This window comes from Sphingomonas sp. GC_Shp_5 (genome assembly GCF_026540855.1).
GTDB lineage: Bacteria > Pseudomonadota > Alphaproteobacteria > Sphingomonadales > Sphingomonadaceae > Sphingomonas.
On sequence record NZ_JALNUP010000003.1, the window covers coordinates 1 to 57,671 of the forward strand.

General features: G+C 66.3%; 37 protein-coding genes. 10 read left to right on the forward strand and 27 right to left on the reverse strand.

Annotated features, from left to right (window positions below; translation table 11 throughout):
* The 3 genes from OXR60_RS03475 to OXR60_RS03485 all read right to left on the reverse strand — a co-directional run.
* Nucleotides 1-857, reverse strand: an 857-nt coding sequence (locus tag OXR60_RS03475) for a LysR family transcriptional regulator (protein ID WP_267394378.1), incomplete at its 3' end; no start/stop codon positions are given.
* A 113-nt stretch (nucleotides 858-970) separates the two neighbouring features.
* The gene (locus tag OXR60_RS03480; RefSeq protein ID WP_346732022.1) at nucleotides 971-1,561 is read right to left on the reverse strand and encodes a hypothetical protein; all 591 of its coding nucleotides are present in this window, start codon (nucleotides 1,559-1,561) and stop codon (nucleotides 971-973) included.
* A 71-nt stretch (nucleotides 1,562-1,632) separates the two neighbouring features.
* A complete protein-coding gene (locus tag OXR60_RS03485) occupies nucleotides 1,633-2,622 on the reverse strand; it encodes a sterol desaturase family protein (protein ID WP_267394095.1) in 990 nt (329 codons plus the stop codon).
* Nucleotides 2,623-3,017: 395 nt separating this feature from the next.
* Between OXR60_RS03485 and OXR60_RS03490 the strand changes: the two genes are divergently transcribed.
* From OXR60_RS03490 to OXR60_RS03505, 4 genes are read left to right on the forward strand one after another with little or no spacing between them, the layout of a single operon-like run.
* On the forward strand, nucleotides 3,018-4,340 hold the full coding sequence (locus OXR60_RS03490; RefSeq protein WP_267394097.1) for an efflux RND transporter periplasmic adaptor subunit: 1,323 nt from the start codon (nucleotides 3,018-3,020) through the stop codon (nucleotides 4,338-4,340).
* 13 nt (nucleotides 4,341-4,353) lie between these two features.
* Entirely contained in the window at nucleotides 4,354-7,470 is a 3,117-nt protein-coding gene (locus OXR60_RS03495) for an efflux RND transporter permease subunit (protein ID WP_267394100.1), read from the forward strand.
* Nucleotides 7,467-10,802: an efflux RND transporter permease subunit gene (locus tag OXR60_RS03500; RefSeq protein WP_267394103.1), complete on the forward strand. Its 3,336-nt coding sequence runs from the start codon at nucleotides 7,467-7,469 to the stop codon at nucleotides 10,800-10,802. The genes OXR60_RS03495 and OXR60_RS03500 overlap by 4 nt, the downstream gene beginning before the upstream one ends.
* Nucleotides 10,799-12,340, forward strand: a complete 1,542-nt coding sequence (locus OXR60_RS03505) for an efflux transporter outer membrane subunit (RefSeq protein WP_267394105.1) — start codon at nucleotides 10,799-10,801, stop codon at nucleotides 12,338-12,340. Before OXR60_RS03500 ends, OXR60_RS03505 begins: the two co-directional genes overlap by 4 nt.
* A 62-nt stretch (nucleotides 12,341-12,402) precedes the next feature.
* On the opposite strand, the gene OXR60_RS03510 is transcribed toward OXR60_RS03505, so the two are convergent.
* The 6 genes from OXR60_RS03510 to OXR60_RS03535 form a co-directional block, all read right to left on the reverse strand.
* Nucleotides 12,403-12,714, reverse strand: a complete 312-nt coding sequence (locus tag OXR60_RS03510; protein ID WP_267394107.1) for a hypothetical protein — start codon at nucleotides 12,712-12,714, stop codon at nucleotides 12,403-12,405.
* Between the two features lie 123 nt (nucleotides 12,715-12,837).
* Nucleotides 12,838-13,236: a hypothetical protein gene (locus tag OXR60_RS03515; RefSeq protein ID WP_267394108.1), complete on the reverse strand. Its 399-nt coding sequence runs from the start codon at nucleotides 13,234-13,236 to the stop codon at nucleotides 12,838-12,840.
* A gap of 67 nt (nucleotides 13,237-13,303) precedes the next feature.
* On the reverse strand, nucleotides 13,304-15,772 hold the full coding sequence (locus OXR60_RS03520; protein ID WP_267394109.1) for a caspase family protein: 2,469 nt from the start codon (nucleotides 15,770-15,772) through the stop codon (nucleotides 13,304-13,306).
* A gap of 4 nt (nucleotides 15,773-15,776) precedes the next feature.
* Entirely contained in the window at nucleotides 15,777-16,475 is a 699-nt protein-coding gene (locus tag OXR60_RS03525; RefSeq protein ID WP_267394111.1) for a hypothetical protein, read from the reverse strand.
* Between the two features lie 237 nt (nucleotides 16,476-16,712).
* The gene (locus OXR60_RS03530) at nucleotides 16,713-18,182 is read right to left on the reverse strand and encodes a PAS domain-containing protein (protein WP_267394112.1); all 1,470 of its coding nucleotides are present in this window, start codon (nucleotides 18,180-18,182) and stop codon (nucleotides 16,713-16,715) included.
* A gap of 226 nt (nucleotides 18,183-18,408) precedes the next feature.
* Complete coding sequence (locus OXR60_RS03535; RefSeq protein WP_267394114.1) at nucleotides 18,409-19,173, reverse strand: hypothetical protein; 765 nt, start codon at nucleotides 19,171-19,173, stop codon at nucleotides 18,409-18,411.
* 145 nt (nucleotides 19,174-19,318) lie between these two features.
* Between OXR60_RS03535 and OXR60_RS03540 the strand changes: the two genes are divergently transcribed.
* Entirely contained in the window at nucleotides 19,319-21,118 is a 1,800-nt protein-coding gene (locus tag OXR60_RS03540) for a DUF885 family protein (RefSeq protein ID WP_267394116.1), read from the forward strand.
* Nucleotides 21,119-21,260: 142 nt separating this feature from the next.
* Nucleotides 21,261-23,447 carry a catalase/peroxidase HPI gene (katG, locus tag OXR60_RS03545; RefSeq protein ID WP_267394119.1) on the forward strand — a complete coding sequence of 729 codons (2,187 nt, stop codon included), beginning with the start codon at nucleotides 21,261-21,263 and terminating at the stop codon, nucleotides 23,445-23,447.
* 655 nt (nucleotides 23,448-24,102) lie between these two features.
* On the opposite strand, the gene OXR60_RS03550 is transcribed toward katG, so the two are convergent.
* The 4 genes from OXR60_RS03550 to OXR60_RS03565 all read right to left on the reverse strand — a co-directional run bounded on the left by OXR60_RS03550 (nucleotide 24,103) and on the right by OXR60_RS03565 (nucleotide 28,776).
* The gene (locus tag OXR60_RS03550; protein WP_267394121.1) at nucleotides 24,103-25,599 is read right to left on the reverse strand and encodes a carbohydrate porin; all 1,497 of its coding nucleotides are present in this window, start codon (nucleotides 25,597-25,599) and stop codon (nucleotides 24,103-24,105) included.
* Nucleotides 25,600-25,681: 82 nt separating this feature from the next.
* Nucleotides 25,682-27,010, reverse strand: coding sequence for a C4-dicarboxylate transporter DctA (gene dctA, locus OXR60_RS03555; RefSeq protein WP_267394123.1), 1,329 nt, complete (start codon nucleotides 27,008-27,010; stop codon nucleotides 25,682-25,684).
* Between the two features lie 40 nt (nucleotides 27,011-27,050).
* Nucleotides 27,051-28,112, reverse strand: coding sequence for a 4-oxalomesaconate tautomerase (locus OXR60_RS03560; RefSeq protein WP_267394125.1), 1,062 nt, complete (start codon nucleotides 28,110-28,112; stop codon nucleotides 27,051-27,053).
* Nucleotides 28,105-28,776, reverse strand: a complete 672-nt coding sequence (locus OXR60_RS03565; protein ID WP_267394127.1) for a 4-carboxy-4-hydroxy-2-oxoadipate aldolase/oxaloacetate decarboxylase — start codon at nucleotides 28,774-28,776, stop codon at nucleotides 28,105-28,107. The genes OXR60_RS03560 and OXR60_RS03565 overlap by 8 nt, the downstream gene beginning before the upstream one ends.
* A gap of 238 nt (nucleotides 28,777-29,014) precedes the next feature.
* Here OXR60_RS03565 and OXR60_RS03570 point away from each other — a divergent pair, with 238 nt between their 5' ends.
* From OXR60_RS03570 to OXR60_RS03580, 3 genes are all read left to right on the forward strand, one after another.
* Complete coding sequence (locus OXR60_RS03570; protein ID WP_267394129.1) at nucleotides 29,015-30,133, forward strand: LysR substrate-binding domain-containing protein; 1,119 nt, start codon at nucleotides 29,015-29,017, stop codon at nucleotides 30,131-30,133.
* Between the two features lie 76 nt (nucleotides 30,134-30,209).
* On the forward strand, nucleotides 30,210-31,232 hold the full coding sequence (locus OXR60_RS03575) for an amidohydrolase family protein (protein WP_267394131.1): 1,023 nt from the start codon (nucleotides 30,210-30,212) through the stop codon (nucleotides 31,230-31,232).
* Complete coding sequence (locus OXR60_RS03580; RefSeq protein WP_267394133.1) at nucleotides 31,232-32,125, forward strand: amidohydrolase family protein; 894 nt, start codon at nucleotides 31,232-31,234, stop codon at nucleotides 32,123-32,125. Before OXR60_RS03575 ends, OXR60_RS03580 begins: the two co-directional genes overlap by 1 nt.
* Nucleotides 32,126-32,313: 188 nt before the next feature.
* On the opposite strand, the gene OXR60_RS03585 is transcribed toward OXR60_RS03580, so the two are convergent.
* The 6 genes from OXR60_RS03585 to OXR60_RS03610 all read right to left on the reverse strand — a co-directional run bounded on the left by OXR60_RS03585 (nucleotide 32,314) and on the right by OXR60_RS03610 (nucleotide 44,268).
* The gene (locus tag OXR60_RS03585; RefSeq protein WP_267394135.1) at nucleotides 32,314-33,390 is read right to left on the reverse strand and encodes a LacI family DNA-binding transcriptional regulator; all 1,077 of its coding nucleotides are present in this window, start codon (nucleotides 33,388-33,390) and stop codon (nucleotides 32,314-32,316) included.
* Between the two features lie 17 nt (nucleotides 33,391-33,407).
* The gene (locus OXR60_RS03590; protein ID WP_267394138.1) at nucleotides 33,408-34,937 is read right to left on the reverse strand and encodes a tryptophan halogenase family protein; all 1,530 of its coding nucleotides are present in this window, start codon (nucleotides 34,935-34,937) and stop codon (nucleotides 33,408-33,410) included.
* Nucleotides 34,934-36,484, reverse strand: a complete 1,551-nt coding sequence (locus OXR60_RS03595) for a tryptophan halogenase family protein (protein ID WP_267394141.1) — start codon at nucleotides 36,482-36,484, stop codon at nucleotides 34,934-34,936. Before OXR60_RS03595 ends, OXR60_RS03590 begins: the two co-directional genes overlap by 4 nt.
* A 55-nt stretch (nucleotides 36,485-36,539) precedes the next feature.
* On the reverse strand, nucleotides 36,540-39,548 hold the full coding sequence (locus OXR60_RS03600) for a TonB-dependent receptor (protein WP_267394143.1): 3,009 nt from the start codon (nucleotides 39,546-39,548) through the stop codon (nucleotides 36,540-36,542).
* A gap of 547 nt (nucleotides 39,549-40,095) precedes the next feature.
* Nucleotides 40,096-42,279: a glycoside hydrolase family 3 C-terminal domain-containing protein gene (locus OXR60_RS03605; RefSeq protein ID WP_267394146.1), complete on the reverse strand. Its 2,184-nt coding sequence runs from the start codon at nucleotides 42,277-42,279 to the stop codon at nucleotides 40,096-40,098.
* An 867-nt stretch (nucleotides 42,280-43,146) separates the two neighbouring features.
* Nucleotides 43,147-44,268 carry an FAD-dependent monooxygenase gene (locus OXR60_RS03610; RefSeq protein ID WP_267394148.1) on the reverse strand — a complete coding sequence of 374 codons (1,122 nt, stop codon included), beginning with the start codon at nucleotides 44,266-44,268 and terminating at the stop codon, nucleotides 43,147-43,149.
* Between the two features lie 68 nt (nucleotides 44,269-44,336).
* On the opposite strand from OXR60_RS03610, the gene OXR60_RS03615 reads away from it, so the two are divergent.
* Nucleotides 44,337-44,987, forward strand: coding sequence for a TetR/AcrR family transcriptional regulator (locus tag OXR60_RS03615; protein ID WP_267394150.1), 651 nt, complete (start codon nucleotides 44,337-44,339; stop codon nucleotides 44,985-44,987).
* An 84-nt stretch (nucleotides 44,988-45,071) separates the two neighbouring features.
* Here OXR60_RS03615 and OXR60_RS03620 read toward each other — a convergent pair whose 3' ends face one another.
* The 8 genes from OXR60_RS03620 to OXR60_RS03655 all read right to left on the reverse strand — a co-directional run bounded on the left by OXR60_RS03620 (nucleotide 45,072) and on the right by OXR60_RS03655 (nucleotide 57,483).
* Entirely contained in the window at nucleotides 45,072-46,019 is a 948-nt protein-coding gene (locus tag OXR60_RS03620; RefSeq protein ID WP_267394153.1) for a cupin-like domain-containing protein, read from the reverse strand.
* Nucleotides 46,020-46,195: 176 nt separating this feature from the next.
* A complete protein-coding gene (locus OXR60_RS03625) occupies nucleotides 46,196-47,734 on the reverse strand; it encodes a tryptophan halogenase family protein (protein ID WP_267394156.1) in 1,539 nt (512 codons plus the stop codon).
* 95 nt (nucleotides 47,735-47,829) lie between these two features.
* The gene (locus OXR60_RS03630; protein WP_267394158.1) at nucleotides 47,830-51,018 is read right to left on the reverse strand and encodes a TonB-dependent receptor; all 3,189 of its coding nucleotides are present in this window, start codon (nucleotides 51,016-51,018) and stop codon (nucleotides 47,830-47,832) included.
* 425 nt (nucleotides 51,019-51,443) lie between these two features.
* A complete protein-coding gene (locus tag OXR60_RS03635; RefSeq protein WP_267394160.1) occupies nucleotides 51,444-52,688 on the reverse strand; it encodes a TolC family outer membrane protein in 1,245 nt (414 codons plus the stop codon).
* On the reverse strand, nucleotides 52,681-55,116 hold the full coding sequence (locus OXR60_RS03640; protein ID WP_267394162.1) for an ABC transporter permease: 2,436 nt from the start codon (nucleotides 55,114-55,116) through the stop codon (nucleotides 52,681-52,683). Before OXR60_RS03640 ends, OXR60_RS03635 begins: the two co-directional genes overlap by 8 nt.
* Nucleotides 55,117-55,128: 12 nt before the next feature.
* Nucleotides 55,129-55,809, reverse strand: a complete 681-nt coding sequence (locus OXR60_RS03645; RefSeq protein WP_267394163.1) for an ABC transporter ATP-binding protein — start codon at nucleotides 55,807-55,809, stop codon at nucleotides 55,129-55,131.
* Nucleotides 55,810-55,821: 12 nt separating this feature from the next.
* Nucleotides 55,822-57,096 carry an HlyD family efflux transporter periplasmic adaptor subunit gene (locus OXR60_RS03650; RefSeq protein WP_267394164.1) on the reverse strand — a complete coding sequence of 425 codons (1,275 nt, stop codon included), beginning with the start codon at nucleotides 57,094-57,096 and terminating at the stop codon, nucleotides 55,822-55,824.
* A gap of 75 nt (nucleotides 57,097-57,171) precedes the next feature.
* Nucleotides 57,172-57,483, reverse strand: coding sequence for a UrcA family protein (locus OXR60_RS03655; protein ID WP_267394166.1), 312 nt, complete (start codon nucleotides 57,481-57,483; stop codon nucleotides 57,172-57,174).
* Between the last annotated feature and the right edge of the window lie 188 nt (nucleotides 57,484-57,671).

Genomic DNA, 57,671 nt, shown 5'->3' on the forward strand with positions numbered 1-57,671 from the left:
CGTGACGGCTCGGCGCGGGCGAGCAGGAAGATATCGTAGGACGGCTCGGCATCGGCGTGGAGCAACGGCCACAGCCGCCCCTTGGCGACCGCCTCTTCAGCCGCCAGCACGGGCACGAAGCCGATGCCGACGCCGAGCGTGATCAGGCGGATCGCCTCGTTGATGTCCTCGGCACGGCCGGTGGCGCGGCCGCCGAGCCGATAGCGTCGCCGCAGCCGGGTGATGGTGTCGAGCTCGTCCTCCCCGGTGAGGACGAAGCCCTCGTCCTTGAGTTCGCCGAGCCGCTCGACCCGGTGCCCGAACAAGGGATGGCTGCGCGCGCAATAGAGCTGCTGGCGTTCGACGAACAGCGGTTCGTAGACCAGCCCGCCGCGCACCGCGCTGTCATAGCCGACGCCGATCTCGGCCTCGCCATGTTCCAGCGCATCGAGCACCGCCCGCCACGGCGACACGCGGATCTCGATGTGGATGTTGGGGTTGCGGCGGTGGAAGCTGCCGATCGCCTCGTCGAACTCGGGCGAGGAGACGGCGGAGATGAGCTGGATGCGCACCACGCCCTCGATCCGCTTGGTCGCCTGGGCCACCTGGTGGGGCACCATCCGTGCCGCTTCCAGCATTTCCTCGCACAAGGCGAGCAGCGCCGTGCCTGCCGCCGTCGTCTCCACCCCTGCCGACGAGCGGTTGAGCAGTTGCACGCCGACCTGCTCTTCGAGACGCTTGAGCGCGGCGCTGATGCTCGGCTGCTGCTTGTTGAGCCGGCGCGCCGCGGCCCCGATCCCGCCCGCGCGCACGATCTCGACGAAGGTGCGCAGCAGGTTCCAGTCGACCCGGCTGGCGAACGTCTTGTCAGGCAGCATCACGTCGACCAAATGCCAAGCTCCACGATCCCGGGCCGGGCACCTTTAGCTGTGCGGGGTCGATCCGCAACGTGGTTGCCGGCTGATCGGGATACGGGAAGCGGGGCGAGCGATCAGGCGCCGATCAGGCTTTTCCTGAACAGCGCCTTGATCCGCCGATCCTCGAGGATCCGCCCGATCACGTAGAGGGCGGCGAAGATACCGGCGAAGACATAGCCGGTGGTCGGCGACGGCTTCTTGTCCTTCTCGGCGCCCTTCTTCTTGGACTTGTCGGGCTCGGGCGCGCCCAGCGCCTTGTCGATCGGGTTGAGCGGCACGGGCGTCTTCTTGGCGTCTGGCTTCTTGCCCTTGGCTTCAATATTCGGTTTCTCGAACTTGCCGACGAACACCGTCGCCTGCGCAAAGAAGAGGAACAGCAGCGGCGCGAGGAAGCAGAACAGCAGCGCGCGGCTGGCGAGGCGATAGCGCAGCACCGGCCCGGCCTCGCCCTGCTCGATCCGCAGCACGCCGCCGTCGAACACGGCCATCTTGTCCTGGGCCGCGGCCTCCTTCTTGCTGAACGTCAGCGTCTCACCGGTGCGGTCGCGGCTGGTGCCGCGCTCGCGAAACAAGGGGTCGAGCCGATCGAATGCGTCATCGCTTGACTCGCCGGGGGCGAGCGGAAGGCTGCCCGTGACGTGCCAGATCCCGTCGAACCGCGACAACAGGGATCGGTGGGGAGCAGTGTCCGCCGGCGCGGTGAACGGCAGGGCGGACGCCGTTGACGTGGCGCCGGTCACTCGGCCGGCACCGCGGCGCCGAGGTTGCCGCGGCCGAAGCGATCCTTGATGCTCTTCCAGCCTTCGGTGAAGGTATAGGTCATCGTCTCCTTGATCGACATCGGGCGACCGCCCTCCATGCCGAGCAGTTCCGCCTCGCCGTCGACGCAGGTGCCGAACATGCGGTCGATAATCACCCAGGTGTTGGAATAGTTGCTGCGGCTGGCCTCATAGTCCTGCGAGTGATGGACGCTGTGATGCTCGGTGGTGTTGAACATGAAGCGCCACCAGCGCGGCGAGTTGAAGCGGACATTGATGTGCTGATAGGTGCCGACGGCAAGGCCGAAGGCGCCGGCGAGCAGCGCCGCCCGCGGCACGAAATCGAAGAACCCGCCGACGCCGAGCCCGATCAGGAACAGCTCCACCGGGTTGCCAACCGCGCCCTTGTTGACGTTGAGCTGGGTGATGTAGTGGTGCGGTGCGTGGGCCAGCCACAGGGGATGCCAATTGTGCATGCCGCGGTGCATCCAATATTGGCCGAAATCGAACACGAACGAGATCAGGAACGCCTGCAGCAGCAGCGGCAGTCCGGTGAACCAGGCGAACTTGTCCCAGTTGAAGGCGTGCTGGACCGCCTCGATCATCACGCCGTCGCCGATGTAGGAATCGACCATGCGCAGCACGGTGAAGCCGAGGCCGACATAGAACAGGTCGCTGGTCAGCTCCTTCCAGGTCAGCCGCCAGCTCTCGTGGCGCGGGGTGAGCCATTCGAGGCCGAGCAGCAGCACCTTGAAGCCGACGCCGATGCCGATCGCGGTGGAGGCCTTGGCGATCGAGTTGGGCGCATAGAACCAGAAGGCGATCAGCGCGAACAGCATGGTCGGCTGGAACCAGGTGAAGAAGATCTGCTTAACCGGGCCGCCTTCGACCTTGGGGATATTCTCCCACCCGACGGTAACGGGCGCCTGCGCGCCGATCACCCGCTTGCCTACGCGAACACCGTCCATTGCCACCCCGTTCCGCCAAGTTGCAGAAAAGAGAATGTCCCAAATCGCGCCGTAACGTCATACGTCATCGAACGTATAAGCGGGTGTCGTGGCGTTGCTCAGGCTCAGGCGCTGCCGACCGATCGAGCCCACAGCTTGTCCCGCGCCTGCGTCACGCGGGCATAGACGCGATCGGCGCCTTCGTCGGCGCACCATGAGATCCTTCGCCAACAAAGTCGGGGGAGAGTCGCCGACAACAACGTAAAGCGCCGCGTGGGCACGATGTGTAAGCCGGCGTTCAGGTTTGTGGCCTCACGGCGCGACGACCCGCTGCTCATCACCGCAGAATCGCAATTTGCAGTTCACAACCCTCGCCATTTCCCGGCAATAGAGTGATCGACTGGCACGGAGGATCAATGACCGCTCATCTTTCCGACAGCGACTACCATCCTGACGAACATATTCCCGCCCCGTCGCCCGCGCTCACCCGGCGCGGTCGTGTGACGAGCTGGATCGCGGGGCTGATCGGGCTGGTGCTGCTGATCGCGCTGGCCGTGTGGCTGTCCGGCCACGCGGCAAGTGGTGGAAAGGGCAAGGCGGGCGCCGGTCGCCAGGGCGGTCGTAGTCGCGGCGGCGGGGGTCCCGGCGGCGGCATGAACCAGCCGACCACGGTCGGCACCGCCAAGGCGGTGGCGGCGGATCTGCCGATCGAGATCGAGGCGCTCGGCACCGTGACGCCGGCAGCGACGGTGACCGTCCGCCCGCAGGTGTCGGGCACGATCACCCAGCTGCTCTATCGCGAGGGCCAGCGGGTGAGCCGTGGCCAGGTGCTCGCGGTGATCGATCCGCGTCCCTATCAGGCCGCCCTGCTCCAGGCGCAGGGCGCGCTGCAGCGCGATCAGGCGCAGCTCACCAACGCGCGGCTGACGCTGCAGCGCTATCAGACGCTGCTCAAGCAGGATTCGATCGCGCGCCAGGACGTCGATACCCAGGCGGCGACGGTGCAGCAGCTCCAGGGCACCGCCAACGTCGATCGCGGCGCGGTGCAGACGGCGCAGATCAATCTCGGCTATACCCGCATCGTCTCGCCGGTCGCCGGCCGGGTCGGGCTGAAAGTGGTCGATGTCGGCAATTACATTGCCGCGGGCGACACCAACGGGCTGGTGGTGGTCACCACGCTGCAGCCGATCGACGTCGAATTCGCCGTGCCGCAGCAGCAGGTGCCGATGATCCAGCAGCGCGTCGGCCAGGGCGCGCGCATCCCCGCGCTCGCGCTCGACAGCACGCGCAGCCAGACACTCGACAGCGGCGCCTTCTCGACCCTCAACAACCAGGTCGACACCACCACCGGCACGGTGCGCGGCAAGGCGCGGTTCGCCAATGCCGCCAACCAGCTCTACCCCAGCCAGTTCGTCAACGTCCGGCTGACCGCGAACACCGTGCAGGGCGCGGTGACGATCCCGCCCTCCGCCGTGCGCTCGGGCCCCGATGGCAGCTTCGTCTGGCTGCTGAAAGGCGATCGCACCGTCACCGAACGCAAGGTCAAGACCGGCGCCACCACCGCCGACAGGGTGCAGGTGACGCAAGGGCTGGCGCTCGGCGAGACGGTGGTCACCGATGGCGGCGACCGGCTCAACGAGGGCGCCAAGGTCGCGCTGCCGGGCGATCAGCCGGCATCGGGCGGCAAGAACGGTAGCAAGCACCGCCGTGGTGGCGCCGCCTCCGCCGCGAACGGCTGAGGATCACGCCACCATGGGTCCGTCCCGCCTCTTCATCCTGCGCCCGGTCGCGACCGCCTTGTTCATGGTCGCGATCGTGCTCGCCGGGCTGGTCGGCTTCCGATCGCTGTCGCTGTCGGCGCTGCCGGGAGTGGATTATCCGACCATCCAGGTGACGACGCTCTATCCCGGCGGCAGCCCCGAGGTGATGAGCCAGACGGTGACGGCGCCGCTGGAGCGCAATTTCGGCGAAATGCCGGGGCTGTCGCGGATGGAATCCACCAGCTCGTCGGGCGCGTCGGTGATCACCCTCCAGTTCAACCTGTCCGAAGGCCTCGATGTCGCCGAACAGGAGGTGCAGGCGGCGATCAACGCCTCGCAGGCGCTGCTTCCGGCCGATCTGCCTGCCCCGCCGGTCTATGCCAAGGTCAACCCCGCCGACGCGCCGATCCTGACGCTGGCGATCACCTCCAAGACAATGCCGCTCACCCAGGTGCAGTCGCTGGTCGACACCCGGCTGGCGCAGAAGATCAGCCAGGTCTCGGGCGTCGGGCTGGTCGGACTCGCGGGCGGGCAGAAGCCGGCGATGCGGATCCAGGCCGATACGCAGAAGCTGTCGAGCTATGGCCTCAGCCTCGCCCAGGTGGAAACGGCGATCTCCAACGCCAACGCCAATGCGGCCAAGGGCAGCTTCGACGGCCCCAGCCGGGCCTATCAGATCAACGCCAACGACCAGCTCGAGAGCGTCGACGATTACAAGAACCTGATCCTCACCTACCAGAACAGCGCCCCGGTCCGCCTCAAGGACGTCGCCAACGTCGTCGAGGCCGCCGAGAATGCCCGGCTCGGTGCGCTCGCCAACACCACGCAGGCGATCATCCTCAACGTCCAGCGCCAGCCCGGCGCCAACGTGATCGCCACCACCGACGCGATCAAGCAGCAGCTTCCCGATCTGCTCAAGAGCCTGCCCGCCGGGCTCGACGCGACCGTGCTCGCCGATCGCACCACCGGAATCCGCGCCTCGGTGCACGATGTCGAATTCGAGCTGCTGCTCGCGGTGATGCTCGTCGTGCTGGTGATCTTCTTCTTCCTGCACTCCGCGCGCGCGACGCTGGTCGCGGCGCTGGCGGTGCCGATCAGCCTGATCGGCACCTTCGGGGTGATGTACCTGCTCGATTTCAGCCTCGACAACCTCAGCCTGATGGCGCTGACGATCGCGACGGGCTTCGTCGTCGATGACGCGATCGTGATGATCGAGAACATCCAGCGCCACATCGAGGAAGGCATGACCCCGTTCGACGCGGCGCTGCGCGGGGCGGGCGAGATCGGCTTCACGATCATCTCGCTGACGGTGTCGCTGATCGCGGTGCTGATCCCGCTGCTGTTCATGGGCGACATCGTCGGCCGGCTGTTCCGCGAGTTCGCGGTGACGCTGGCGGTGACGATCCTGATCTCGGCGGTGGTGTCGCTGACGCTGACGCCGATGCTGTCGGCGCGCTGGCTCAAGCGGCCGGAGGAAGAGCGGCCAAGCCGCATCGCCCAGCGGTCGGCACAGGGGTTCACCTGGGTGGAAGCCCGCTATGCGCGCGGGCTCGATTGGGTGCTCGCCCGGCGGTTCGCGACGCTGATGGTCGCGATCGCGACGCTGGGGCTAACCGTGCTGCTCTACCTCGTCATCCCCAAGGGGCTGTTCCCCACCCAGGATACCGGGCAGCTGCAGGCTCGGATCATCGCCGCCAACGGCGTGTCCTACGACCGCATGACGCAGCTCCAGGCGCAGGCGGCGCGGCTGATCCTGCAGGATCCCGCGGTCGCCTCGCTATCGTCGTTCGTCGGCGTCGACGGGTCGAACAACGCCGCGCTTAATGCGGGCACGATGCTGATCAACCTCAAGGACGATCATGGCAGCCAGGCAAGCGTGATGAACCGGCTGAAGGAGGACGTCGACGGCGTGCCCGGGCTGACGCTCTATCTCCAGCCAACCCAGGACCTGACGATCGACGCCGAGAGCGGCCCCACCCAATATCGCATCGCCGTGCAGGGGGCGAACACCGCCGACGTGACCGCGGAGACCAAGCGCATCGTCGCCGCGCTCCAGCATGTCGCCAAGATCGCGAACGTGTCGAGCGACGCCGGCGCGACCGGGCCGTCGGCGGTGGTGACGCTTAACCGCGACACCGCGAGCCGGCTCGCGATCACCGCCTCCAGCCTCGACGACACGCTCTATTCGGCGTTCGGCCAGCGCATCGTCTCGACGATCTTTACCGAGACCACGCAATATCGCGTCATCCTCGAGGCGGCGCCCGGGCTGGTGAAGGACCCACAGTCGCTGGGGCTGCTGCACCTGCCCGCGAGCGGCGGCGCCACCCCGCTCAATGCGGTGGCGACGATCACCGAGGGCCAGTCGCCGCTGTCGATCACCCATGTCGGCCAGTTCCCCGCGGCGACGATCAACTTCGATACCGCGCCCGGCGTGTCGCTCGGCACCGCGAGCTCGGCGATCGAGGCCGAGCTGACCAGGCTCCAGCTGAAGCCCGGCATCACCACCGTGTTCCTCGGCGCGGCAGGCGCGTTCTCGTCGTCGCTCAACAACCAATTGTGGCTGATCCTCGCCGCCGTCGTGTGCGTCTACATCGTCCTAGGCGTGCTCTACGAGAGCTTCATCCACCCGGTGACGATCCTCTCCACCCTGCCCTCGGCGGCGGTCGGCGCGCTGCTCGCCTTGTGGGTGACGGGCCATGACCTCGACATCATCGGCATCATTGGCATCGTGCTGCTGATCGGCATCGTGAAGAAGAACGCGATCATGATGATCGACTTCGCGATCGCTGCCGAACGCGACGAGGGACTGGCGCCGGCCGCGGCGATCCGCCAGGCCGCGATCCTACGCTTCCGGCCGATCCTGATGACGACACTTGCCGCGCTGTTCGCCGCTGTGCCGCTGATGATCGGCCTCGGCGAAGGCGCCGAGCTGCGCCGGCCGCTCGGCATCGCCATCTTCGGCGGGCTGATGGTCAGCCAGCTGCTGACGATGTTCACCACCCCGATCGTCTACCTCTATTTCGATCGCGGCCAGCAATGGTTCGCCCGGCGCGGCTGGGGGGCCAAGCACACGCCCAACGTCGGCCCCGAATCCGAAGCCCACGCGTGAACCTGTCGGGTCCCTTCATCCGCCGTCCGATCGGCACCATGCTGCTGACGATCGGGCTGGCGCTGGCGGGGATCGCCGGCTTTTTCAGCCTGCCGGTGGCGCCGCTGCCGCAGATCGACTTCCCGACGATCAGCGTCAGCGCCAGCCTGTCGGGGGCGAGCCCCGAAGTGATGGCGCAAAGCGTCGCGACCCCGCTCGAACGGCGATTGTCGGCGATCGCCGGGGTGACGGAGATGACCTCGCAGAGCTCGCTCGGCTCGACGCGGATCAACATGCAGTTCGACCTGTCGAAGAACATCGACGGCGCCGCGCGCGAGGTGCAGGCGGCGATCAACGCCAGCCGGGTCGACCTGCCCGCAACGCTCAAGCAGAACCCCACCTACCGCAAGGTCAACCCCGCCAATCAGCCGGTGGTGACGCTGGCGCTGACCTCGCCGACCAAATCGGCGGGGCAGATCTATGACGCCGTCTCCAACATCGTCCAGCAGCGCATGCTGCAAATCCAGGGCGTCGGCGACGTCGAGGTCGGCGGCGGCTCGCTCCCGGCGGTGCGGGTGGACGTCAATCCCTATCGCCTCAACGCCTATGGCATCGCCATGGAGGATGTGCGCGCCGCGATTCAAGCCGCCAACGCCAACCGGCCCAAGGGGCTGCTCCAGGGCACCGGCGCGCGCGCGTGGCAGATCTACACCAACGCCCCCGGGCGCGTCGCCGCCGATTACCGGCCGCTGATCGTCGCCTGGCGCAACGGCGCCGCGGTGCAGCTGGCCGATGTCGCCGAGGTCACCGACAGCGTCGCCGATCTCCACACGCTCGGGCTGTTCAACGGACAGCGCGCGGTGATCGTCAACATCACCCAGCAGCCCGGCGCCAACCTCATCCAGATGGTGGACGCGATCCGGGCGCAATTGCCCGGGATCCAGGCGGCGATCCCCGCCGACGTCAAGCTCGACGTGGCGATGGATCGCACCAGCTCGATCCGCGCCTCGATCCGCGAGATCGAGATCACGGTGGTGATCGCGCTGATCCTGGTGGTGCTGGTGGTGCTCGCCTTTTTGCGCGACTTACGCGCGACGATGATCCCGGCGATTGCGACGATTGTGTCGCTGCTCGGCACCTTCGGAGTGATGTACCTGATCGGCTTCAGCCTCAACAATCTGTCGCTGATGGCGATCACCGTCGCCACGGGCTTCGTGGTGGATGACGCGATCGTGGTGCTGGAGAATACCACCCGGCACCTCGAAACCGGGATGGGCCGGTTCGAGGCGGCATGGAAGGGCGCCTCGGAAGTCGGTTTCACCGTGCTGTCGATCTCGTTGAGCCTGGTCGCGGTGTTCATCCCCCTGCTGTTCCTTGGCGGGATCATCGGCCGGCTGTTCCGCGAATTCTCGGTCACGCTGTGCGTCGCGGTGCTGATCAGCCTGGTGCTGTCGCTCACCACCACGCCGATGCTGTGTGCCTGGTTCCTGCGCCCCGGCGATGCCGCGCAGGAGCGCCACCCGCAGGGCCGGCTCGCGCGCGGCTTCGAGCGCGGCTACCAGCGCATCGAGCGCGGCTATGCCCGGGCGCTGGACTGGGCCTTGTCGATGAAGCGGCTCGTTATCCTCCTGCTGGTCGCGGTGATGGGGCTCACCGTCTACCTCTACATCGTCGCGCCCAAGGGCTTTTTCCCGCAGCAGGAAAGCCCGTTGATCATGGCCGGCGTGCGCGCCGACGAGAGCGTTTCCTTCCAGTCGATGCAGGGCAAGCTGCAGCAGGTGGTCGGCATCATCCACCATGACCGCGCGGTGCAGAACGTGGTCGGCTTCACCGGCGGCAGCCGCGCCGGTGGCGCCTTCATCCTGATCGCGCTGAAACCCGTCGAGCAGCGCCCGGGGCAGAAGAGCACGATGGTGATCGAGCGGCTCCAGCGCGCCCTCCAGCCGGTCACCGGCATCCGCCTGTTCCTGACGCCGATCCAGGATCTGCGCGCCGGCGGGCGCCAGGGCAATGCGACCTATCAATATACGCTGATGGCCGATTCGATGGCCGATCTTAAGACCTGGGCACAGAAGCTCAACGATGCGATGGCCGCCGACAAGACCTTCACCAACGTCGACAGCGATCTCGCCGAGAACGGCGTGGAAAGCTATGTGACGATCGATCGGGACGCCGCCTCGCGGCTTGGCATCACCCCCCTCGCCGTAGACAACGCACTGTACGACGCGTTCGGCCAGCGCAGCGTCGCCACCATCTACGAAGACATCAACCAATATAGCGTGATCCTTGGCTGGCGGCAGGACGCGACCACCGGCCCGCACGCGCTGCCCGACGTGCGCGTGCCGGTCGCGGCGGCGACGCCGACCGCCATCGCCGCCAATAGCGCGAGCAGCGCTACCAGCACCGGCCAGACCAGCGGCACCGCGACAACGACGACCGGCACCACCGCGGCGACCGGGACAATCGGGGCGACCGGCACCACCGCGGCGACCGCCACGACGGGCACCACCACAGCGGTCTCGCCCAACCCCGCCTTGCGCGATGCCTCAGCCGGATCGACGCTCAGCACCGCCGCCTCCACCATGGTCCCGCTCACCGCCATCTCCACCACCGGCCAGGCAGCCACCGCGGCAAGCATCAATCACCAGGGGACCGAAGTCGCGGCCACCATCTCCTTCGATCTGCCCCCCGGCAAGACGCTCAGCCAGGCCGCCGAGGCGATCGCCGCGGCCGAGGCGAAGATCGCGATGCCCACCTCGGTCCACGGCACCTTCGCGGGTACCGCCCTTCAATATCAGCAGCAGCAAGGCTCGCAGCCGCTGCTGATCCTCGCGACGCTGGTGACCATCTACATCGTGCTCGGCATGCTCTACGAAAACCTGATCCACCCGATCACGGTGCTCTCGACACTGCCGGCCGCCGGAGTCGGCGCCGTGCTGGCGCTGATGATGTTCGGGATGGAGTTCGACATCATCGCGCTGATCGGCGTCTTTCTGCTGCTCGGCATCGTCAAGAAGAACGCGATCTTGATCATCGATTTCGCGCTTGCCGCTCAGCGCGACCGCGGGCTGACGGCCGAGGCTGCCGCCCGCGAGGCGAGCCTGCTGCGCTTCCGGCCGATCCTGATGACCACCCTCGCCGCGGCGCTCGGCGCGCTGCCGCTGGCGATCGGCTTCGGCGAGGGCGCCGAGCTGCGCCGGCCGCTCGGCGTCGCCATCATCGGCGGGTTGATCGCCAGCCAGCTGCTCACGCTGATCACCACGCCCGTCGTCTATGTCGTGCTCGATCGGCTCTCGCGCCGCCGACGCCGCGACGGCACCCGTCGCTCCCGCTATCACGAGTTGCCCGCATGATCCGTCGCCCGCTCAGCCTCGTCGTCTCCCTGCTGCTCGCCGGCTGCTCGCTGGCGCCCGACTATCACCGGCCGCAGGTCGCGGGCGATGTCGCGCCGCAATGGAAGACGGTCGCCGGCTGGCGCCCGGCCAACCCGTCCGACGGCGCCCCGCGCGCCGATTGGTGGACTGCGTTCAACGACGCGACGCTCAACGAGCTGGCAGTGCGGCTCGACCAGCACAACCAGAGCCTCGCCCAGGCGCTCGCCACCTATCGTGAGGCGGTGGCTGCAACACGCGAGGCGCGCGCTAGCCTGTTCCCGACCATTTCGGCCAATGGCGCGGTGACGCACAGCTATTCCGGATCGGGCAATGTCATCACCGGGAGCGTGATCAGCTCCACCACCGGGACCAGCACAGGTGGCACCACCACCGGCGGCACCAGCACGGGAACGGGGACCAGCACCGGCAGCATCGTCAGCCGCGGCAATTCGAGCAGCAGCTATCGGCTCAATCTCCAGGCGAGCTGGCAACCCGATTTCTTCGGCCAGCTGACCAACACGGTGCGCAACGCGCGCTATACCGCGCAGGCGCGTGCCGCGGATCTCGCCAACACCCGGCTGACGCTGCAGGGCGAGCTGGTCAGCGACTATCTGTCGCTCCGCGAGGCGGATGCCGATATCGCCAGCCTGCAGGCGACGGTGACCGGCTACGCCCGCGCGCTGCAGATCTCCACCAATCGCTACAATGCCGGGATCGCCGCGCGGACCGACGTGTTCCAGGCCCAGTCGCAGCTGGCCAGCGCGCAATCCGACCTCGAGGCCGAAACGCGCACCCGCTCGCAGTTCGAGAATGCGATCGCGGTGCTGATCGGCGAGAATCCGGCGACCTACCGCCTGGCCTCGCTGGGCATGCGCTGGACCCCGGTAGTGCCGGACATGCCGGTGTCGCTCGCGTCCGATCTGCTCGAGCGGCGGCCCGACATCGCCTCGGCCGAGCGCCAGGTGGCCGCCGCCAATGCCGAGATCGGCGTGGAGCGGGCCGCGTTCTTCCCCACCGTATCGCTCACCGGCAGCGGCGGAGTGGAGAATGGCGCCTTGTCCGGGCTGTTCAGCGCCGGCGCGCTGCTCTGGTCGGTGGGCGCGCAGGTGACGCAGACCTTGCTTGATTTCGGTGCGCGCAGCGCTCGCGTCGCGCAGGCGCGCGAGGCCTATAATGCGACGGTCGCCAATTACCGCCAGGTGACGCTGACTGCCTTTCAGGAAGTGCAGGACGATCTGATCGCGGTGGAGGTGCTGGCGCGCCAGGAGGCCTATCTGCGGACCGCCAGCCGCGCCGCCGACCAATCGGAGGCCTCTTTGCGCAACCAATATCTTGCCGGCACCGCCATCTACACCGACGTGGTCACCGCGGCCGCCACCGCGCTCACCGCGCGTCGCGCGCTGCTGCAGGCCCAGCTCGACCGCCAGAACGCCGCGGTGGCGCTGGTCCAGGCGATGGGCGGCGGCTGGACCGATCCGGTCGCGGCGGAGCCCGAAGTCAACCCCCAACCAAGATAGCGGGCGGCGATAAGTAAACCAGGCCGTTCAATCATCCGCCTGGTTGGTGACCGAACGGCGGACTACACCGTTGGCAGGGCGGTGGAGGCATCGACATGGATCCGGCGCGCCGATGACGCAGTGCTGCGCCGCCAGCGGGCGCTGACCGTCACCTCGTCGAACAGGTGCTTGCCCCAGAATGTTATGGCAACACCGATGCTGGCGCTCAGCAAGCCGCCGGCAGCAAACGCGAGGGCGGACAGGTCGGGCGTGCCCAAGGCCGTGGGCGGCGCGGCGAACAGTTGCGCAATCGCGGCATAGGCGAGCGCACAACAAGCCAGGCCAACGGCCCGCAACCCAAGATCAGCCTTCCAGGAACGATGCCGTTTTCCCACGCCACAATCCTCATTGTGGCAAGCCAGCTATCCGCCGGGACGTAGCAATGCGAGATCGATTTCCGGAAAAACCATAGTGCCGGCGTAGCGCGGTGACGCAGCCGCAATGTCATCCGCCGCTGCCTAGGGCAGACGCCGTCCGCAAAAGCCGGCACCCGGATCAAGCGGCGATGGCACGGGTTGTCCGGTAGCCTGCGCGAAGGTCGGATGATCGACGACCCGCAGGACCACCGTCGCGTCAGCATGCGCGATAGATAGCGAGCGGACGTGCAGCAGGTCGATCGTCGCATAGCCGTCCGCCGTCGGCGTGCCGAGGTATGCCCGGAGGCAACCGATGACCACGGCCGGCAGGATTGCCGGCTCGCCATGCCGGACATGAGCCGTGATGATCAGCCCCTCGTCCGGCCCGAGAACGCCGAGCCAGGCTGCTTCGCCGGCGGCGAGTGGCAGCGCGAAACAATCCCCCGGCTTCATGGCGGCGATCGGCAGCACGCCGAGGCTGGTCGGCAGCGAGCCGATCACCCCTGTCGCCGGTTGCACAAAGCGCTGCGCGGAGACGATCATGTCGCCAAGGCGCAGTCCTTCCGAACTAGGTTCCCATCGGGAGGCTATTCCCCGACTCCTCGACGGCACCAGTGTGGTGCACGGTCAGTTCCACCGCAGAGGGAGGGATGCCCATCGCGACCGCTCGGGCGACGGCCGTGGCGTTGCCCTCATCCGCCAGCTTTTGATGGTCAACCGGATCCGGTGCTGCCGCGCCGAGGGAGGCGAACGGCAAGTCGATCGCCACCGGCATCGTCACGGCAGTAGAAACGGCAGGCGCGAGCCGTTCTGCCACTGCCTTGGCGAAGGCGGCCCGAGTTGTTGCATCCTCCGACCAGCTGAAGAAAGGCGTTGTTCCGGTGGTCGCCTGAACCTGTTGCCAAAGGGTGGCCGAAATCAGCCCGGGCTGCTGCGCGCTGCCGGCGACCAGCAGACGCCAGCTCCGCTCGTACATCGGCGGCCCCTTAATCGCCTGCGGCGGTGCGATGCTGCCATCTCCACAGTGCAGCGCCAGCGCCTCGACATCGGGATGATCCGGGCCGAGCAGATCGCGCAGTTTCTGAACCAAGGTTTCCATCAGGCCCGGGCCATATTCGTTGCCGGCGCCCTGGTTGAGGAGCAACAGATGGCCGCCGATGATGCCGACCAGGGGGTTGGCGAGATCACCGTTTACCGCCTCCAGCAGCCACTCGCCGACGATCGGACGCTCGTCCGCCAGCGCGACCGTCAGCCGCTCGCTCAGCAGATCGGCGGCGCTGTCGGGCGCCGCCTCAGGACGCCGCATGATCAACGACACGCGCGGTCGGGTATCGGATGCGCCGCCGATCGTCGCCCGCAGCAGATAACAGTCCAGCCGCCAGCCGTTAGGCGGCAGCACCAGTGACTGCGCGATCGTCTCGCCGGCATCGGTACGGAAGCGCAATTGGTAATGGCCGGGGTCCAGGCGGATCAGGCAGGCCGCCCACGGGTCGTGGCTGGCATCCTCGTTGCGAACACCGTCATGCGCCAGATCGGCGATGAGCGTGCCGGCAGCGGTCCATATCTCCACCCCCCGCCAGGGCGGCGCGCCGCCTGCGGCGGCTCCTTCCTCGCGATAGCGGCGGGCCATCACGAACAACTCGGCACCGCTGCCGCAGGTGAGGTCGGGTGTGCCGCAGCGCACGGCCGCCTGATGATAGTCGTGGCTGGCGCGCGACGCGGGCAAGGGCGCAGCGGTGGTCATCGCCGGCATGTCCGGCACATTGTCGTCCGTCTGCGGCCAATCGGCGTCGAGCAGGATCACCTTCTCGACCATCTGTCGTCCGCTCTGGATTCGCATCTCGTAGAGACCGTAAGGAAGCTGCGACGACAGGCGGCCGATGCCGGTGTCGACGAGTTGCCAGCGCTCGCCGAACAGCCGGATCTCGGGATCGGCCTCGGGCGGGTTGATGGTCAGCTGGTAAGGTCCAGGTCCCGCGGCCATGCGCGGCGGCGGACCGCGCTCGCTGAGCGCGACGGCGATTGGACGGGTAACGGCGAAGCCGTGACGGATGCCATCGTCGGTTTCCGCCAGGTAGAGGCCGGGCTGCAGATCGAGCGCGAGCGTTGTCCCCGCCGGTACGTCGAGCCAGGCACCGGGGACCGGCGGATGCCCCGACCAGAGCCGCATCCGGGCGCCGGCCGATGCCGGCAAGGTCAGCGTCACGGCATAATCGGGCGGCTGCAGGCCGCGCGCGAAGATCAGCGCCTGATCCTCCTGCAGCAGCGCCGGCATCTTGGCCAATGACGGGTTGATCCGATCGGCATCGTCGAACCAGCTGAGCTGCGTTCGGCGCAGCCAGTCTCCGAGCGAGCGGCCGGTGACGCGGCCGAACTGGTCGGCTGCCGCGCCGTGCAGCCCCTCGACCAGATTGTAGGTGAAGACCCCGCGCCATGGGTCGGTCGCCTCCGGCAGCTGCTTTTCGAGGGCGAGCAGCGGACGCGGCGCCGCCATCGCGATGAACGTCGGGCCAGGGGCGCTCCGCGTGCCGATGAACCTGTCGGCCGGTGCGTCATTCGGCGGGACAAGCGCAACTCGCTCCATGCAGGCATCCATCCACAACACGCATTCGCGGAAATAGCCGGCATCCTGCAGCCACTCGATCCACGACGATGGCGAGATGTGGATCGTCCGGCTGTCTGTGGCGGTGCCGGCGATCAGGCAGGCCTTGAATTGCGACGAGAAGCCGTGCCCGGACATGTAGAGGTAGAGGCGCTGGCCGACCCGCCACCCCCGCTGGCCGCCGTCCCGTTTCGACATCAGCCACTCGAATGCCGCGTCGAGTTGCTCCTTGCTCGGCGCCGCGGGTGGCACGGTATAATCGGCCGAGACGATCTGGAAGATGTGGTCGGCGTCATCCAAAAGCGCGCCGCCGGCCGGATCGATGAGCCATTTTCTCACCGCGGCGACGTCCATGGCCGGCCCCTCCAGCTTGCGGAAACTCTCCGCATATTGGGAGATACCGAAAAGAAGCGCGTAATGATCGGCGTTGGTCATCGCGCTATTTCGGATAGATCTGCTCGATCAGCAGCTTGTCGTCTTCCGACAGCCTGTCGTTCAGGCCCGACGAGAAGCCGTCCGTCGTCCAAGCTGCCGGGATGGGATAGAGCATGATCGACTCGCCGTCGAACTGCGTCCCGATGCCTTCGGCGGGATCATATTTGCGGAACATGTTATTCTCGATCGTCTGCATCGACCAGTTGTTCGGCGGTCCGCCGAGATCGGCGATCACCGCCGCCTGGTTCCACTGAACGCCGCCGAGCGGGTTCTGATGCTCGTGGATCATGCCCAGAGCATGGCCAAACTCGTGCAGCACCACGCGGCGCACCTCGTCGTCATCCGAGTTCGCCGTGAGCCAACCGTAGTTCATCGTTGGCTTGGGTTCGTCGATGTGGCGGGCATCGGTGCCAAGATACGACCAGCTGCCGGCGCCTGGGATGAAAGCGATGCGGATGTCGCTTGGCGCCGCGTCGACGAAGCGGAAGATCAGGTCCGCATGGTCCAGCCACTCGTTGGCGACGTCCGTTACGCGCTGGCGAAGCACCGGATCTCCCTCCAGAAAGCGGATCGTGATCTCCTCGCGCGGCGACCAGCGCTTCGCCTCGAGAACGAACCCCCTCGTCCGGGTGCCGGTATGAACCGTGTCCGTTTCGGAGTTGCTCTCCAGCAGCATGCAGAAATGATGTTCGTTGACCGCCATGCCATCCTCCACCGAAGAAACGGCGCCGCGGCACGGTAGTAATAAATACTTACAGCTTGCTCGCCGGAGCCGGTACATCCTTCATAGCGTCAATCATGAGACTAGGTCTTAATAATGATCCCAAATTGGATGATATAAAGCCTCTGGTGTTCTTTGACTCACCTCGGCGTATGCCGCCCCCCCTTATGCGCAAGCTTGATAAGGAAGGCGCCGGTCAGGGCGGCGTGATCGCCCCGATCACAATAGCTCGTCGGCGCTCTCACGCGAAGGCAGCGGCGCGACCGCGGTGAAGACCACGCCGGTGGGCGGATAGTCCAGCGTTGCGGTGCCCCCCATCTCGCTGGCGAGCACCCGCTGGATCAGCTTCGAGCCGAAGCCGACCCGGGTCGGCGGCGCGACAATCGGTCCGTTGATCTCCTCCCACCGAATGCAGAGCCGATCCTCGGCCATCGTCCAGACCAGCTCGATATGCCCATCGACATTGGAGAGCGCGCCATATTTTGCGGCGTTGGTGGCCAGTTCATGCAGGGCCAGCGCCAGCCCGACCGCCGTCCTCGGCTGGATCCGCACGGCCGGGCCATCCACCCTGAACCGATCGCCGCTCGCGGACCGGAACGGCGCCAGCGCGCGCTCGACGAGATCGTGCATGGCCGCGCTGTCCCATTGGTCGTTGACGAGAAGATCGTTGGCCGCGTCCATCGACTGGATGCGTGCCGACAGCGTGTCGCCTGCTTCCTCCAGCGAGGCCGCGGCGCGCAACGTCTGCCCGACGATGGCCTGCAGGGTCGCCAGCATGTTCTTGACGCGGTGGCTGAGCTCGTTGGCGAGGAGCGTCCGATGCTCCTCCGCGCGTTTGCGGACGGTGATGTTCTGCGACACGCCCACCAGCAACAAGGGTGTGCCGTCGGCACGGCGGAACACCTGCCCGCGCACCGCCAGCCAACGCTCGTCGCCCTGCGGCGTAAGGATGCGATATTCGACCTGATAATGGTCGGTCTCTTCCAGGGCCACCCGGAGCGCCTCCTCACGGTGGGCACGATCATCAGGGTGAACGGCAGCTTCGATGTCGCTATAGTGGAAGGCCTTGGTCACCGGCCAGCCGAAGTTCTCCTTGCTGCCGTCGGTGGTGGTCATGCGCTTGGTCGCGAGATCCAGGGTCCAGGAACCCATCTGAGCGGCTTGCAGGGCAAAGCGGAGGCGGGATTCTGCCTGCACCAGGTCGGTGGTGCGCTGCCCCACTTCGGCTTCCAGATCGTCGCGATCCTGCTGCAACCTGATCAAGCGCTCGCGCTCGAGCGTCACATCGAATTGCGAGGCGAAGAAATAGGTCACCTTGCCGTCCGCGTCGAACACCGGCGAGACCAGCAGGCGGTTCCAGAAGTGGGCGCCATCCTTGCGATAGTTCAGCAGCTCCAGTTCGATGGGCTCACGCCGCTCGATCGCGGCGCGTAGCCGGGCAACCTCGGCGCGGTTGGTGTCCGGTCCCTGCAGGAAGCGACAATTGCGCCCAATGATCTCGTCATGCTCGAATCCCGTCAGCTTCGAGAAAGCCGCGTTGACGAAGACGATCGGGTTATCGGGCTGATTTGGATCGGTGATGAGCATCGGCATCCGCGTTGCGCGGACCGCGGCGGAAAAAGGATCGGTGCCCCGATCCTCTCGCACCAGTTCGTGCTCGATGCGGGATTGCTCGTGTTCGTCTCTCAAGCGTCGGCTCCGGGTGCATGGTACCGGGTCGCGTATCCGGTTGTTTCCACCGCTTTAAGCCAGGTTACATCGCCGTGCTACCGGCCATGACGCCGACCGCCCCGCGATGCAGGCCCACGCAGGCGCAATCAAAGGCCGCCCGGCGGCCCGCCCCCGGGTCCGGGCGTCGGCGCCGTAGTCGCCAAGCGACCACTGCTTTGGTGGGACTGCACGCGCTGGCAGCACGTCACATCAGGCGATCGGTGTCGCTGTACTTGAGTTCCAGATAACGCCCCTGCACCGCGATGGCATCTAGGGCGCCGTGCCCGAGCTGCTCGCTCGCCCGGGTCATTTCCGCGTGGATCAGCTGCATCCCATTGATCAGATGATCGTCCGGCGATCGGCCGTCGGCGTGCGGCATCCGCCGCGCGGACACCGGCACCACACGCCAGCCTTCGATCAGCGCGGGCAGCTCGACCGCCACCAGCTTACGGATAGACAGCGCGGCGGAACTGCGCGGGTCGAGCTGGCCAAGCACCGGGGCCAGCTCGTCAAGCCGGCTGCCGATCGCGTCGACGAGCTCCAGCGCGGGCAACGGCAGGCCACGGCGCTGGGCGGCGAGCCAGACCAGCGCCTCCTCCGCCAGGCGTGGCAGCGCGGCTTCTGCCAAGACTTCCCGACCCGGTGCGCGCGGTTCGGCACGGACGAACACCAGCGTGATCAACGACAGCGCCAGTGCCGCTGCGGCGGCGAGTGCCACGGCGGCAGGAACCACGGCAGCAAGCACCGCCCAGGCAAGCAGCGAGGCGATCGCCGCCATTATCAGCCGGCGCATCAGCCGCTGTTGCCGGCGGAGTTTCGCCTCGCGCTCGCGGCGCGCCTGCTCGCGCCCCTCGGGCGACAGGCGGCGCAGCAGTTCTTCGGCATGGGTGAGCCCAACGTCCGCAAAGCCGGCCGCCACATCACGTGCCCGCCGGGCCATCGGCCCGCGCTGACTGGGATCATCGATCATGCCGACAGAATGACGGTTTCTGCCCTGCGGGTCCATCGCTGTTCGGCAGCCTGTGTGACTGTCCAGCCCTGCTATCGGTCGGTATAGCTGCTCGCGCCATGCGATCGGCACCCAGTCGACATCGCGGCAACGCAAGGAACCACGGATGCTCGATCGCCGTTCGTTTTGTCTCGCCTCCGCCGCGGCGCTGGCCTTGTCGCGGCACGCAGTCGCGGCGACGCCGGCGGCCCCCGGCCTGGACGATGCGGCATTTGGACGCCTGCTCGAAGACTTCTACAACAGCGCGCTTGATGAAAGCCCGACCCTGGCGACTTCACTCGGGGTCGACACCGGTAGCCGGGCGGCCGCAAAGAGCCGGCTCGACGATGCGTCGCCGGCCGGCCTTGCCCGACGCAAGCGCATCGTCGTGGAGCAGCTCGGTCAGCTCCGTCGCCTCGATCGCACCCGCCTGAGCCCCAGCGCGGCGATCAATTACGATGCTATCCTCTACGACACGGCGGCGACCGACGAGGCTGACCGCCGTTTCGCTTACGGCGGCACCGGCGCCGGCGGCCCTTATGTGCTGTCGCAGCTGAACGGCGCTTATGCCGGCACGCCCGACTTCCTCGACAGCCAGCACACGATCGCGACGGCGGCGGATGGCGAGGCCTATCTCGCCCGCCTCGATGCCTTTGCCGGAGTGATGGACCAGGAGATCGAGCGCGTTCGCCACGATGTCGGCCGCGGCGTCGTCCCGCCCGATTTTGCGATCGACGGCGCGGTTGCGCAGATGAAGGTGCTGCGCCAGCCCGCCGCCGCCTCGACCCTCGTCACCTCGCTGGCGACACGCGCCCGGGCGAAGGGCATCCCCGGCGACTGGCAGGCCCGGGCAACCGACATCTACACCAAGCGGGTGGTCCCCGCGCTCGACCGGCAGATGGCGCTGCTCGCGTCGCTGCGGCCACAGGCGGTACACGACGCGGGCGTCTGGCGGCTTCCTGATGGCGACGCTTATTATGCCGCCTCGCTCCGCGCCGCCACCACGACCGATCTGTCGCCCGACGAGGTCCACCGCCTCGGCCTCGACGTCACCCGCGATCTCAGCGCTCGTGCCGACACGCTGTTCCGCAAGCTAGGCATGACCAAGGGCACCGTAGCCGAGCGTTACGCCGAGCTCTTCAAGGACCCGCGCTACCTCTATCCGAACACCGATGCCGGCAAGGCCAAGGAGATCACCGATCTCAACGCGCTGGTCCAGGCGATGCAGCAGCGACTGCCGGCCTATTTCGCGACGCTGCCAAAAACCCCGCTCGAGATCCGCCGCATCCCCGCCGCGACCGAGGCGGGCGCCTCGACCCATTATACCGAGGGCAGCCTCGACGGCACGCGGCCGGGTATCTACTGGCTCAACCTGCGCGACACGGCGGAGGCGCCGTTCTGGGACATGCCGACGACGACCTTCCACGAGGGCATTCCGGGCCATCATCTGCAGATCACACTGCAGCGGGAATCGGCGCTGCCGATGTATCGCAAGATCCTGTTCTTCGGTGCCTATGTCGAAGGATGGGCGCTCTATGCCGAGCAGCTCGCCGACGAGATGGGCTTCTACAAGGACCAGCCCGCCTGGGAGTTAGGCTATATCCACGACGTCCTTCTCCGCTCGGGTCGGCTCGTCGTCGACACCGGCATCCATGCCAAGCGCTGGAGCCGCGAGAAAGCCATCGCCACGCTCAGCGGCATCGACGGCGACCCCGTGTCGCTGTCGACCCAGGAGATCGAGCGCTATGCGGTCTCGCCGGGCCAGGCCTGCAGCTATATGCTGGGCAAGGTCACCATCCTGCGCCTGCGCCTTGCCGCTCAAGGTGCTGGAAGCACGCGTAGACGCATTTATCGCCAACGGCGGCCAGGCATGAGGCATGCAGCGGCCCTGTATGCCGGGGAAGACATGCTTGTCGTCGATCCGTAATCGAATGACCTGATCGATTGCCGCCGAATAATCGATTGGACAACTATCCGGCAACTGCTGCATTCGGTGGCGCAAGGAACATCGTTAGAGAGAGGACGCCGCAATGGCCGATTACGAACAGCCTCAAGGCAGCGGGTGCCCCATGAGCCCCAAGGGTGGCGGCGAGGTCAAGGCCCGGTCGCTGCTGGGTCGGACCAACAAGGATTGGTGGCCCGATGCGCTGCCGATCGACATGCTGCACCAGCACGGCGTCTCGCCCGACCCGATGGGCGACGATTTCGACTATGCCGAAGCGTTCAGCGCGCTCGACTATGCCGCGCTCAAGGCGGACCTGACGGCGCTGATGACCGACAGCAAGGCGTGGTGGCCGGCGGATTACGGTCACTATGGACCGTTCATGATCCGCATGGCGTGGCACGCTGCGGGCACCTATCGCGTGACCGACGGCCGTGGCGGATCGTCGTCGGGCCAGCAGCGCTTCGAACCGCTCAATTCCTGGCCGGACAACGGGAATCTTGACAAGGCGCGTCGTCTGTTGTGGCCGCTCAAGCAGAAGTACGGCAAGAACATCAGCTGGGCCGACCTGTTCATCCTCGCCGGCAACGTCGCCATCGAGAGCATAGGCGGACCGGTGTTCGGCTTTGCCGGCGGCCGCAAGGACGTCTTCGCGTCCGAAGGCGACACCTTCTGGGGTGCCGAGGAACTCTGGGTCAACGAAGGCGCGCAGACCCGCATCAGCGAGGACCTGCCCGAGCTCGAAGGGCCACTCGCCGCGATCCAGATGGGGCTGATCTACGTCAATCCTGAGGGGCCGGGCGGTGTTCCGGACGCGCTCAAGTCCGCGCGCGACATGAAGGCGACGTTCCAGCGGATGGCGATGAACTCCGAGGAGACCGTGGCGCTAACCGCAGGCGGCCATGCGTTCGGCAAGGCTCATGGCGCCAAGCCAGCGCCGCACTTCAAGAGCCCGTCGTCGGAGGCCGTGCACATGCAGGGCCTCGGCTGGCTGACCGACAGCGAGGAGATCGGCCAGGGCCATATCACCACCTCGGGCATCGAGGGCGCCTGGTCGAACAACCCGACGCAATGGACCGGCGACTATCTGCGGCTGCTGTTCAAATACGACTATGAGCTGACCGAGAGCCCTGCCGGCGCCAAGCAGTGGACGCCGGTTAACCCCGACCCCGAGGACATGGCGCCCGACGCCCGCGACCCCAACAAGCGCGTGCCGACGATGATGACCACCGCGGACATGGCGCTGAAGATGGACCCCGAGTTCCGCGAGATCGCGTTGCGCTTCCGCGACGACCAGGCCGCGCTCGACGACGCCTTCGCGCGCGCGTGGTTCAAGCTCACCCATCGCGACATGGGACCCAAGGTCCGCTATCTCGGGCCCGAGGTTCCGGAAGAGACGCTGATCTGGCAGGATCCCGTGCCTGACGGTGTACAGCCGTCGGATACGGACGTGGCGGCGTTCAAGGACGCCGTGCTGGCGAGCGGGCTGACGATCGGCCAGCTGGTCAAGACGGCCTGGGCGTCGGCGTCGAGCTACCGCCGGTCGGACCACCGCGGCGGGGCGAACGGTGCGCGCATCGCGCTCGCGCCGCAAAAGGACTGGCCGGTCAACGAGCCCGACCAGCTGAGCCAGGTACTGGCCAAGCTCAACGAGCTGCGTGGCGGTCTGTCGCTGGCGGACGCGATCGTGCTGGCCGGCTCGGCGGCGGTCGAGAAAGCGGCACGCGATGCCGGGTTCGACGTCGCGGTGCCGTTCCTCGGCGGGCGTGGTGATGCCACGCAGGACTGGACCGATGTCGAGAGCTTCGTGTGGATGGAGCCGCAGGCCGACGGGTTCCGCAACTATCTGAAGACCCGTCATCCGGTGAAGACCGAAGAGCTGCTGCTCGACAAGGCGTCGCTGCTCGGACTGTCGGCGCCGGAGATGACCGTGCTGGTCGGCGGCCTGCGCGTGCTCGGCGCGAACTTCGGCGATGCGCCCGAAGGCGTGCTGACCGAGCGCAAGGGGCAGCTGACCAACGACTTCTTCGTCAACCTGCTCGACAATGACACCTTCTGGGATCTGGTCGATACGGCGAGCGACGAGAAGTTCATCGGCTATGATCGCGGCGGCCGGCAGCAGAAGTGGCAGGCGACCCGGACCGACCTGATTTTCGGCTCCAACTCGCAGCTGCGCGCAACGGCCGAAGTCTATGCCGAGAACGGCAACGAGGAGAAGTTCGTTCGCGACTTCATCCGCGCGTGGGTCAAGGTCATGAACGCCGACCGGTTCGACATCACCGCCAAGCCGGTGTCGTCCAACCAGGCGACCTAAGCGCCGACGTTGAGCGGATAAGCGGTGGCGATCCGGACAGGATCCGGAGAACCACCGCTTATCCGCGACTGGCTGCATCAAGACAGCGGAGGCTGCGACTTACCCGCCATCACCCGGCTCGGCGAGTCGCCGGCCTTGAGGATGGTGCTGCAGCGTCACGCAGAGCATCTCCACACGACCCGCACCAGAGCGGATCATCCCCTCCCGTCGGGCCGCCAGGCCAGCTTCACCGAACCCCGCTCCGAGCGACCACAGCCGTGACCGCGTCCGGCCAACGGCGATCGCCTCAGCTGATGCACCGGTTGCCGCAAAATCCCGGGCGAGCGCTGCCATGCTCACGCTGCGTCAACCTTTGCGACGCTTAGCTGTAACTCACCACCGGCGATCATGCCGGCTTCACGGGGAGAGTTACCATGGCATTCTACGTCGCGATGTCCGGTTTCATCGCTGCCAATCTGACGCTCATCGGCGCGGAACTGCGCAGCGTCCGCCGCACGAACGGGATGCGCCGAGGCAAGTCGCTGGTGTGACGTGAGCAGGTTGATGCTGGCGCGATCATCGGCGTCGCGGACAGCATAACGACCATTACGATCCCCCGGTTGTCGCGGCGATTGATCCTCGGCAGGACAGCTTCCCGGCGGCGGTGTTGGTCGGATCACCCGCCAAACAGCTGCGCGAAATGCACGTCGACCCGCAGGCCGAGCACGATGGCAGCGGGGATGTCCGTAGTGCGCTTGGGCGCGTTGATCGGATCCGGGTTGATCACATATTGCAGGTTGGGCATCAGCCGCAGACCCGGCAGCGCCGCGAAGCCATAGTTGATCTCGCCGACGATTTCGTCCACCTTGGGGGCGCCGGTGCCGCCGTTCCTGGCGCGCAGATCGCGCAGATAGGCGATCTCCTGATCGCTGAAATGCGTGTTCGAGACAAGGAAGCCGACCGTGTCATTGTCGCGGCCCCCGAAGGTGCCGGTCTTGACGAAGCCGGCCGAGCCGAACCAGTCGAGCTGCGCGACGTTGCCGGTGTTGAGGAACACGCGGCCGAACAGCGCCAGGTTGCGCTTGCTGTCGCCGGCGTCGCGCTGCACCGTCTGGTCGACCATCGCATACCAGCCCATCCGGCTGCCCGGCTGCTGCGCGATGCGGGCAAGGCCCGTGAGCGCCGCCGAGCCGCCGTTGCGGTCGTAGAACGGGCTCTGGCCGCCATCCGAATTGTAATAGAAGCCGAGCTTGTAGCGGCGCGGCAGGCGATCGTTGGCGAAGGTGGTCTGATAACCGATCTCGGCCGGCACGAGCACGCCCGTTCCCTCGCCCAGCGAGAAATCGACCCCGTCCTTGCCCTTGAGGTTGAGATCGTTGTTGTAATCGAACGCACCGACCTGGGCGTACCAGCGGTCGTTGACCGCATAGCGGACCTTCGCCGCCCAGGACGAATTGGGATAGGCGGTGATGCCGATATCGCTGATCCCGCCATAAGCGGTGAGGCAGGCGGTGTTGCTCATGAACACGCAGTTGAGCGGCGAGCTGTTGAAATAGCTGTTCACCGCGGCACGGCCGACCATCACGTTGAGCTTGCCGAAATCATGCTCGATGTTGAGCTGGGTTAGCCGCGGGCCAGACACCGGCCGCCAGGTCTGCTGGAAACTGATCGAGTTGCCGATCGAGTTGCGCCCGAGGCTCTCGCCGGTGAACCAGGCGCCCTGGATGTGGACCTTGGTATTAGGGATGCCGACCAGCTTATAGAGATCGAGATCGGCCGCACCCATCACCCAGTGTGATTCCGCGGTGCCATGGCTGATGCCGCCGACCGGGTTGGCGGCGAAATTTTCGACATAATCCAGCGTCAGGTCGACCCCACCCTGCTTGAGCGCGCGCAGTTCCTTGCCGATCGGATTGTCGCGCTGGAAGCGGCCGAAGCCGGTCGGCGTCTTGCTCTGATCCGCCGGCCGCGCCTCGCGATTGCCGGACGAGAAGGCCGCGGCAGGATCGACGGCGCTGCCGCGATCGCCCTCGCCGGTGAGTGGCGGCGCATTGGTGGTCGGTGCCGCGCCGTCGGGCAGCTGGGCCGCGTCGGGTGGCGTGGTCTGCGGCGCGGATTGCGGCGGCGTCGGGGCGGCAAGCAGCAAGGCGGTGGCAAGGGCGATGACGGGCATGAACTCTCCTGGCCGGGTCGCAGCGCCCGGTTTGTACGCGAAGGGTGGGCACCGACCGGGACAAGCCGATCGGTGCCGTCACTCAGGCGGTCGCCGCCGCCGGCTCAAGGAAGCGCCGGCGCAGGCTGGCATTGCCGACCACGGCGGCCAGCGTCTTCTGGTCGAGCTTGCCCTCCCATTTGGCGATGACGATGGTGGCAAGGCTGTTGCCGATCAGGTTCACGAAGGTGAGCCCCTCGGCGAGGATGCGGTGGATACCGAGGATCAGCGCAATGCTGGCGACGGGAATGGTTCCGGTGGTGTTGAGCGTTGCCGCCAGCACCACGAACGCCGCGCCGGCGACGCCCGCCGCGCCCTTTGAGGTGAGCAGCAGCACCGCGATCAGCCCGAGTTCCTGCCACAGCGTCAGATGCGTGTTGGTCGCCTGCGCTAGGAACACCGCGACGGTGGTGAGATAGAGGCAGGTGCCGTCGAGATTAAACGAATAGCCGGCGGGAATGACGAAGCCGACCACGCTCTCCTCGCACCCCGCCTTGCGCATCTTCTGGATCAGCCGCGGCAGCACCGTCTCGGTCGAGGTGGTGGCGGCGACGATCACGATCTCGTCCCACAGATAGCCGAGCAGCCGCCACAGGCTGACCCCGCACCAATGCGCGATGCCGCCGAGCACCACGAAGGTGAACACCAGGCATACCACGAAGAACTCGATGATAAGGTTGCCGAGCGACAGCAGTGACGCGGTACCGAATTGGCCGACGGTAAAGGCGATGCCGCCGAAGGCGCCGATCGGCGCGAAATACATGATGTAGCCAATGATCCGGAAGAACGCCTGCGAGGCGCTCTCCACCACCGCCAGCACCGGCTTGGCGCGTTCGCCGATCGAGGCGAGCGCGATGCCGAACAGCACGGCGACGAACAGCACCTGGAGCACGTGCGCCTCGGTAAAGGCACCGGCGAAGCTGTCGGGGATGATGTCCATGAAATAGCCGCTGATCGACTGATCGTGCGCGGCGACGACATAGGTCTTGATCGAAGCGGTGCCGATTGTGCTCGCATCGATGTTCATGCCGACGCCCGGGCGCCACAGATCGACCGCGATCAGCCCGACCACCAGCGCGGCGACGGTGATCGCCTCGAAATAGATGATCGATTTCAGCGCCACCCGGCCGACGCTCTTCATGTCGTTCATGCCGGCGATGCCGTGGACCACGGTGACGAAGATGATCGGCGCGATCATCATGCGGATGAGCTTGATGAAGGCATCGCCGAACGGCTTCATGGCAACGCCGATGCCGGGCGCGAAATGGCCGAGCAGGATGCCGGCGAACGTCGCCACCAGCACCTGGAACCAGAGCTGGCCGGCGAGGCCAAACCGCCCCGCCTTCTTCTCCGTCTCTCCTATATCCGTCATCTGTTTTCTTTCTTTGCGAGCGGACGTTGCACGGGGTCGGTCAGCCGAACAGCGTTCCGTCGAACAATTTGCGCGCGGTGCGCAGCATCGCGGCGCCGATGATCTCGCCGGCGTCGTCGAGCTCGATCACGCAGCCGGTGGCGCCGGTCGGATGCTCGACGTCGAGGGTCTTGGTGCGCCCGCCGGGCACGACCGCTACCGCGGCGGCGGGCGACCCCTCGATCAGGCAAGCAGTGGCAACGCTGACGGCGCCGAGCACGCCGATCGAGGCATGGACGCGATGCGGGATAAACGAGCGGACGGTGATCGCGCCGCCCTGACGTGGCGGCGCCACCACCATCATCTTGGGCACCGATTTATCGGCGACGTCGCCGAGGTTCATCAGCGGGCCTGCCGCGAGCCGGATCGCCTCGAGCCGGGTCTTGACCGCGTCGTCGGCATCGAGCGTCTCGCGATCCTCATAGCCGGTGATGCCGACATCGGCGGCGGCGAGGACGACGCAGGGCATGCCATTGTCGATCAGCGTCACCGCCACGCCCTCGATCTCGTCGACGGCATGGCCGGTCGGCAGCAGCGCGCCACAGCTCGACCCGGCGATGTCGGCAAAGGCGAGCGGGATCGGTGCCGCGGTGCCGGGGACGCCGTCGATCCGCGCATCGCCGGCATAGCTGACCGCGCCGCCCGGCGTGCGGACGGTGGCGGTGGCGAGCTTGCCGGTGTTGACCATGAAGATCGACACCTGGGTTTCCTCGCCGCTTGCCACGACCAGCCCGCGCTCGATGGCGAACGGGCCGACGCCGGCGAGCATGTTGCCGCAATTCTGCGAGTCGGAGACGATCGCCTGATCGACGAACACCTGGAGGAACAGGTAATCGACATCGGCGCCCGGCTGGGTGGAACGAGACACGACCGCGACCTTGGAGGTCAGCGGATCGGCGCCGCCCATGCCGTCGATCTGTCGCGGGTCGGGCGAGCCGAATGCGCTGAGCAGGAAGGCATCGCGCACCGCGGCGTCGCTCGGGAGGTCGTCGGCGAGGAAGAAGCCGCCCTTCGAGGTGCCGCCGCGCATCCACATCGCGCGGATCGCCTGGAGATCAGACATAACGCAGGCCCTTCTGCTCGAGCCGCTCGCGCATCGCATAGATGTCGAGGCCCAGTTCGCCCGCCGCGAGCCGCGCGCGCTTGTCGGTTTCCTTGGCCTCGCGCTCGCGTGCCTTCTCCAGCACCGTGGCCGCGTCTTCGCGACGGACGACGCAGACGCCGTCATCATCGGCGACGATCACGTCGCCGGCGTTGACCAGCTGACCGGCGCAGACCAGCGGCACGTTGACCGATCCCGGCGTCTCCTTGACGGTGCCCTGCGCGCAGATCGCCTTGGACCACACCGGGAAGGCCATCTCGGTAAGGTCGCTCACGTCGCGCACCCCGGCATCGATCACCAGCCCGCGACACCCACGCGCGATCGCCGAGGTGGCGAGCAGATCGCCGAAATAGCCGTCGTCGCATGGCGAGGTCGGCGCCACCACGAGGATGTCGCCCTGCTTCAACTGCTCGATCGCGACATGCATCATCCAATTGTCGCCGGGCGGCACCGACACGGTCACCGCCGAGCCGGCGATGCGCGCGCCGGCGTAGATCGGCCGCAGGCGGCTGGCGAGCAGGCCGATGCGGCCCTGCGCCTCGTGCACCGTGGCGACCCCGGCGTGCGCCAGGCCGTCGATGACCTTGAGCGGGGCGCGATCAACCGTGGTGATGACCTTGGGCATCCATTCATCCTCTGGTATCATTTGTTACGGAGGAGGCCCTAAACCCTCCGCCGCCCGACGCCCCGTTGGATTTGTCGCCAGGATATAAGCTAAGGCTAATCCTGTCATGGACTCGGCCTTCGATCTCAACCTCCGCCACCTCGATGCGGTCGCCACTGCCGGACGGCTGGGGAGCATCCGCGCCGCCTCGCAAGCGATGAACCTGTCGCAGCCCGCGCTGACCTAGGCGGTCGGCAAGGTGGAGGCGCGGCTCGGCCACAGCCTGTTCGATCGCCAGCCGGCCGGCGTGGTGCCGACCGAGGCGGGACGGCTGATAATCGCACGGATCGAGCGGGCGCTCGATTATGTTGCGCGCGGCGGCCAGGCGATCCGCCGCGGCGCCCGGCTGCCGCCGCTCCCGCACATCGAGCGGCGGATCACCCTGGGGCAGCTGCGCGCGCTTATCGCGGTGGATGCGGCAGGCAATTTCGCGCTCGCCTCGGCGCGCACCGGCCTGTCGCAGCCCGCGCTCCACCGCGCCGCACGGGAGCTGGAACGGCTGCTCGGCGTCGACCTGCTGACCCGCCAGGGCCGCACCGTTCGCCCCACCCCCGCCTCTGCCCGGCTGCTGCGCTTCGCCCGGCTGGGCTATGCCGAGCTCCAGGCGGGGCTGAGCGAACTGGAGGCGCTGCGCGAACAGGGCGCCGGGCACATCACGCTCGGCACGATGCCGTTGGCGCGCGCGTTGCTGCTGCCCCAGGCGCTCGCCCGCTTCGCTCGCGCCCATCCGCGCGCCTCGGTCAATGTCGTCGAAGGACCCTATACGGAGCTGCTGTCCAGCCTGCGCCAGGGCGACCTCGACCTGCTGATCGGCGCGATGCGCGATCCGCCGCCGACCGACGACGTCCGCCAGGAAGGGCTGATCATCGACGATCCGGTGATCGTCGGCCGCTCGGGCCACCCGTTGCTCCAGGAGCCGGGCTTCGGCTTCGAACGCCTGCTCGATTACCCGTGGGTGATCGCCGCGCCGGGGGCGCCGGTGCGGACCCGCTGGGAGGAGATGTTTGCCGCGCGCGGCATCGCGCCGCCGCGGCTGCGGATCGAATGTGGCTCGGTGCTGGTGGTGCGCGGGCTAATGCTGGAAGACGATTGGCTGACGCTGATGTCGCCCGACCAGTTCGCCTTCGAGCGCCGCGCCGGGCTGCTCGCGGAGATCCCGGGCGTCGGCAGCTCACTGCGTCGCCGGATCGGCCTCACCGTGCGCGACGACTGGCACCCCACCCCGCTGCAAACCGAATTCGTGAGCACCTTCCGCGCTGTCTGCGACGAGTGGACTTCAGGAAAAGCAATGGGGCGGGAGCCGTTTCGATACGCGTGAACTGTGCGGGAGGTCTAGCGCGGCGGGCAATCCTGCCGGATGGCCCCGCCGCCGGCTTGCTGAGGAACCAGCGCGCATGATTATCGATTGCCATGGCCATTACACCACCTCGCCCGGTCCGCATAACGACTGGCGCGAGGCGCAGAAAGCGGCGGGCAAGGCAGGTGGCGACATCGATCCCGCTTATCCCGCGATCAGCGACGACGAGATCCGCGACACGATCGAGGCCAACCAGCTGCGCCTGCTGCGCGAGCGCGGCGCCGACATGACGATCTTCAGCCCCCGCGCCTCGGCGATGGCGCCGCATATCGGCGATGCCGCGATGAGCCGGGTCTGGGCGCAGCGCTCCAACGACCTGATCAAGCGCGTCGTCGACCTCTACCCCGAATCGTTCGTCGGCGTCTGCCAGTTGCCGCAGACGCCGGACCTGTCGATCGCCCAGTCGATCGTCGAGCTCGAGCGTTGCGTCACCGAGCTCGGCTTCATCGGCTGCAACCTCAACCCCGACCCGTCGGGCGGTAAGTTCAGCGCACCGCCGCTCTACGATCGTGCCTGGTATCCCTTCTTCGAGAAGATGGTCGAGCTCGACGTGCCGGCGATGATCCACGTCTCGGGCAGCTGCAACCCGGCGATGCATGCCACCGGCGCTTACTATATCGCCGCGGACACGATCGCCTTCATGCAGTTCATCGAGGGCGATCTGTTCAAGGACTTTCCGACGCTCAAGTTCATCATCCCGCATGGCGGCGGCGCGGTGCCCTACCATTGGGGACGCTATCGCGGCCTGTCAGACATGCTCAAGCGGCCGCCGCTTGCCGAGCATGTGATGAAGAACGTGTTCTTCGACACCTGCGTCTACCACCAGCCGGGGATCGACCTGTTGTTCAAGGTGATCGATATAGACAATATCCTGTTCGGCTCCGAGATGGTGGGCGCAGTGCGCGGGATCGATCCAGAGACCGGCTTCTACTTCGACGACACCAAGCGCTATGTCGATGCGCTGCCAATCCCGGCGGCGGACAAGGCCAAGGTGTTCGAGGGCAATGCTCGGCGCGTCTATCCGCGGCTCGATGCGCAACTCAGCGCACGGGGGCTGTGATGGCGACCTTCACGACTGATCCAGGCTGGCTGTGCTGGGATCCGGCACCGAGCAAGCCGCGCTTCGTGCCGCCGGCGGGCGCCGTCGATGCGCATTGCCACGTGTTCGGGCCCGGCGACGTCTTCCCTTATGCCCCCGAGCGCAAATACACGCCATGCGATGCCGGCAAGGACCAGCTGTTTGCGCTGCGCGATCATCTCGGCTTCGCGCGCAACGTCATCGTCCAGGCGACCTGCCATGGTGCCGACAACAGCGCGCTGGTGGACGCGTTGCGCGCCGCGGGTGACCGCGCCCGCGGCATCGCCACCGTGCGCGACACCGTCACCGACGCCGAACTCGCCGCGCTGGACGACGCGGGCGTGCGCGGCGTCCGCTTCAACTTCGTCCGCCGGCTCGTCGATCCCAAGCCCGACGCCTATTACCGCGCGATCATCGATCGCATCGCGCCGCTCGGCTGGCATGTGGTGATCTATTTCGAGGCCGCCGACCTCGAGGAACGCTGGGACTTCTTCACCTCGCTGCCGACGGTGGTGGTGGTAGATCACATGGGCAGGCCCGACGTCACCAAGCCCGTCGACGGTCCCGACTTTGGCCGCTTCATCCGCCTGATGGCCGAGCATCACAATGTCTGGAGCAAGGTCACCTGCCCCGAGCGGCTTTCGGTATCGGGGCCGCCGTCCTACGATGACGTCGTCCCCTTCGCGCGCACCCTGGTGGAGCGCTTCCCCGATCGCGTGCTGTGGGGCACCGATTGGCCGCACCCCAACATGACCAGCCACATGCCCGACGATGGCGCGCTGGTGGATTACATCCCGCGGATCGCGGTGAGCGAGGAAGCTCAGCGTCGGCTGCTCGTCGATAATCCCATGAAACTTTATTGGCAGACCGCCTGACGCCACCTGCGGCGCGGGTGAGCCTGGTCGAAGCCCAGCCCCCGATCGTGTTCTCGTCAACGCGGTTGGGGGTGCTGCGCTCGAGCGCTGATCGGTGCGAGCTGCGCCGCCTGCGGCAATCTCGCCGCCCGCCAGCCGTGTTACGATCTCCTATCCAACGCACTTTCTTCGCTCACTGACCTCAACGATCACACCTGGATAGCAGCGCGGGGACGACGACGAGGCGCCGCGTCGGATTGGCGCCTAACCAGCTGGTGAGGCAGGGTGATCCGCTCGGCCGGCGGAGCGTGTCCCTCGCGTCGAGCGGCAATCGCGGCGGCGATCAGATCTGCTGCGATCGTTCCCATCTGCGCTGTCGGCAGGCGAACGGTGGTGATGTTCGGCCAGATCGTCGTCGCGACCGGGCTATCGCCGAAGCCGCAGACGGTGAGATCGCTCGGTACGTTGAGGCCGCGGCGATGGGCGACCGAGATCGTGGCTGCCGCCGTATCGTCGTCGCTGGCGAAAATGGCTGTCGGCGGGGCCTCCGCGTCGAGCAGCAGCTCGGCGGCGTCGAGCCCCGAGCGATAGGTGGAGGAGCCCGTTCCGATCAGATCATCCTCCGTGGTCAGGCCGTGGTCGGCCAGCGCTGCGCAATGCCCGTCATATCGCCGTCGGCTCGCCGGGCGGGTCGGGCATCCCATGATGAAGCCGATCCGGCTGTGGCCGAGCGCGATGAGGTGTGTGGTCATATCGTACGCTGCCTTGAAGTCGTCGATATCGAGCGTCGAAGCCGATCCCGCCGGCTGGCCGGCCATCAGCACAGTCGGCATGCGCTGCTGTTCGAGCATGTCGAGCAACTCCCCCGCGTCGCACAAGGCAGGGGGCAGCACGACGCCGTCGATCCCGCGTTGGGCAAGCCTGCGCGCCGCGGCGGCTGGACGCTCGGCCATGTCGCACTGTTCGATCACCAGCTGCATCGTGCTGGCGGCGACCCGATCGAGGCTGCCGACCATGAAGGCATTGAGATAGCCGGCGCTTTCCGAAGTTCGGATCAGACCGATCCGCATCGGGAGCGGTGCGCCGTGCAACAGTGGCGAGGCCGGCGTGAACCGCAGCAGGGCGATGGCGCGGATCACCGCCTCCTGAGCCGCCGGGCGCACGCGCGCATTGCCTTTGAGCACGCGCCACACGGTGGTCACCGATACGTCGGCAACACGGGCGACATCGTCGATCGTCGGTGGCTGGACCAGGCGCGATTCGACCACCGGCGGCCGCGCTATCATGACAGGGTGGCCGCCGATCACGACACCCCCCTTGGCGCGGCGCAATGCTGGGCGATGAACTGCTCATGGGTCGGCATGGCCGCGGCGGTCTTGCCGATGACCTCGCGCAGATGCGCCATGAGGCGGATGCTGTCGTCCAGCGGCAAGGCCGCGACCAGCGGATCGTGCGACACCGGCCGCACGCGCTGCCCGAGCAGCACGGCGATCCAGCTGTCGGGGGTGAACAGCTCGCCGGCTTCGCGAAACAGCCGCGCCTTGCCGCCCCACAGCTCGATCTTGGCGGCCAGCGACGGTGGTGGCGCCATCGTCCGGCAGTGATCCCAGAAGGCTGAATCGCTGCGGCTGGTGGCATGATAGTGGAGGACGATGAAGTCGCGGACCTGATCGTACTCGCGCAGCAGCAGCCGATTGTACTCGGCAATCTCCACCGGATCGAACGAGGAATCGGGAAACAGGCTCATCAGCCGGGTGATGCCCGACTGGATCAGGTGGATGCTGGTCGATTCGAGCGGCTCGAGGAACCCGCCGGCAAGGCCAATGGCGACGCAGTTGCGCTCCCACAACCGCTCGCGGCGACCCGCGACGAAGCGCAGCTGGCGCGGCTCGGCCAGCGGCTCGCCGTCGAGCCCGTCGAGCAGCGCCTGCAGCGCGGCATCGTCGCCGAGGTGCGCGCTCGAATAGACATGGCCGTTGCCCACCCGATGCTGAAGCGGAATCCGCCAGCGCCAGCCGGCGGCACTCGCCATGGCGCGGGTATAAGGCAGTGCCGGCCCGGTGCGCCGGCTCGGCACGGCCCAGGCCCGGTCGCACGGCAGCCAATGCTGCCAGCTGGTGAACGGCACCCCCAGCGTCTCGCCGAGCAGCAGCGAGCGAAATCCGCTGCAATCGATGAACAGATCGCCCTCGATCCGACGGCCATCGGCTAGGGTGACGGCGTCGATGAAGCCGCTGTCGCTTGCCAGATCGACCGCGGTGACCCGCCCCTCGAGGCGCACCACCCCCTCCGCTTCCGCATAGTTTCGCAGGAACCGCGCATAGAGGCCGGCGTCGAAGTGGAAGGCGTAGGACAGGGTCGACAACACCGCCGCCGGGTTCGCCGCGGGGCGCGTGAACCGTCCGTTTCGCGCCGCGACCGATGACAGGCAGTAATCGCCGATCAGTCCTGGATCGGGCGCGGCTTGCGCCAAGGCTTGCCGCAGCCACAATTGGTGAAACGACACGCCCTGAATGTCGCGGCCGTGGGTACCGAACGGATGCAGGTAAGTGTCCCCGACCCTTGCCCAATCGGTGAACTCGATGCCGAGCTTGAAGGTCGCCTGGGTGGCGCGGACGAAGTCATCCTCGTCGATGCCCAGCAGCTGGTTGAAATCGAGCAGCGAGGGGATCGTCGCCTCGCCGACGCCGACCGTGCCGATCTCGTCGGATTCGACCAGGGTTACCGAAACGTCGGCCGCCACCAGCCGCGCCATCGCCGCCGCGGTCATCCACCCCGCGGTGCCGCCGCCGACGATCACCACCCTGCGGATCGGCGCCGCCACCTGGCTCATCGCGCGGCACCGCCGCCGAAACGATGCGCCTGGGCATAGCTGGTCAGGTCGCGATTGGACGGCAGGTTCTGCACCGCATAGCCTGCCTGCTGGCGCACCTCGGCAAATGCCCGCCGCGCGTCGTCGGCAAAGCGCAGCGATCCGCCCCGCGCTGCCAGATCGGTCTTCCAGCCCATGCCATAGAGCACATATTGCCAGCTGGCTTCGGTGAAGATGTCGACCTGCGGGTCGATGTCGAGCTCGTTGGGCGGCCGGAATCGCCAGCGATCGAGCAGCTCGAGCAGGCTATCCGGGATCGACTCGTCCGCCACATTGTCGCGCCAGAAGGCAGAATCCTGCCGCGCGGACAGGCAATAGTGGAGCTTGATGAAGTCGAGCGCGCGTTCGTAGCGGCGCAGCATGTTGGCGTTGAACTGCCGTGCCGACGTCTCGACATCGCCGCCCCAGGGGAAGAGATTGGCCACCATCCCCGCCGCTACCTCGGCAAAGGCGATGCCGGTCGCCTCGAGAGGCTCGAAGAAGCCGCTCGACAGCCCGATCGCGACACAATTCTTGTGCCAGTTGACCTCGCGGAACCCGCCGTCGAAGCGCAGACGGCGGACGTCGACGTTGGCACCCCGCGCACCGAGATGGGCGCGAAGCACGGTTTCGGCGGCATCGTCGCTCATATGTCGCGACGAATAAACGTGGCCGATACCGCGGCGCTGGGTGAGCCCGATATCCCACATCCAGCCCGCCTCCTGGGCGGTCGCGATCGTATAGGAGGCGATCGGGTCCTGTGGATCCGCATAAGGGAGCTGCGCCGCCAGCGCCCGATCGCAGAACAGCACGTCGCTGCACGAGCGATACGGCATGCCCATCGCCCGGCCGATCAGTTCGGCACGAAAGCCGGTGCAATCGATGTACAGATCGGCGTCGAGTACGCCGTTGCGCTCGGTGCGCACGCCGCCGATGCTGCCGTCGGGCGCGATCATCACCTCGGCGATCTTGTCGACGAGATGGTGGACGCCGTTGCGGATGCCCTGCTCCGCCAGCAGGCCTGCCAAGGCAACGGCGTCGAAATGGAACGCGTAGTTGAGCGGCGCGACATAGTCAGGATGCGACGGCAGCTTGGGCGCGCGGTGCGCGTCGGCAGCCGCCCGCTGCGGCGTCGCCGCATCGTCCCAGTCCTGGCCATCGGCCAGCCCCATCAGCCAATAGGGCAGCAGTTCGATGCCGCTGTCCTCGGCCGCGACCTGAAACGGATGGGTGTAGAATTCACCGGCATGGTGAGCAGGGCTGTGCCGCCAGTTGACGAACTTGGCCCCCTGCTTGAACGTCGCGCCGCACCGGCGGACGAGATCGGTCTCGCTGATACCGATGGTAGCGAGCGTGCGCCGGATGGTGGGAAAGGTGCCCTCGCCCACCCCCAGCACGCCGATCGCATCGGATTCGACGAGCGTGATCGTGACGCCGCCCGGCAGATCCGCGCCCAGGCGCTTCGCCAGATAGGCGGCCGTCAGCCACCCGGCGGTGCCGCCGCCGGCGACCAGAATGCGCTTCTTCATGCTACTGGCCTCATTAGCGGCCCACCCCCACGGGCGGGCCGCCATGCTTCATACATCAGAACGCCAGGTTGATCCCTACCGACAAGCGCCGATCGCTCTGGAACCAGCTGCGTCCGACCAGCTTGCCCCCCGGATAGCCGCCCATCAGCGTCCGCTGGGTGGAGGCCGTCAGGTTTGTGCCCTGAATGCCGAACGAGAACTGGTCGGTGACCTTGAAGCGAACGCCCGCGTCAATCGACCCGTAATTGCCACCATAGATCGGCAGCGCGATCTGGGTGCTGGTGTCGACACCACCGTCCTGGTTGGTGATCACCCCCGGCGCGCTGTAATAAGTGTAGGGCGAGTTGGTGCCGTTGCTGTTCGTCGACAGCAGGTAGCGCGAGCGCCACGAGTAAGCGACGCGCAGCGACACCGGATTGCGCTCGTAGAGCAGCGTGGCATTAAAGTTGTGCTTGGACAGCCCAACCAGCGGCGCGTCGGTCCTGATCGTTCCGTTGATATCGCGATAAACATCGCCGGGGTTGCTGCTCTTGATGAACGTATAGTTCCCCTCGAACCCGAAGCCGGCAAGCGCGCCCGGCAGCATGTCGAGGAAGAAGCGGCCCCCGACCTCGACGCCCTTGACCGTCGCGGCCTTGGGCGAGTTGATATAGTCGCTCGCGGATGCGTTGACGCTTTCAGTGAAGCCGTCCGTAAACAGCACGTTCACCTGCCGCGTCGTCAGCGAGTAGATCGGCAGGTCGGTTAACCGCTTGTAGAAGGGCGCGAGGTGGAACGAGGTGCCCGCCCGGCCGTAATATTCGAGCGACAGATCGACGTTGTTCGACAGCGTGGGCTTGAGCAGCGGGTTGCCCGTATCCGCGGTGAAGTTGGTGAAGGTGCCCGGTTGACCCGCGACCGGGTTGCTGGTCGTGGCGACGCCAACCGAACCCGATGCGCGCAACGCATTGAAGCTCGGCAAGTCCATTGTGATGTTATAGCCGCCGCGCAGCTTGATCTTCTCGGCGGGTGACCATTCGAGGTTGACCGACGGCAGGACGCGCGTGAAATCCGCCTTGCCGCCGCGGGGGAGGAACGTGCTCGCCAGCGTCTGCGGAACCCCGTTGCGGATGAAGATCGTGCCGCCATTCTGCTGAATGTAGCCGCTGCCCTCATTCTCGATATGCACGACGCGGACGCCGACATTGCCGGAGATGCCCTTCGCGCCATCCTGCGGCCCAAAGCGCAGCAGGGCATAGCCCGCGATATTCTCGGTGCGGTTGTCGACCTGGTCGCCGGGCAGAACAAAGCCCGGCGCGCGGATGCCGGACAGACCGCCATAGCCGGTGACCGGCAACAGGCCAGCGGCGGAGCAATTGGACTCGATACCAGTACAGAAGCCGGCAGGCGGCGGCGTGACCAGGCCGGTGCGGTTGACGTTGAAGCGCGAGGCGAGATCCTCCGACGCGAACATCAGATTGCCGGGCAGCGTCGTGTTGCCGCGGAAGAAGTCCTTGAACGCGTGGAAGGCGACATCGCCGGGTGCGGCGTTCGCATAGGTCAGCTGCGGATCGCCGTTCCAGCCGCGACCCAGCGCCGTCCAATTGTAGCCGTTGGCGAGATCGCGCTCGGTGCGCTTGGCATAGCGGCCGCCGACCTTGACCGAGCGGAAGAAGCTGTTGTCGAACTTGTACTCGGCATCAAGCTGCGCCGCGTCGAGCCGGCCCTTGTTCCGTTCGTTGTGCGGCATCGACGCCGACCAGAAATAGTTGGCCGGATCGGCGAAGGACGCCTGGGTAGCCGGGCTGACGGTGATCTGGGGCAGGTCGCCGCGCAGATCCATGCCGAAGCTCGTGCCGAACCCGATCTCGCGGAAGATGTCGATGCGATCATAGATCTGACGTGAATCGACGCGCTGCAGCGAGCCCTTGAGCGACAAGGGGCCGCCTTCCGGCACCCAAGCGAACGACAAGGAGTAATCGCGCGTTCGCGTGTTGCTCTGCACGAACCCCTTGTTGCCGCTGCTGGTGATCGTTCCACCGGTGGGCAGGAAGGTGTTCGGATCGCGGTTGTACAAGGCGGTCGTGCTGGTCAGCAGGCCGTTGCTGTCGAACGTGCTGGTCGCCGGATCGACTGCGAGCGTCTGCGAATCGAGCTGCGTGCCATAGTCGCTCGACTGGCTCTTGTAGCGCGACTGGAAGAAGCTGCCGGTGAAGGTCAGCGAATCGGTCGGCTGCCACTGTGCGGCGCCATAGATGCCATAGCGCTTGTACTGGAATGCCTCGTCGCCATAGGCGAAGCCGCTCGGAACGTAACGCGCATTGCCGTCGCTCAGCGTCGTCTTGAAATACGGACTGGTGCGCAGGAACTGCGACAGCGAACTGAACTGGCTGAAGGCGATATCGCCGAGCAGGCCGATCCGGCCGATCGGGGTGTCGAACGTGTCGGTGACCAGGATCGAACCCGAAGGATCCGCCTTGCGCGCCATGTCGCCCACCGCAAGCTCGCTCGTGCCGGCGACGTGGAACTTGCCGTCGAAATCGAACGGCAGCTTGGTGCGCAGATCGATCTGGCCGCCGGTGCCGCCCTCGATGAGATCGGCCGTCGATGCCTTGTAGACGTCGACCGCCGACATCAGTTCGGGGGTGACGTCGCTCCACAGGATCGCGCGCCCGTTGTTTGCGCTGAAGATCTCGCGGCCGTTCAGCCGCGACGCGACGCCCGTAAGGCCGCGCACCTGCACGCCCGAACCCTGGACGGAATAATGATCGGGATCGCCGAGCGCGGCGAAGCGGACGATCGACACACCCGAGACACGCTGGAGAACCTCGGTAATCGAATTGTCCGGCAGCTTGCCGGCATCGTCAGCGACGACCGAGTCGACGATGGTCTCGCTGCGACGCTTGCGCTCGTCAGCCGCCTCGAGCGCGGCGCGACGGCCGGTCACGACGATGTCGGTGCCGCCGGTGTCGGCCGCGGGAGAAGTGGATTGATCGCTGTTGGGGGTTGCTGCCTGGGTCGCGTCCTTCGACACGCCGAGCGTTTCCGCCTGGATCATCGGCGTGGCCAGCGCCTGCGTCGACAAGGTGAATACGCCAAGCGCCAGACATGACGCACCTGCACGCAATGTGGCATCAAAAGCCGCGCGACTACGGCCAACACGAACGAAGTTCGTCATCCCCAACCCTCTCCTGTGTCGCCCCGCCGTTGCGGCCTCAGCGATCTTTATCGCGCTTATGGTAGCGCTATCGGGTCCGATACGGTATTTGTTTGAGGGCGGCAACAGAAAATCATGATGAGACACATGATGAAATGTCGTGTCACCTCTGCGCAACAGGCAAAGCTGTTCGAGCTTTGAGCGATGCGATCGGTTGCCAACGGCGCTCAACCGGCAGAGCGCGTCCGCGGCGATGACGATCAATCCATCGCCGGCTACAGTCGCGTGGACTCAAGTATCGATCATGTTAAGGCGCTGGGCATCTTGCGACATTGGTATTGTTAGCGTTATCTTTTTCGGTAATATGGCGTTGCTGCAAGAACACCTGCGCTCGGCTTCCAGTGGGATACTTCCGCCTTCACGGATTCCACGACCAGCAGCACTGGCCGTGCAAACGCTGCCGGTCTTGAACTGCCTAACCCACCCGCAATGGCCGGCCAATCTTGATATCGGCCGAGGATGCGCCGATCAGCACCTGCACCCGCTCGGGCTCGACCCGCAGCGCATGGCGTCCCTCGTCCCAATAAGCGAGTTGCGCCGCCTTCAGCGTGATGCGCACCGTCTTGGTCTCGCCCGCGGCGAGCGGTACGCGGCTGAAGCCGGCAAGCTGGAGCTTTGGTCGGGCGATGCGCGAACTGAGATGCCGCACGTACAGCTGCGGCACCGCGTCTCCTGCCATCTGCCCTGTGTTGGTGACATCGATGCTGACCACCGCGACGCCATCCGGCGACAGGTGCGGCCGATCGATGCGAAGATTGGCGTAGCGGAAGCTGGTATAGCTCAGGCCATGGCCGAACGGATACAGCGGCTTGGCCTTGGCATACATGTAGGTGCGGCCGTGGCGGATGTCGTAATCGAGCATCGGCGGCAACTGGTCGACCGAGGCGGGCCAGGTGACGACTTCATGCCCCCCGGGATTATACTGGCCGAACAGGACCTGTGCGAGCGCCGTGCCCTCGTCTTGCGAACTATGGGCCATGTGCAGGATTGCCGGCACCCGCTCCTGAGACCAGTTGATCGTGTACGGAAAGCTCGATTTCAGCACCATGATCGTGTGCGGATTGGCCGCCATCACCTGCTTGACCAACTGCTCCTGCGCCAGCGCCAGCGTTTCGCGGTCGCGGCCTTCCCGTCCGTCGCCCGGGTCGGCACAGGGCTTGGTGCCATTGTCCGTCCAATCGTTGGCCATGTTGGGGCCGCACGTGGGATCGTTACCAACCACCACCACCGCGACATCGGCCGCATGCGCGGCCGCCACGGCCGCGGCATTCATATTATCGGCCGTATAACTGACGTGAACGTCGGGTCCCGCCGCAGCGCGGATGCCGGCCAGCGGGGTCACCGCATAGGGCGGGTAACCACCATACCAATCCCAGTGCACGCTGTTCGCGAGCGGGCCGATCACGGCGATCGAGTGCAGCCGAGCCGTCTTCAGCGGCAGCGCGCCACCGTCATTCTTGAGCAGCACCACCGATTCGAGCGCCGCGCGGCGGGAGACGGCGCGGTCCGCATCGCCGTCCCAAGGCGGCGTGCCGTCGTGGAGCGCGGCATAAGGCACCCGCTCCGCCGGATCGAGCAGCCCCAGCTTGATCGTGATCCGAAACTTGCGGGTCAGCGCATCGTCCAGGTCCGCCATCGTGATCGCCTTGCTGGCAAAAGCCGCGTGGAGCTCGTCCTTATAGGTGTCGAGATACTGGTTCACGCCGGCCTTGAGTGCCGCAATAGCCGCCGCCTGCTGATCGGGCACGGCGTGATGATCGTGCCACAGCGTCTTGATCGCGCCACCGTCGCTGGAGACGAGATTGACGTGCCATTGATCGATCACCACTCGGCGCAGCACCGGGTTGATCACCATCGGCACGCCGTTCCAGCTATTGTACGCGGCCATCACCCCGCTTGCGCCGGCATCCTGAAACGCCATGCGGAATGGCAGCGAATAATATTCCCAGAACAACCGCTCATCGAAATCCGAGCTGGTGCGCGTGCGATCCTGCTCGTTCGAATTGGCCAGAAAGTGCTTCAGCAGCGGCGCTGCCTGCCAGTAACGCGGATCGTCGCCCTCGAGGCCCTTGGAGAAGGCGGCCGCCATCGTGCCATTGAAGAACCCGTCCTCGCCATAAACTTCTTCGCTCCGCCCCCAGCGCGGATCGCGGGCGAGATCGGCCTGCGGGCCCCACAGCATCAGGATCTTGCGATCATAGGCAGGCGTCTGCGAGATCCACCGGGCCTCATGCCCTTCGACACCGCCTGCCTGCCGCACCAATTCGGGGTCCCAGGTCGCGCCAAGCCCTGGCGGCTGGGGAAATTGCGTCGTGAGCACGGGTGTGCGCCGCGCCTTGCCCTCGCCGCGCTGCTGAACGCCATGGATCCCCTCCGACGAACCGAAGCTCGGCACGCCCAGTCGCGGCACGCTGGAATCAGTGCTGAGGGCATCGATCTTCTCGTCGAGCGTCATCAGCGACAGCAGATTGGCGATCCGCGCATCGGCAGGCAGGTCGGCGTTGCGAAACGCGGGTGCCGACGGCGGCTGCGCCATCGCCGTCACCAGGAGGACGCCGAGCAACGCCGGCAACTTGGCTTTGGCCATTCTCTTGTGCATCTCGCCTCCTATCGCCGCCGCACCTGATCCTGGCGCTTGCTTCGCCTCTAGGATCTCATGCACGTCGCGGCAACGGATCAGTGCCGGACGGCATCGTTCATCAAAGTAGTCCGTCCGAGCAAAAACACGGTAATCGTAGTGGTTACTAACAAATAAGCGGCGCTGAAGGTCAAGGTGAAAACCGAATTGCACGATAATCACTAAACATCAACCATAGCTTATCCACGTAATATACTGAGCTTACTGCTATGATTTCGTAATACGGCGGCAATCCCGTTTGTACGGCGCCGTCTCCTTATTTGCTTATAGCACCTCATAGCCGGAAGTGCGCGCAGCGGTGTGCGAAACTGGGTGCCAAGGTGCGGCCTGAAATCAATGGTCCTGCAGAACCGTTGATGGAACCTAAAATCAAGATGAGCTTGGCGACGCTTGGATTGTGCGCCTAAGGTGCCGCTTGCTGACCTGTTCCGGAGTTGTTGATGCGCCGATGCTGTCAGCGAACCGCTCGCACCACGATGCACTTCAGTCTTTGAGCGCAGCGGCCTAACTCGCAAGACCTGCCACTCCGCCAGGGCGGCGAAGCATCGTTCCTTGTAGATCTGTCGATCGGTGAGATGGTGCTCCAGGCAGAAGTGATTGTGTATGTTGGCGTGAACCGATGCGAACTTCTGCAACGTCTTCATCTGCCTGTATCTTCACCTTCAACCGGATCACCTCCGGCGACGAGTTGAACGGCAAACGGGCTTGGCGGCCGTGCCCTCGATTTGCGGCTCATCCGCCGCCACATATTAGCCCCCTGCCCCGTCTGCCACGTTCGTCTGACAGAGCCGATGGCTTCGTTCTTAACAAAGACGGCTCGAACGTAGGCTAAAATCCGATGTCGCCCGCAGCAATTTTTTGGTCGCGCTCAGCGAGCTCGCCGTCGTCGGCGGGGCACATCATCGCCATTCCATCGCTCGCCGCCCGCTCCTGCACTTCTTCGACAAAAGGCCGCAGGCCATCTTCATAGTGCCGAAAGGCCGCCGCGTGATCGCCGGGATATCGTTCCAGCGCGGCCGCTAGGCGCCCCGCGCCTATAATCGCGATCGAGCCGCCGAAGCCAGCAAGCGGCGAGACGCAATAGCCCGCATCGCCGACCAGCGCGACGCGCCCGCGCGACCAGCTCGGCATCCTGATCTGGTTGATCCGATCGAAGTAGAAGTCGTCGTCGCCGGCCGAGCCAGCGAGCATCGCGGGCACCTTCCAGCCGAGCCCGTCGAACCGTTCATGGATCAGGCGGCGTTGCTGCACGCGATCGCGATAGTCGTAGTCGATCTCGCCATCGGTGCGGAAGCCGAAGCCGATGTCAGTACGATCGTCATAGCCATTGAGCATCGCCATCCGGCCGGGCACGCTGAAGACCTCCGAGACGTTCGCAGCCAGCAGGCCCGTTTGCGGCACCACCTTCAGGAAGAAGTAGCCGCCCATGAAGTGGGTGAACTGCTCGCCATCGCCGAAGAGCAGCTTGCGCGTGTTCGACCGATTGCCGTCGCAGCCAAAGACCAAGGCAAAATCGCGCCGCTCGCCATCGGTGAAGGTGATCGACACCGCATCTGTGCCCTCCTCCAGCCGATCAATCGAGCGGCCGAACAGCAGCTCGGTTTCGTCCGCTACGGCGCCGAAAAGGATGTCCAGCAGATCGTCGCGATGAATTTCGTAACGCTCGTGCGACGCTTGGTCGCCGGCGGCGCCGACCCTGCCCAGGGTTCTGTCGTCGGCATCCTTGAACGCGAAGCAGCGGGGCGGCAGCGCCTTGGCGCGAACCGCGTCGGCGAGCCCCATGCGAGTCAGGATTTCGATGGTCTCGCCCTCTATATCGACAGGCGTCCCCCCTCGCCGAAGCCCCTTCGCCACCTCGATGATCGTAACGCGGTGCCCAAGCCGGTTGAGCCAATAGGCGGTGGCGAGGCCGGCGAAGCTGGCGCCGCTGACGAGCACCGTGGTTGACAAAGCCATGAGAACACCCCCAAACTGGATAGATCCCTATTATGTACTCAGTCTATATAGGTGTGCAAGCTATGATCGACCGCAGTATGGATCGAAGAACCCGCAAGCGGCTCGCAACCCGTCAGACGATATCCGACGTGGCCACCCGCCTGTTCATGGAGCGCGGCTTCGACCAGGTGACGATCGACGAGATCGCGGACGCGGCCGACGTCGGGCGCATGACGGTCTTTAATCATTTCCCACGGAAGGAGGACATGTTCTTCGACCGCGAACAGGAGGGGCACGATCTGGCGTTTGAAGCGATCAGATCACGGCCGCCCGGCACATCGCCGATCCAGGCTCTGGGACTGCTCGCGCATGCAATAATTGAACAGCCTTCGGCAGCGTTTCCGTTGTTCGCAGACACCCGAACGTTTGTAGAAACCGCTCAGGCAAGCGAGGCGTTGAAAGCACGGGCGAGACAGATGCGCGACGATTTCGTGCGTGCATTGGCCGGCGTGCTAGCCGACGGGGTCGGGCGCGCCGCCGATGATCCCGATGCACATCTCGCTGCGGCCTTGATAGCGACGACGTGGAGTATCGCGTTTACACGAGCGCACGCTGAACTGAGTGCCGCCGGCGACGTCGAAGCGGCGAAGGGCGTCTTCTTGGGCCTGATCGATCGGGGAATCATCGGCACGCATGCGGCTCTGGAAGGAACGCCATTCTTGGACGCTGCTTGACCTACAAGTGAGCGTTCCGAGGTGGTGCATTCGGGCTGACAGCGCGCCTTGGCTTGATAGTGCCTGTTCGCGCTGCATCCGGTCCTAGTCAAAACCCTCCCCATTGCTTCTGATAAAGGTCGATCGCTCGAGCGACGGCGGACCAGCGTAGCCCTGGGCATGCGCCGGGAGGTGCAGCGCGATCGAAGAAGCATCGTCATCGAAGACAAATCGGTTGAACCAGTGGCGCCACGCGCCCCGATGCTCGGGCGCAAGATCGCGTACGGCCTTGATTGCCAGGATCAGCGCCTTCAGTGCCGATCCTGCATCGGGATCACCCCACCAATAGTTCATCATCACGTTGAACGGCGCATCCGCCCGCACATTGTGCCACCAGATAGCCGGAATGTAGATGGCATCGCCGGGCTCGAGATCGGCGACTAGGGCATACTCCAAAGCCTCGGCAAACCGCGGATATCGGGCGAGATCCGGCTGCTCGAGATCAACCATGCTCACCGGCGGCCCGGCGATGGTGTGGTGCAGCGGACCGACGTAGAGATTGTCGAGCTGTTCGGGCGGGAACAGCGTGAAGCGTCGCTTGCCCGCGATCACCGCGGCGACGTTGTGCGTCTCGTCCATGTGGGTGGAGATGCGCGTCCTGTTGCCGATCCAGATCCGCGCCTCCGCGTCGATCGGCGAGAACGGAAAGGCATTCTCCGTCTGCCAGCTGGACAGATAATCCTCGGCAACGGCGCCGCCGGCGTAGACGGCGCTGCGCTGCGGGCCCGCTCGCTGGCTCAGCAGATGGTTGAGCAGGCCCGACAGATTGCCGCTGCGCAGCTGGAAGTTGTAGCCGCGCACCGCCTCGTCATAGAAGAACCGGCCCCCGATCTCGGGCGGCCCCGCCATGAACGCCAGAGGACGACCGCTGTCCATCCGGGACAGATAGGCGGCCAGCGCCTCGTCGGACTCCTGGGCTTTGCGGACCGCCGGCCACGTCGCCATCTGGCCGCGCAGCACCACCGGCCGGTAATCGGGTACGATCTCCGCCATGAACCGGGCCGTATCGAGCGGCCCTTGTATTTCGCGTACCGGCTGCACTTCCACCTCCACCGACGGACCAGAAGGCCTGACGCCTTCCTGATTGCCATAAGCCTATTACAACCAGGACGGTTGCGGGCTGCCGCCGACATGATGTCAGCCGCGCGCCCTGCGCCGTCTTGCCCCCGTCAATTAGGTACGGCCCTTGCGAAATGCTCCAGGAAGCTCGCATGCGGCTCCGCCAACGCGACCGCCTGGGCGATCGAGGCCTTCATCCGCGCCAGAGCCGCCTCAAGGTCGGGCTCGGAGAAATAGTCCGCCATCGGATCATAGGCCGCCGCATCGATCCCGAAGCCCGCATACATCGACAGCCAGCTCGGGTCCTGGAACGTCTCCCACTCGTAACGGACCAGGTGGCCGCGCGCCTTGAACAGGCTGAGCTTGCGCGCGAGCGCCTCGGGCAAGGCGGTGTCGCGGCAGCGGTCCCACATCGGTTCGCCATGTCGCTGGTTGGCCTGATAATGGAGGAACAGGAAATCGCGGATCCGCTCATATTCGAGCGTGGTGGTGCGGTTGTACTCGGCCGCCAGGGTGGGATCGAAGCGGCGATCGGGCAGCAGCGCCAGCAGCTTTTCGATCCCGGTCTGGATCAGGGTGATGCTGGTCGACTCCAGCGGCTCCATGAACCCCGCGGCGAGCCCCAGCGCCACGCAATTGCCCTGCCAGAATGCGTCACGGCGCCCGGTGCGGAAGCGGATCATGTTGGGTTCGGCCAGCGCCTCCCCCTCCAGCCGCCCGCGCAGGGTCGCCACCGCCTCGTCATCGGAGATGTAGCGGCTCGCATACACATAGCCGTTGCCGACGCGATGCTGCAGCGGGATGCGCCATTGCCATCCGGCGCCGAGCGCGGTGCTGCGGGTATAAGGGGTCAGCGGCCCGTCGCGCTCGCACGGCATCGCCACGGCCCGGTCGCAGGGCAGCAGATTGGTCCAGTCGTGATAGGCAACGCCGAGAGCGTCGCCGATCAGCAGCGCGCGAAACCCCGAGCAATCGATGAACAGGTCGCCGTCGATCGCCTTGCCGCAGCGTGTGTCGACGCCCGCGATATGGCCGGTTGCGGCATCGACACGCACGTTGGTGATGGTCGCGTCGACGCGCTCGACGCCCCATGACAGCGCCTTGCCGGCGAGAAAGCGCGCATAGAGGCCGGCGTCGAAATGCACCGCCCAGTCGTAGAACAGCAGATCGTGGACCGGCCGGTCGGTCGGCAGCATGAACAGGTTGCGCTCCGCCAGCGCCGTGCTCAGGCAAAAGTCGGACAGTTCCGTCGCGTGACCGGCATGGCGCATCTTCTGCCAGTAATGGTGAAAGGCGACGCCGCGCGAGCGCATGCCGTACAGGCCGAACGGATGAAAGAAGCGCGCGCCGACGCACTTCCAGTCGACGAAATCGATGCCGAGCTTCACCGTGCCCTGCGCCGCCGCCATCACCTCCTGCTCGGTAACCCCGATGTCGCGGAAGAAATCCCTGATTCCGGGCACGGTGGCTTCGCCGACGCCCACGGTGCGGATATCGCTGGATTCGATCAGGGTGATCGTGACCGGCTGACGCTCCAGCCGCCGCGCAAGCAATGTGGCCGCCATCCACCCCGCCGTGCCGCCACCGACGATCACGATCGATCGCAGCGGCCCGACCTTGTCTTCGGGTCTTGGCTCCTGGCTCGCCATCACGCCCCTTCCCTCACCACCGGTACCGTCGTCTCACCACAAAATGACTGCGCCCGCCACTCATCGTGACGGGCGCAGCAGGCAGAGCGATCCGATCAGAACTTGACGCGGGCGCCTACCATGAACCGGCGCTCATAGATGTTGTTGTAGGCATGCTCGTCCGGGAAGGTGAGGTAATATTTCTCATACTCGCCAGTAAGATTCGAGCCTTGGGCGTAAAGCGTCAGGTTCGACGTGAAGTCGTAGCTGATCGAAGCATCGACGTAGTTGGTCGGCTGCTGGTACAGCTCGAGACCCTTGATGCCGCCGAAATCCTGCTGGACCGCACGCTTTGAGCGATAATTCCAGGCGACGCGCGCTTGGAAATGGCTGTCTTGGTAGAAACCGGCGAGGTTGGTCTGGATCTTGGAATTGTCCTGGAACGGAATGGTATTGCCGGCAAGATCCTTCTGCCCAGAGTCCGAGGGCGAGTAGGTGATGTTTGCATCGATGCCGAAGTTTGACAGGATGTGCGGCATGAAGCCGAGATCGTTGAACGACTGCTTCCAGCCTGCCTCGACGCCCTGCAGCGTGCCGCCCTCGCCTTGCACTGGGGTGCTGATCGACACCGTACGGTTGCGCACCACGCCATCATTGTCCGGCAGATCGGTGCGGAACACATTACCCGACTGGATGAAGCTGGCGACGTCGATGTGGAAGGCACCGAGGCTGAGCAAGCTGCTGTGGCCGATGTAATATTCCAGCGAGCCCTCGACATTGGTGGCGCGCCACGGATCGAGCTGCGGGTTGCCGTTGGAGCTGCCGCCGGTGACGCGGAACACCGACGGGCCGCCGTTAGGATCCGTTTGGATCGCGTAATTCGGGCTTAGGCCGCCACCCCATTGGTTGAGATCGAGCAGCGTCATCGTCTTCGAAAAGGCGAAGCGAAGCTTCAGGTTCTGCGCGAGCTCGAACGCGAGGTTGAACGCCGGCAGGAAGTCGGTGAAGCTGCGCTTGGTCTCGACCGTGCCGTTGGCGAGGTTGGCGACGCCATAAGGCTGTGGCGCACCGGTGACATATTGGGTGATGTCGAGGCGGGTGTTGATGATCTTCAGGCCGGCGTTGCCGCTGACCGGGATCCCGAACACGTCACCCTTGACGTTCATCTGCGCATAACCCGAGATCTGCTTGACCCCGACGTTGAACGAATTGCCCGGGTTCTGGACCTCGACGTTGCCGGGATAGAAGCTGTTCTGGAACGCCAGCGCGTTGTCCATCACCTTGGGATCGAGGACGTAGATCCCCGGCAGCCCGGCGCCCGGCAGATTGTACTGCTTGACCTGGCCATTGAAGATCGGATCGCTCGCCTTGCGGGTCAGGCTGGCCGTGTAGGGCACGAAGCTCGGCGTGCCGAAGGTGCCCGAACCCGCGTAGCAGGACGCATCGTTGAGCGGAACGTCGAAGCCCTTCCACTTCACCAGGCAGCCACCCGGCTGCGAGGCCTGCCCTGCGAACAGCGGCGCCGCACGGTCGAACTCATAGTCGTTGACCGAGCGCTCGCTGTAGCGGCCGCCGATGCTGAAGTTGACGTTGTCGTTCGCCTCGTACGACGCGTCCGCGCGCACCAGCTTGAGGTCGCCGTTGCGGCGGTAATTGCCTTCCGACGAGGTTGTCTTGAGCGCGTAATTGTCGATGTTGCTGAGCAGCGAGGTCAGCTGCGTCGGCAGCGTGAACACCGGCTGCGCACCGGTGAAGTTGACCGTGGCCGGCAGCGACGCGGCGCCGGCGACGGTGTTGACCGAATAGCCACCCGGGTTGAACGCGATGTCGCCGGTGGGATAGTGGCCGATGCCGCCCGGCTCCCACTGGGTACCGTTCGACGGGCTGAACTGCAGATAGCTCTGGTCGTAGTTCGAATAGGCCTTGCCGTAGATCCCGCGCACAGTTGCCTTGAAGCGACCACCATTGTCGTACTTCAGCTCGACGTTGTAGTTCTGCGACTGCGACTTGTAGTGATCGTTCTGGGCATAGGAATCGAAGTTGCCGAGATCGTAATTGTAGATCTGCGTCGTGTTCAGATCATAATCGCGCGATACGGACTGCCCGGCAGCATTGGTCGCAGTCTGGGTGATGACGGTGCCGGTGTCGCGCGACTGACCCGGCACGAACTCAGCGGCCTGCCAGTTAACGTTCTGCATCTGGATACCGGCAGTGCGGTCATGCTCGTTCTGACGGGTGAAGAACGCGTCCGCATTAAGCGTCAGCGCGTCGCTGATCTCCCATTGCGCCGAGGCGTTGATGCCGATGCGCTGGCGCTCGTTGACCTTATCCCACGCGGTGAATCCCTGGGGCACGATGAACACGTCATTGGCATCGCCATCGCCGTTCACGTCGCGGCCCGTCCCGACAGCCGTGCCGTGGGGGCGGTTGGCGGGCGAAAAGCCACTGCTCAGATTGACATCACCCGTCGGATTGTTCGCGAGATCAAAGTTCTGCTCATTGTGCAGCGCCGCGCCATAGCCTTCCTGGATGCCGTTGTGCGAATTCGACAGCTGCACCTTCGAATAGGCGCCCGACACCAGGAAGCCGAAGCGATCGCCGTGATAGCCGACCAGCGCGTTGAAGTTTGGATTGAACTTCTTGGTCTTGTCGCCATAGGCACCCTCAGCCGCGGCCGCGAGCGTGAAGCCGTTCTTGAGATCGAACGGACGGCGCGTGCGCAGGTTGACGGTGCCGGTGATGCCGGCGTTGAGCAGGTCGGCGGTGCTCGACTTGATGACGTCGGCGCCGGCGAACAGCTGCGAGGGAATGTCGTTGAAGTTCGGCTGGATCGTCGTGATCGACTGCGCGCCGAGATAGGCTTCGCCGTTGAGCAGCGTCGTCACCTGCGGCAGACCGCGGATGTTGATCGCCGCACCCTCGCCCGCATCGCGGCGGATCTGCACGCCCGGGATGCGCTGCAGCGAGTCGGAGATGGTGACGTCGGGCAGCTTGCCGATGTCTTCGGCCGAGATCGAATCGGTGACCGACGCGGCGTCGCGCTTGAGGTTGACCGCGCGCTGCTGGGCGCCACGGATACCGGTGACGACGATGTCGCCTTCCTGGGCCGCGGCGTCGCTGGTCGGCTGGCTGGGGTCGATCGCTTCGCTCGCCTGATCAGCAGCGACCGCACTGGGCGAAGCCGCCTGACCGGTCGGTGCGCTCTGCAGCACGCCCTGGGTGGTGGACGATTGTTGAGCGCTCGCGGTGCCACAGATTAAAGTCGCTGCGGATGCCGTCACCATCAACGCAGCCTTGTAGCTCACGCAAGCCGTCATAACCGTTATCTCTCCATCCTAAGCCGTAGCGGAGTCGCCAGGCCGTCGGATTGATCCAGCGATTGAGTTGCGCTTGCTGCGTCAGCCCCCTCCCTGATCATCTCGCGGCCTGCAGCCATCTTGTAGCCACGCGATATCTCGCCCCTTGGAGACCGGCAACATTAAATAACCCAATTTTTCTCATTGGCGGCGAAAGACGTTTTTGCGTGTCCGAAATGCAACGCCTTGCAGCCGCTATACGACCTATCACGCAAGTGCCCTGGAGGGCCCGTCCTGGAGAACACGTCTCCACACGACCCTCGTTTTAATGTCGACCCCGCGCTTGAACAGCAGGCCTCCGAGATTGCGAAGACCAGCAGGAAGAGCACGTACACGTCGTAGCGAGTGGTCGCCGCCGCGGCGAGCCGTTAGGCTCAGCCCACCGACGCGAGTTCTAGCGTCCCCATCGCCCGAAGCAGGCCAGCCTCACCGGTGAGCAGGTCGCTACGCGCGCTGGCGAGCGCCAGCTGGGCACCGCGCAGGCTTTCGTCGGCGATCAGGATGTCGAGCGTAGTGCGCAGGCCGACGGCATACTCTGCCTTCACGCCGGCGAGAGCGCGATCGGCGGCGGCGGCGGCCTTGGTGTTGGCCTCGACCCGCGCCCGCGCGGCGACGACATTGGCCCAAGCGGTGTCGGTCTGCCGGATTACGTCGCGCGAGGCGGCGTCGACATCGTAGCGGGCGGCCCGGGCGTTGGCGGTCGCCTCGCGCACCTGCGACTGGACGAGCCCGCCGGTGAGCAGGGGCAGCCGGAAGGTGAGCCCCGCCGCGGTGTCGCTGACATAGCCGCCGCCGTCATGGCCGATGGCGACGCCATAGCCATAGCTTGCGCCGAGGCCGAGGCTCGGCGCGCCATTGCTGCGGGCGACGCCGATCCGCGCCGCCGCCGCGGCCTGTGTGGCCTGCGCCTGGCGGTAGAGCGGATTGGCCTCGACCGCGCGGGCGCGGGCCTGTTCGATGGTCGGCGGCAGCCCGGCGAGCGTCGCGGGTGGCGGCGCCAATTGCCCCGGGTCGCGGCCCACCACCGCGCGATAGGTGGCGGCAGCGGCGGCAAGCGCCGCCTGTGCGCTCGCTTGGGTGGCGCTCGCGGTGGCGCGCTGCGCGACCAACCGCGACACGTCGGTCTGGGTGCCGGTGCCGAGATCGAAGCGCGCCTTGGCCTCGGCGACCTGATTGTCGAGCAGCTGGATGTCGGCATCGACGATCGCCGCCGACTCCTGTTGGAACAGGAGATCGGCATAGGCCGCGACGACATTGCTCAGCACCCCGGCGGCGACGTCGCGCAGCCCTTGCGCGCCCGCCGCGACATCGGCGTCGGCGGCGCGGACCGCGGTCCGCACCCGGCCGCCGGTCCAGATCGGCAGCGTCGCCGATACCGTGCCGGTCGCGCCCTTGCCGCCGTTGAAGCGGTCGTACCCGCCCAGCGCCCCCGCCTCCCCGGTCAGCCGGCCTTGCGCGCGGGCCTGCTCGGGTGCCTCGGCGAGGGCGTCCTGGCGGGCCTGCGCCGCGGCGAGGCTGGGGTTGGTCGCCACCGCGGCGCGCACCGCGTCGGCGAGCGTTTCGCCAGCGGCGGGCGGCGCGAGCAGCATCGAGCCCGCGAGCAGCCAGCGCCTATTCATGGCGCAATGCCCAGGCCGGGGTTGCCCGCGAGGCACGGATCGACTGAGCGAGCACGGTCGCGACCGCGATGACCAAGGCGATCACGCTCGCCGCGACGAAGAACAGTGGCGACAGCGCAATACGGTCGTCAAACCCCGCCAGCCAGGTGCGCATCGCCACCCAGGCGAGCGGCCAGGCGAGCACATTGGCGATCAGCACCGGCCGCAGGAACTGACCGACGAGCAGCTTGACGACATCGCCCGACGAGGCGCCCAGCGTCTTGCGGATGCCGATCTCGCGCACCCGGCGTGCGGTGGTGAAGGAGGCGAGACCCCACAGGCCGACGCAGCCGATCGCGACCGCCAGCCCGGCGCCGATCGCGAACAAATTCGCCATGCGGTCGTCCGCCTGGTACAATTTGTCGAGTGCCTGCACCGTGGTGCGCGAGTCAAACGGCACCTCGGGCGCTTCGCTGCGCCAGGCCTGGCGGGCCGCATCGGTGAACGCCTTGGCATCGCCGCTGAAGCGGATCATCGCCACCGCTGATGTGGGTGCGGCGACCGTGAACAGATAGGCGGTCGGCGACACCTTGTCGCGCGGCGAGTAGATCCGCATGTCCTCGATCACGCCGATGATCGTCCGCGGTGTCTCGATGCCCACCGTCTTGCCGATTGCCGCCTGCGGGCTGGCGAAGTGGAAGGCGCGGACGGCGCTGCGATTGACCACGATGTTGGCAGGCTGGCGCTCGCTGCCGTCAACTTCGGGCTTGTACGGGTTGAAGTCGGCGGGGCGCGAGGGATCGAACAGCCGCCCCGCGATCAGTTTTGCGCCGAGCACCTCGAAATAGCCCGGCATCGTGTCGAACCGCTCGACCGGGGCACCAGGCCCGCTGGTGCCCGGCAGCGGCAGGGTAGTGGTCGCGACGAACAGACCCCGCCCGGGCACCGAGGTGCCGGCGCTGACGCCGCGCGCATTGGGCAGGGCCTCGAAGCGGTGGAGCAGCGATTCACGCTGCGCCGCATTGAGACTGTCACTGCCGAACGAGCGGACGAGCAGCAACTGCTGGCGATCATAGCCGACATCGGCACTGCGGACGTGGTGGGTCTGGGAGACCAGCACCAGCGTGCCGACGATCAGCGCAATGGTGACGGTGAACTGGAAGACGACCAGCGCCTCGCGGATTCGCGCCCCTGCCCGGCCGCCGCCCGGCGAGCGCGCCGAGGCGAGCACCGCCGCAGCGGGCACGCGCGACAGGATGACCGCCGGATACAGCCCGGCGAGCGCGCCGACGACTACCGCCAGCAGTGCGAGCGGCAGCAGCACGCCGTTCGAGCCGGTGTAATGAATCGCCAGCTCGAGCCCGGTCGCGGCATTGACCAGCGGCACGCCGAGTTCGGCGAGCGCGAGCCCGAACACCGCGGCGATCAGCGCGGTGGCGATCGCCTCGCCGACGAAATGGCGCAGCAGCGTGGCGCGGTCGGCACCCAGCACCTTGCGCATGCCCACCTCGCGGGCGCGAAGACCCGCACGCGCGGTGGCGAGATTCACGTAATTCACGATCGCGACGATCAACGTCAGCAGCCCGATGATGCCGAGGGTGGTGACCATCAGGACCGCGCCCGGTGTTTCGAAATGCGTGTCGGTGATCCGCCGCAACGCCAGCGTAAGCCCGAAATCGTCGTTACCCGGCGTTTCGGTCTTGATGTGGCGTGCGACAACGCCCGGCAATGCCGCCGACAGCCGCGCCACCGCCGGCGCGTTTGGCAAGCGAACATAGGTGGACGGCCCGCCGTAATTCCACTGGTGGTTCGACTGATAGGAAGGATCCTTAGGATCCTGGGAGATCACGAACGGCGCCAGCAGGTCGAACTCGAGATCGGTGTCAGCGGGGAGATTGTCGATCACCGCGGTGACGCGATAGGCATAGCGCTTGCCCTCGAAGGTCACCGCCAGCGGCGCGCCGATCGGCGAGGCCGCGCCGAAATATTTGGTCGCGGTGCGCTGGGTGATGACGATCTGGGTGGGATCGACGAACCGCGTCGGCAAGCTACCCGCGATCGCGTGCAAGCGGAAGATCGTGAACACGTCCGGATCGGCGAGGTTCATCTTCTCGCGGATGCCAACCCCGTCCTTCACCACCGCGGCATCCTCGCGGACCATCCGCGTGCCGACGGTGTCGGGCAGATCGCCCTTGATCGCGGTCCAGGCCGCGACCGGTGTCGATTGCCGCGCGCGGATGCTGTTGGTCTGGTCGTTGGTCTGGCTCTCGATCAGGTAGATCTGATCATGACCGGGCAGCCAGCGCTCATAACCGGTTTCGAACCGCACATAGAGCGCGAGGACCAGGAACACGGCAATGCCGAGCGCCAGCCCGCCAATGTTGAGCGCGGCATAGAGCTTGTGGCGGGTCAGCGAGCGCCAGAAGCTGATGAAGGCGAAACGGTTCATGCGGGCGACCCTTCAGATCTGGCGCGCGACGGAGGCGACGACGCGCCCGTCGAGCATGTCGATGCGGCGGCCGACCATGTCGGCGTGCGCGGGACTGTGCGTGACCATGACGATGGTCGCACCAGCGGCGTTGAGGCTTTCGAGGATGCCCATCACCTGCGCGCCATTCTCTGTGTCGAGGTTGCCGGTCGGCTCGTCGGCGAGGATCAGCTTGGGATCGCCGACGATGGCGCGCGCGATCGCGGCGCGCTGCTGCTGGCCGCCCGACAGCTGGTGCGGAAAATGGCGCGCGCGGTGCGAGATGCCGACGCGGTCCATCGCTGCCTCGATCCGGCTGCGGCGATCACCAGTGCCGTCCTTGCGATAGGTGAGGCCGAGCTCGACGTTCTCGGCGATCGTCAGTTCGTCGATCAGGTTGAAGCTCTGGAACACGAAGCCGAGGGTGCGCGCGCGAAACTGCGCCAGCGCCGCCTCGCTCTCAGCGGCGAGATCGCGGCTGTCGAACAGATAGCGCCCGCCGGTCGGGCGATCGACCGTGCCGAGCGTGTTGAGCAACGTCGATTTGCCGCATCCCGACGGGCCCATGATGGCGACGAATTCGCCCGCGGCAACGTGGAGGTTGATATCGGCGAGCGCGGTGGTCTCGACCGAGTCGGAAACGTAGCGGCGCTGGATGCCGTCTAGGGTGATCATGGCAATTGCCCCTTATTTGATGTTGATGGCGGCGGCCTTGTTGAAGCCGCTGGTATCGGAGGTGACGATGCGTTCGCCCGCGGCGACGCCCGAGAGGATCTCGACGCGGTCGGCGTTGCGCCGGCCGATGCGGATCGTGCGCCGCACCGCATGGCTGCCGCTCGCGTCGAGCACATAAGCGGCGGCACCGCCGTCGCTGTCGAGCCAGCCGCCGATCGGCGCGACAATCGCCGGGCGCGCGGCGCCGAGCGTGATCCGCGCATCGAGCGACTGGCCGCGGTTGAGCCCGCGCGGCGGCACGCCGCTGAAGCCGAGTTCGACGCGGAAGCGGCCGTCGGTCACCGCCGGCAGCACCTTGGTGACAACGAGATGCAGCGCATTGTCGCTGCCACTCGCCTGCTGGCCAACCTGGACGCGGCCGAGGAAATATTGATCGACGTCGGCGACCAGCTTCCACGATCCCTCGCTGTCCACCTGCCCGGCCGGATCGCCGGGTTTCAGCGCCTGGCCCGGCTGGATGGTGAAGTTGGTCAGCCGTCCCGTCACCGGCGCGCGCAAGGTCAGCGCGTCGAGCCCGTCGCGCACCGCGGCAAGATTGCTCGACAGCCGCGCCCGCGTGTCGGCGAGGCGGCTCGCCTGCAGTGTCGCGATGCGGCGTTCGGCGCCTTCGGCGGCATGGAGCTGCGCCACCCGCTGGCGCTGGTAGGATGCCTCTTCCTCATAGCTCTTGAGCCCGGCGTCGGAGACGAAGCCCTTGTCGTGAAGCTGCTGGCGGATGCCGAGGTCGCGCCGCGCCTTGATCAGATCGTAATCGGCGCCGGACACCTGGGTGTCGCGATCGCGCGAGCCGCGCTCAAGCGTTAGATCCTCGCCAGACACCTGGCCAAGCTGGCTGGCGATCGCGGCCTCGCGGGTGAGAATATCGAGCTTCAATTGCGGGTTGGCGAGCGTCGCCAGCGGCTGCCCGGCAACCACTGCCGCGCCATCTTGGACGATCAGCCGTTCGACCTGGCCGCCGGAGACGACGCCGACCAGCGTCGTCACCTTTGGCGCGACGGTGGCGCGGACGGGTACGGCATCGTCGAACGGCGCGCGCGCCACCGCGGCGCTCTCGACATCGGCGAGCGCGACATCGGTCGAATGGGCGGACGGCAGCAGCCGCCAGACGAGCAGCACGACGATGATCGCGGCGACCACGGCGGCGGCGAGCCCGAGACGGCGGCGTGACAGCCGTGGCGTGTCGATCCGCCGGTCCATGGTCGCGCCGCTGATCGAGGGGGAAGTCACGTAACGCTTTCCTTGTGCGAGTGTCCGGATCCGGACGCGGACTGTCCAGCGGCGGACAGTCCGTGGGGCCGAGGCTCAGCCGCGGGCATCGAGACCGGCACCGCGGCGCGCCTGTTCGATCGCCGCCTGCCGGCAGGCGAGCTCGGCCATCGACAGGCTGGCGCCGCTGACGGTGCACACCTGATCCGCCGCGCGCGAGGCGCGGGTCGCGAAGCGGGCGCGATCGGCGGGGTTGCCGAGATCGAGGTCGCCGTACTTGACCACCGCCTGCCTGACGTCGCTCGGGCGGGTGGCCGTGGCATGGGCGGGACTGGCAAAGGCGACGAGGCTGGCGGCGCCGGCGATGCTCAGGACCGAGCAGACGAAGCGTTGACTGTTCGAGATCATGACGGGATCCTTTCCGTCGGCGTCCATGCCGACCAGCCTTCCTCAGCATGGACCGTGCCAACCCTGCCAACTCGTTGATAACGCCTGGGTCTGTACAGATCGGCGGCGAGCGACACTGCCCGTCCCTTGCCCATCGCCGGACAGGTGTGTCCACGACCGGACGCCCGGTGGACACACGGCGCCCGCTG

Excerpts from the sequence above, each read along its gene's own strand:
- OXR60_RS03485 (WP_267394095.1), bottom strand. The coding sequence starts at position 2,622 with ATGGACGGTGTTCGCGTAGGCAAGCGGGTGATCGGCGCGCAGGCGCCC.
- OXR60_RS03490 (WP_267394097.1), top strand. The coding sequence starts at position 3,018 with ATGACCGCTCATCTTTCCGACAGCGACTACCATCCTGACGAACATATT.
- OXR60_RS03495 (WP_267394100.1), top strand. The coding sequence starts at position 4,354 with ATGGGTCCGTCCCGCCTCTTCATCCTGCGCCCGGTCGCGACCGCCTTG.
- OXR60_RS03505 (WP_267394105.1), top strand. The coding sequence starts at position 10,799 with ATGATCCGTCGCCCGCTCAGCCTCGTCGTCTCCCTGCTGCTCGCCGGC.
- OXR60_RS03520 (WP_267394109.1), bottom strand. The coding sequence starts at position 15,772 with ATGACCAACGCCGATCATTACGCGCTTCTTTTCGGTATCTCCCAATAT.
- OXR60_RS03525 (WP_267394111.1), bottom strand. The coding sequence starts at position 16,475 with ATGGCGGTCAACGAACATCATTTCTGCATGCTGCTGGAGAGCAACTCC.
- OXR60_RS03535 (WP_267394114.1), bottom strand. The coding sequence starts at position 19,173 with ATGATCGATGATCCCAGTCAGCGCGGGCCGATGGCCCGGCGGGCACGT.
- OXR60_RS03540 (WP_267394116.1), top strand. The coding sequence starts at position 19,319 with ATGCTCGATCGCCGTTCGTTTTGTCTCGCCTCCGCCGCGGCGCTGGCC.
- katG (WP_267394119.1), top strand. The coding sequence starts at position 21,261 with ATGAGCCCCAAGGGTGGCGGCGAGGTCAAGGCCCGGTCGCTGCTGGGT.
- OXR60_RS03550 (WP_267394121.1), bottom strand. The coding sequence starts at position 25,599 with ATGCCCGTCATCGCCCTTGCCACCGCCTTGCTGCTTGCCGCCCCGACG.
- dctA (WP_267394123.1), bottom strand. The coding sequence starts at position 27,010 with ATGACGGATATAGGAGAGACGGAGAAGAAGGCGGGGCGGTTTGGCCTC.
- OXR60_RS03560 (WP_267394125.1), bottom strand. The coding sequence starts at position 28,112 with ATGTCTGATCTCCAGGCGATCCGCGCGATGTGGATGCGCGGCGGCACC.
- OXR60_RS03565 (WP_267394127.1), bottom strand. The coding sequence starts at position 28,776 with ATGCCCAAGGTCATCACCACGGTTGATCGCGCCCCGCTCAAGGTCATC.
- OXR60_RS03575 (WP_267394131.1), top strand. The coding sequence starts at position 30,210 with ATGATTATCGATTGCCATGGCCATTACACCACCTCGCCCGGTCCGCAT.
- OXR60_RS03580 (WP_267394133.1), top strand. The coding sequence starts at position 31,232 with ATGGCGACCTTCACGACTGATCCAGGCTGGCTGTGCTGGGATCCGGCA.
- OXR60_RS03585 (WP_267394135.1), bottom strand. The coding sequence starts at position 33,390 with ATGATAGCGCGGCCGCCGGTGGTCGAATCGCGCCTGGTCCAGCCACCG.
- OXR60_RS03590 (WP_267394138.1), bottom strand. The coding sequence starts at position 34,937 with ATGAGCCAGGTGGCGGCGCCGATCCGCAGGGTGGTGATCGTCGGCGGC.
- OXR60_RS03595 (WP_267394141.1), bottom strand. The coding sequence starts at position 36,484 with ATGAAGAAGCGCATTCTGGTCGCCGGCGGCGGCACCGCCGGGTGGCTG.
- OXR60_RS03605 (WP_267394146.1), bottom strand. The coding sequence starts at position 42,279 with ATGCACAAGAGAATGGCCAAAGCCAAGTTGCCGGCGTTGCTCGGCGTC.
- OXR60_RS03615 (WP_267394150.1), top strand. The coding sequence starts at position 44,337 with ATGATCGACCGCAGTATGGATCGAAGAACCCGCAAGCGGCTCGCAACC.
- OXR60_RS03620 (WP_267394153.1), bottom strand. The coding sequence starts at position 46,019 with ATGGCGGAGATCGTACCCGATTACCGGCCGGTGGTGCTGCGCGGCCAG.
- OXR60_RS03625 (WP_267394156.1), bottom strand. The coding sequence starts at position 47,734 with ATGGCGAGCCAGGAGCCAAGACCCGAAGACAAGGTCGGGCCGCTGCGA.
- OXR60_RS03635 (WP_267394160.1), bottom strand. The coding sequence starts at position 52,688 with ATGAATAGGCGCTGGCTGCTCGCGGGCTCGATGCTGCTCGCGCCGCCC.
- OXR60_RS03640 (WP_267394162.1), bottom strand. The coding sequence starts at position 55,116 with ATGAACCGTTTCGCCTTCATCAGCTTCTGGCGCTCGCTGACCCGCCAC.
- OXR60_RS03645 (WP_267394163.1), bottom strand. The coding sequence starts at position 55,809 with ATGATCACCCTAGACGGCATCCAGCGCCGCTACGTTTCCGACTCGGTC.
- OXR60_RS03655 (WP_267394166.1), bottom strand. The coding sequence starts at position 57,483 with ATGATCTCGAACAGTCAACGCTTCGTCTGCTCGGTCCTGAGCATCGCC.